At 61.1% G+C, this 57,671-nt stretch carries 41 protein-coding genes (1 of these 41 running past the window's edge); 23 read left to right on the forward strand and 18 right to left on the reverse strand.

The annotated features are described in order from the left end of the window. Positions 1-234: 234 nt before the first annotated feature. From HFK74_RS00005 to HFK74_RS00015, 3 genes are all read left to right on the forward strand, one after another. Positions 235-1,035, forward strand: a complete 801-nt coding sequence (locus HFK74_RS00005; RefSeq protein WP_180201825.1) for an endonuclease/exonuclease/phosphatase family protein — start codon at positions 235-237, stop codon at positions 1,033-1,035. A gap of 229 nt (positions 1,036-1,264) precedes the next feature. Next, on the forward strand, positions 1,265-3,856 hold the full coding sequence (locus tag HFK74_RS00010) for an autotransporter outer membrane beta-barrel domain-containing protein (RefSeq protein WP_180201826.1): 2,592 nt from the start codon (positions 1,265-1,267) through the stop codon (positions 3,854-3,856). 311 nt (positions 3,857-4,167) lie between these two features. Then, positions 4,168-5,235, forward strand: a complete 1,068-nt coding sequence (locus tag HFK74_RS00015) for an autotransporter outer membrane beta-barrel domain-containing protein (RefSeq protein ID WP_180201827.1) — start codon at positions 4,168-4,170, stop codon at positions 5,233-5,235. A 92-nt stretch (positions 5,236-5,327) separates the two neighbouring features. Here the strand turns inward: HFK74_RS00015 and glgB are convergent, their stop codons facing one another. From glgB to HFK74_RS00030, 3 genes are all read right to left on the reverse strand, one after another. After that, complete coding sequence (gene glgB, locus HFK74_RS00020; protein ID WP_180201828.1) at positions 5,328-7,562, reverse strand: 1,4-alpha-glucan branching protein GlgB; 2,235 nt, start codon at positions 7,560-7,562, stop codon at positions 5,328-5,330. Positions 7,563-7,564: 2 nt separating this feature from the next. After that, positions 7,565-10,906 carry a maltose alpha-D-glucosyltransferase gene (treS, locus tag HFK74_RS00025; RefSeq protein ID WP_180201829.1) on the reverse strand — a complete coding sequence of 1,114 codons (3,342 nt, stop codon included), beginning with the start codon at positions 10,904-10,906 and terminating at the stop codon, positions 7,565-7,567. 146 nt (positions 10,907-11,052) lie between these two features. After that, on the reverse strand, positions 11,053-13,047 hold the full coding sequence (locus HFK74_RS00030) for an alpha-1,4-glucan--maltose-1-phosphate maltosyltransferase (RefSeq protein ID WP_180201830.1): 1,995 nt from the start codon (positions 13,045-13,047) through the stop codon (positions 11,053-11,055). Between the two features lie 205 nt (positions 13,048-13,252). On the opposite strand from HFK74_RS00030, the gene HFK74_RS00035 reads away from it, so the two are divergent. Continuing rightward, a complete protein-coding gene (locus HFK74_RS00035) occupies positions 13,253-13,420 on the forward strand; it encodes a hypothetical protein (RefSeq protein WP_180201831.1) in 168 nt (55 codons plus the stop codon). Positions 13,421-13,566: 146 nt separating this feature from the next. Here HFK74_RS00035 and HFK74_RS00040 read toward each other — a convergent pair whose 3' ends face one another. Next, the gene (locus HFK74_RS00040) at positions 13,567-14,070 is read right to left on the reverse strand and encodes an MgtC/SapB family protein (RefSeq protein ID WP_180201832.1); all 504 of its coding nucleotides are present in this window, start codon (positions 14,068-14,070) and stop codon (positions 13,567-13,569) included. A gap of 135 nt (positions 14,071-14,205) precedes the next feature. On the opposite strand from HFK74_RS00040, the gene HFK74_RS00045 reads away from it, so the two are divergent. From HFK74_RS00045 to mapR, 3 genes are all read left to right on the forward strand, one after another. Continuing rightward, positions 14,206-14,439 (forward strand): DUF3203 family protein, encoded by a 234-nt coding sequence (locus HFK74_RS00045; protein ID WP_180201833.1) that lies wholly within the window; start codon positions 14,206-14,208, stop codon positions 14,437-14,439. Between the two features lie 195 nt (positions 14,440-14,634). Beyond that, positions 14,635-16,065 (forward strand): cytochrome c oxidase accessory protein CcoG, encoded by a 1,431-nt coding sequence (gene ccoG / locus HFK74_RS00050; protein WP_180201834.1) that lies wholly within the window; start codon positions 14,635-14,637, stop codon positions 16,063-16,065. 119 nt (positions 16,066-16,184) lie between these two features. Beyond that, positions 16,185-17,594: a GntR family transcriptional regulator MpaR gene (mapR, locus tag HFK74_RS00055; RefSeq protein ID WP_180201835.1), complete on the forward strand. Its 1,410-nt coding sequence runs from the start codon at positions 16,185-16,187 to the stop codon at positions 17,592-17,594. Positions 17,595-17,716: 122 nt separating this feature from the next. Here the strand turns inward: mapR and HFK74_RS00060 are convergent, their stop codons facing one another. The 7 genes from HFK74_RS00060 to tpx all read right to left on the reverse strand — a co-directional run bounded on the left by HFK74_RS00060 (position 17,717) and on the right by tpx (position 30,737). Beyond that, positions 17,717-18,463: an SDR family oxidoreductase gene (locus HFK74_RS00060; protein WP_180201836.1), complete on the reverse strand. Its 747-nt coding sequence runs from the start codon at positions 18,461-18,463 to the stop codon at positions 17,717-17,719. A 92-nt stretch (positions 18,464-18,555) separates the two neighbouring features. Then, entirely contained in the window at positions 18,556-20,637 is a 2,082-nt protein-coding gene (locus HFK74_RS00065) for a bifunctional diguanylate cyclase/phosphodiesterase (protein ID WP_180201837.1), read from the reverse strand. Positions 20,638-20,927: 290 nt separating this feature from the next. Then, the gene (locus tag HFK74_RS00070; protein ID WP_180201838.1) at positions 20,928-22,409 is read right to left on the reverse strand and encodes an efflux transporter outer membrane subunit; all 1,482 of its coding nucleotides are present in this window, start codon (positions 22,407-22,409) and stop codon (positions 20,928-20,930) included. Continuing rightward, complete coding sequence (locus tag HFK74_RS00075) at positions 22,406-25,513, reverse strand: efflux RND transporter permease subunit (protein WP_180201839.1); 3,108 nt, start codon at positions 25,511-25,513, stop codon at positions 22,406-22,408. The genes HFK74_RS00070 and HFK74_RS00075 overlap by 4 nt, the downstream gene beginning before the upstream one ends. Positions 25,514-25,655: 142 nt before the next feature. Next, positions 25,656-28,751, reverse strand: a complete 3,096-nt coding sequence (locus HFK74_RS00080) for an MdtB/MuxB family multidrug efflux RND transporter permease subunit (protein ID WP_180201840.1) — start codon at positions 28,749-28,751, stop codon at positions 25,656-25,658. Continuing rightward, positions 28,748-30,058 (reverse strand): MdtA/MuxA family multidrug efflux RND transporter periplasmic adaptor subunit, encoded by a 1,311-nt coding sequence (locus HFK74_RS00085; RefSeq protein WP_180201841.1) that lies wholly within the window; start codon positions 30,056-30,058, stop codon positions 28,748-28,750. The genes HFK74_RS00080 and HFK74_RS00085 overlap by 4 nt, the downstream gene beginning before the upstream one ends. 178 nt (positions 30,059-30,236) lie before the next feature. Next, positions 30,237-30,737, reverse strand: a complete 501-nt coding sequence (gene tpx / locus HFK74_RS00090; protein ID WP_020800095.1) for a thiol peroxidase — start codon at positions 30,735-30,737, stop codon at positions 30,237-30,239. A 231-nt stretch (positions 30,738-30,968) separates the two neighbouring features. Between tpx and HFK74_RS00095 the strand changes: the two genes are divergently transcribed. The 14 genes from HFK74_RS00095 (at position 30,969) to HFK74_RS00160 (ending at position 49,407) form a co-directional block, all read left to right on the forward strand. Continuing rightward, positions 30,969-31,391 (forward strand): YciI family protein, encoded by a 423-nt coding sequence (locus HFK74_RS00095; RefSeq protein WP_180201842.1) that lies wholly within the window; start codon positions 30,969-30,971, stop codon positions 31,389-31,391. Positions 31,392-31,750: 359 nt separating this feature from the next. Further along, complete coding sequence (locus tag HFK74_RS00100) at positions 31,751-32,542, forward strand: hypothetical protein (RefSeq protein WP_180201843.1); 792 nt, start codon at positions 31,751-31,753, stop codon at positions 32,540-32,542. 9 nt (positions 32,543-32,551) lie between these two features. After that, entirely contained in the window at positions 32,552-34,003 is a 1,452-nt protein-coding gene (locus HFK74_RS00105; protein WP_180201844.1) for a DUF1254 domain-containing protein, read from the forward strand. A 42-nt stretch (positions 34,004-34,045) separates the two neighbouring features. Beyond that, positions 34,046-34,993, forward strand: a complete 948-nt coding sequence (locus tag HFK74_RS00110) for a transporter (protein ID WP_180201845.1) — start codon at positions 34,046-34,048, stop codon at positions 34,991-34,993. A gap of 8 nt (positions 34,994-35,001) precedes the next feature. After that, a complete protein-coding gene (locus HFK74_RS00115) occupies positions 35,002-35,982 on the forward strand; it encodes a MoxR family ATPase (RefSeq protein WP_180201846.1) in 981 nt (326 codons plus the stop codon). Continuing rightward, positions 35,979-36,914: a DUF58 domain-containing protein gene (locus HFK74_RS00120; protein WP_180201847.1), complete on the forward strand. Its 936-nt coding sequence runs from the start codon at positions 35,979-35,981 to the stop codon at positions 36,912-36,914. The genes HFK74_RS00115 and HFK74_RS00120 overlap by 4 nt, the downstream gene beginning before the upstream one ends. Next, positions 36,911-37,492 (forward strand): DUF4381 domain-containing protein, encoded by a 582-nt coding sequence (locus HFK74_RS00125; protein ID WP_180201848.1) that lies wholly within the window; start codon positions 36,911-36,913, stop codon positions 37,490-37,492. Before HFK74_RS00120 ends, HFK74_RS00125 begins: the two co-directional genes overlap by 4 nt. Then, positions 37,479-38,471, forward strand: coding sequence for a VWA domain-containing protein (locus tag HFK74_RS00130; RefSeq protein ID WP_180201849.1), 993 nt, complete (start codon positions 37,479-37,481; stop codon positions 38,469-38,471). The genes HFK74_RS00125 and HFK74_RS00130 overlap by 14 nt, the downstream gene beginning before the upstream one ends. A gap of 1 nt (position 38,472) precedes the next feature. Next, positions 38,473-40,053, forward strand: a complete 1,581-nt coding sequence (locus HFK74_RS00135; RefSeq protein ID WP_180201850.1) for a VWA domain-containing protein — start codon at positions 38,473-38,475, stop codon at positions 40,051-40,053. After that, entirely contained in the window at positions 40,050-41,465 is a 1,416-nt protein-coding gene (locus tag HFK74_RS00140; RefSeq protein WP_180201851.1) for a BatD family protein, read from the forward strand. Before HFK74_RS00135 ends, HFK74_RS00140 begins: the two co-directional genes overlap by 4 nt. Further along, the gene (locus tag HFK74_RS00145) at positions 41,462-42,490 is read left to right on the forward strand and encodes an HAD family phosphatase (RefSeq protein WP_180201852.1); all 1,029 of its coding nucleotides are present in this window, start codon (positions 41,462-41,464) and stop codon (positions 42,488-42,490) included. The genes HFK74_RS00140 and HFK74_RS00145 overlap by 4 nt, the downstream gene beginning before the upstream one ends. Before the next feature lie 70 nt (positions 42,491-42,560). Continuing rightward, complete coding sequence (locus HFK74_RS00150; RefSeq protein WP_180201853.1) at positions 42,561-44,138, forward strand: arylsulfatase; 1,578 nt, start codon at positions 42,561-42,563, stop codon at positions 44,136-44,138. Between the two features lie 196 nt (positions 44,139-44,334). Next, a complete protein-coding gene (locus tag HFK74_RS00155; protein WP_180201854.1) occupies positions 44,335-46,848 on the forward strand; it encodes a fused MFS/spermidine synthase in 2,514 nt (837 codons plus the stop codon). A 198-nt stretch (positions 46,849-47,046) separates the two neighbouring features. Then, positions 47,047-49,407, forward strand: coding sequence for a tetratricopeptide repeat protein (locus tag HFK74_RS00160; RefSeq protein WP_180201855.1), 2,361 nt, complete (start codon positions 47,047-47,049; stop codon positions 49,405-49,407). A gap of 8 nt (positions 49,408-49,415) precedes the next feature. Here HFK74_RS00160 and idi read toward each other — a convergent pair whose 3' ends face one another. From idi to HFK74_RS00190, 6 genes are all read right to left on the reverse strand, one after another. Beyond that, entirely contained in the window at positions 49,416-49,934 is a 519-nt protein-coding gene (gene idi, locus HFK74_RS00165; RefSeq protein WP_180201856.1) for an isopentenyl-diphosphate Delta-isomerase, read from the reverse strand. Further along, positions 49,934-50,743 carry a trans-aconitate 2-methyltransferase gene (locus HFK74_RS00170; protein WP_180201857.1) on the reverse strand — a complete coding sequence of 270 codons (810 nt, stop codon included), beginning with the start codon at positions 50,741-50,743 and terminating at the stop codon, positions 49,934-49,936. The genes idi and HFK74_RS00170 overlap by 1 nt, the downstream gene beginning before the upstream one ends. Before the next feature lie 37 nt (positions 50,744-50,780). Continuing rightward, positions 50,781-52,175: a cytochrome P450 gene (locus tag HFK74_RS00175; RefSeq protein WP_180201858.1), complete on the reverse strand. Its 1,395-nt coding sequence runs from the start codon at positions 52,173-52,175 to the stop codon at positions 50,781-50,783. Next, entirely contained in the window at positions 52,162-52,872 is a 711-nt protein-coding gene (locus HFK74_RS00180; RefSeq protein WP_180201859.1) for a dUTP diphosphatase, read from the reverse strand. Before HFK74_RS00180 ends, HFK74_RS00175 begins: the two co-directional genes overlap by 14 nt. 241 nt (positions 52,873-53,113) lie before the next feature. Further along, on the reverse strand, positions 53,114-53,593 hold the full coding sequence (locus tag HFK74_RS00185; RefSeq protein ID WP_180201860.1) for a DUF934 domain-containing protein: 480 nt from the start codon (positions 53,591-53,593) through the stop codon (positions 53,114-53,116). Further along, complete coding sequence (locus HFK74_RS00190) at positions 53,590-55,263, reverse strand: nitrite/sulfite reductase (RefSeq protein WP_180201861.1); 1,674 nt, start codon at positions 55,261-55,263, stop codon at positions 53,590-53,592. Before HFK74_RS00190 ends, HFK74_RS00185 begins: the two co-directional genes overlap by 4 nt. A gap of 333 nt (positions 55,264-55,596) precedes the next feature. On the opposite strand from HFK74_RS00190, the gene ccoN reads away from it, so the two are divergent. Together ccoN and HFK74_RS00200 are read left to right on the forward strand one after the other, a co-directional pair. Then, on the forward strand, positions 55,597-57,024 hold the full coding sequence (gene ccoN / locus HFK74_RS00195) for a cytochrome-c oxidase, cbb3-type subunit I (RefSeq protein WP_180201862.1): 1,428 nt from the start codon (positions 55,597-55,599) through the stop codon (positions 57,022-57,024). Then, the gene (locus HFK74_RS00200) at positions 57,024-57,245 is read left to right on the forward strand and encodes a cbb3-type cytochrome c oxidase subunit 3 (RefSeq protein ID WP_180201863.1); all 222 of its coding nucleotides are present in this window, start codon (positions 57,024-57,026) and stop codon (positions 57,243-57,245) included. The genes ccoN and HFK74_RS00200 overlap by 1 nt, the downstream gene beginning before the upstream one ends. A 75-nt stretch (positions 57,246-57,320) precedes the next feature. On the opposite strand, the gene HFK74_RS00205 is transcribed toward HFK74_RS00200, so the two are convergent. Continuing rightward, positions 57,321-57,671, reverse strand: partial view of a hypothetical protein gene (locus HFK74_RS00205; protein WP_180201864.1) — the 3' portion only. The gene runs 144 nt beyond the window's last position; the window shows 351 of its 495 coding nt (coding positions 145-495); the start codon falls outside the window, past its right edge; the stop codon is at positions 57,321-57,323.

Consider the following 57,671-nt stretch of genomic DNA (forward strand, 5'->3'; position numbering starts at 1 on the left):
CGAACGCCAGGGGCAAGAGCCCTTGGTTACTTGGGGCTTTTCCAAGTGACTCGCTGTAAAAGCGAAACCATAGGTGGCCGTTACCGCAGGAATGGATATGTACACCGGAAAGATAATCCACGCGAACCATACGGTGCCCATTTCCCCAAAAATGGATATATACGCCAAAAGCGCTGAACTGCACGCTCCCCCATCAGTCGCATACATAGGCAACCCGGATTCAGAGGAGTGAACGTGAGCAGTGACTCTAATCGGCAGGCAGCAGGATCAGTGCCGTTGAACAGCCCCACGGTCATCCATCGATTGCGCGTGCTGACGGTCAACACCCACAAAGGCTTTACCGCCCTCAACCGGCGCTTCATCCTCCCGGAATTGCGCGAAGCGGTGCGCAGCACATCAGCCGACCTGGTGTTCCTGCAGGAAGTCGTCGGTGAACATGAGCGCCATTCCTCGCGTTACAACGATTGGCCGCAAACCTCGCAATACGAGTTTCTCGCCGACAGCATGTGGAGCGACTTCGCCTACGGGCGCAATGCGGTCTACCCCGATGGTCACCATGGCAATGCACTGCTGTCCAAATACCCGATCCGCGAGTACCGCAACCTCGACGTCTCCATCACCGGCCCCGAGCGCCGGGGGCTTTTGCATTGCGTGCTGGACGTACCGGGCCACGCCGAGGTGCATGCGATCTGCGTGCACCTGAGCTTGCTGGAGAGTCATCGCCAGTTGCAGTTGCGCCTGCTTTGCCAGCTGCTCGAATCCTTGCCCGATGACGCCCCCGTGATCATTGCCGGCGACTTCAACGACTGGCAACTGCAGGGTAACGCCGCCCTCTCGCGCCGCGACTACTTGCACGAAGCCTTCGAACGCCATCATGGCCGGCCGGCGAAAACCTACCCGGCGCGCTTCCCGTTGCTGCGCCTGGATCGAATCTATCTGCGCAATGCCAGTAGCCACGATCCGAAAATCCTCGGCCACAAGCCCTGGACGCACCTGTCAGATCATTTGCCGTTGGCGGTGGAAGTACACCTGTAATGTGTAAAATCCGCTCCCTACCTGTCATTTGTGACAGTAGATACAATCAAAAACACTTGCTACGGTGCTCCCGTCCGTTCGATTGATTCGTGCGGACCTGCCCGTAGCTGCCGTTGCCCGAAGGGTTATTTGCTTTCCTGATGATGTCTCGCGACTCGCGCTGCCGATGCACTTGATGCCTTGCCCTACTTGCAAGACATCTTGTGTCGAATCTTGAGCGGAGACGCACATGGACCTTTGCAAAGCACTGCCCAGCTGCCGTTACAGCGCCTGTGCCCTTTCAATCTGCCTGTACCTGGGCGTGTCCCTGCCCAGCCAGGCGGCTTGCACCCTTGTATCCTCCGCTGGCAACGACAACTTCGTGTGCTACAGCGGCAACAGCGGGCCGCTGACCGACCTGGCGGGAAGCAACACCCTGACCCTTCCCGCCAATGGCACCGGCACGGTCACAGGCAATGTGACGTTCGGCGCCGGCAACGACACGGTTGGCATAAACTCCGGCGTCATTACCGGGAACGTCAATCAGGGGGACGGTGACGACACTTTCAGCATCAGCGCCGGTCAGGTCACGGGGGCTGTTAACCAAGGCAATGGCGTCGATAGATTTCTCATGAATGGCGGGACCATCCAGTCCCTCGCCCAGGGCGACAGCCGCGACTTTTTCAAAATGACCGCAGGTACGATCATTGGCGCCTTCGAGGACGGCGACACCGCCGAGATGAGCGGCGGCACCATCGGCCGGGTCGACATGAAGCTCGATAACAATCTGTTCCATCTGTCTGGCGGGCAGATCCTCGGCAACCTGGTCACCGGCTTTGGCACTGACACCATCATCGTTGACGGTGGCAGCATCGGCGGCAACATCAGTGTCAGCGGTGGCGACGACCTGATCACCGTGACCGGCGGCACAATCGCCGGCGAGATCCGTGCCAGCGCGGGCAATGACACCTTGATCCGGGATGGCGGCGGGACCATCCTTTCGGCGATCCTGATGGGCGATGGCGATGACCGGGCGACCCTGCGCAATCTCAATGAAAGCACCCTGAACCAGACCCCAGCCCTCGATGGAGGCAACGGCAACGATCTGCTGACCTTCGATAACACTACAGCCAGCGGAGCCGCTCGTTACGTCAACTGGGAAACCGTCAACCTGGACAATGCCTCGCAATTTGACTTCGACGGCAATTTTGTCCTGGGTGACAACACCAGCGGCAGCGGCGTGTTCAACATCGACGGCAGCAGTGTCGTGACCTCGACCCAAGGCAGCCTCACCCCCTTCACCCCGGGCCAGCGTGCGACGCTGAACAACGCCGGGATCATCGACCTTGGCAGTGGCAACAGCCGCACCAGCGACACCCTGACGGTACAGGGCAACTATGCGGGCAACGGCGGCCAGCTATGGGTGCAAAGCATCCTGGGCGATGACAGCTCCCCCAGCGACAAACTGGTGGTCAAGGACGGCACCTTGACCGGCACCACGTCCATTACCGTCAACAACCTGGGCGGCACGGGCGCTGCCACCCTGCAAAACGGCATTCAGGTGGTCCAGGCCCAAGGCACGGCCATCAGCGACAGTGGTGCCTTTACGCTCAAAGCCCCATTGTCGGTCGGCGCTTTCGATTATTACCTGTTCAAGGGTGGCGTCACCGCCGGAAGCGAAAACAGCTGGTACCTGCGTTCGGCCGTCGTCGCGCCGCCGTTGGTTGCAGCGGCGGCGCCCAATCCGGATCCGACTCCAAATCCAGTTCCAACCCCCACGCCCGAACCAGCCGTGCCGCCCGTCCTGGTGCCGTTGGTGGCGGCACCGGTGGCGGCTGTCGGCACACCGCCCTTGCCGGCGCCCGTTGCCGGTGCGGCGCCGATTCCCCTGTACCGTCAGGAAGTCCCGGTCTGGTCGGTGTTGCCACCGGCGGCCGCACAGCTGGCCATGACGGCGCTCGGCACTTTCCATGATCGCCAGGGAGATCAACGTCTGCTAAACGAAACCGGAGCCTTTGGCGCGGGCTGGGGCCGGATCTACGGGAAAAACTTCGAGCAGACCTGGGCCGGCACCGTCACGCCACGGCTCGACGGATCGCTCAACGGCTTTCAGGTGGGCAACGATCTGTTCGGCTCGCAAACCACCGGCGGGCAAACCCAGCGCACCGGTTTCTTCGTCGGCCATAGCCGCTTGAAGGGTGATGTCGACGGTTTCAACCAGGGCTTCCAGGACAAGCGCGCCGGCAAGGTCGAGCTGCAAGGCGATAGCCTGGGGCTCTACTGGACCCTGATCGATCCCAAGGGCTGGTACGTCGATACCGTGGCGATGTACACCTGGCTGAACGGCGACAGCCACTCCGACCGCGGCCTGAAAATCGACAACGATGGTCATGCCGTTACCCTCTCGGCTGAGGGCGGCTACCCCATTTCAGTGGCAGACAAATGGGTCGTCGAACCCCAGGTACAAATCATCCATCAAAAGGTTGACCTGAAAAGTCAGGACGACGGCATTTCCAAGGTATCTTTCGATTCGGACCCAGCCTGGACCGGCCGCCTCGGCGCCCGGCTCAAGGGAAGCTACGAAGTCGCTGGCCTGCCGTTGGAACCCTACCTGCGCGTCAACCTGTGGCACACAGTATCGGGTACCGACACGGTGACATTCGACGACAGCACCGAGATCAACACCGAACAACGCACCTCTTCGGCGGATCTCGGCATCGGCGCGATCCTCACGCTTGCACCTGCTGTCAGCGTCTACGCCAACGCAGATTACAGCAGCAATATCGACAGCAACCCACTGCGTGGAATGAGCGGCAACCTGGGAATCAGGGTGAGCTGGTAGGACTGAGCAAAGGCTCTAGCTCGCGAGTTTTTTGACGTTTTATCCAATAAACAAGCACTTAGGTATGCGTCGTAAATCAGTCACTTATATGATCTGAAATACCCCTACCATTTATCGGCCATTTTCTTGACGCAATGGCAGGGGTCCTCTTGACTTCACGTTACTACCCCGGAACCACCATCAGGACCAACCGTTAACCACCCGTAGAAACGGGCAGGAGTCGGCTTGCCCTAATTCATTCGGTCGCCCCTCACTCGGGGTAGGAGAGACGCCACAGCGAGATACCGCATGCGATTGCAAGGTAGACCTCCATGAAAACTTCATTCACCCCTCAAGAGATCCGGATTAGCGTTTGCACCGTTTCAAGTACATTGCTGTTGTGTTCATCCATGGAAGTGCAGGCTTCCCCCGCCGAGGAAGAAACCACCCCCTGGTACCGCCAGGACATCCCGACGCTCACCCTGTCTGCACCCACCACCCCTTATCCCGGCCACTTCAGCCCGATTGCCGATATACGCAGTTCAAGCCTGACCGTCGCAGAGGCTGCTCCCGGGGCCTGGGATCAACTGTATGGCCAGGCCTCGCGCCAGGCGCAAACCGACGCCCTCGCCCAGGGTTTCTCCATTCCCGGCTCCGGCGAACTGAAAAGCCCGGCGCTCCTGACCCTGCAAAGCAATAACGGTCACACCCAGCGGGTCGGCCTGATTGGCGGCACCGCCGAGTTCCATGGCACCGGCAACGGCTTGCTGACCAATCGCGCGCAATCGGACCCACGCAACGACACCCTCAACCTGCAAGGGCAGAGCCTCGGCGCCTACTGGAGCCTGACCGGGCCCCAAGGCTGGCACGTCGATCTGTCGGCCAGCGGGGGTCGCGTCAATGGGTTCAGTCGCAATGAGCAAGGCGCCCGCCAAGCCACCGAAGGCAGCGCGGTGACCCTCTCGGTCGAAGGCGGCTTCCCGATTGGCATCAGTGAAAACTGGGTGGTCGAACCCCAGGCGCAATTGATCAATCAGCGGATCACCCTGGATACGCCCTATGCGGGTTCGGGCAATGCCTCCTCCAGTGAACTCAGCTCCTGGAGCGGCCGGGTCGGTGCCAAGTTGAAGGGTAGCTACGACATCAACGGCCTGCCCGTCGAACCCTATGTGCGAACCAACTTGTGGCACACGGTGTACACCGGCAATACCGTGACCCTCGACCAGGTCGACAAGATCAGCAGCAGCCGTTACTCCTCGACGGTCGAACTGGGCTTGGGTTTGGTGGCAAGGGTGACGCCGACCGTGAGCCTGTACGTCAGCGCCGACTACAGCAGCGATGTGGATGACAACGATTTGAATGGCTTGATCGGCAGCCTGGGTGTACGAATGCGTTGGTGAAAGAACCGGCCGGGACCTGGTTGCAGGTCCCGATCTTCGCGGGCAAATGCGATCGCCGTACGATCCGGCTTGCCCGCGAAAGCGGCCCTGGGTCAGCCCGCCGGCCGCAGCATCAACACCGCCAACGGCGGCAGGTTCAGCACCAGCGACAACGCCTGGCCATGGCTCGGCGTTTCCTCGGCGGTCGCCCCGCCACTGTTGCCATAGTTGGAACCGGCATAGATCGACGAATCGCTGTTGAACACCTCGCTCCACTGCCCGGCAAACGGCACGCCGACCCGATAAGCCTCACGTGGCACCGGGGTGAAGTTGGCGACCACCAGTATCGGCTGGCCGTCCTTGCTCCAGCGCATCCAGGCATAAACACTGTTGATCGCATCATCGCCGATCAGCCACTGGAAGCCTTGCGGCACGTCGTCCTGTTCGTGCAGTGCCGGCACGTCGCGATACAGGCGATTGAGGTCGCTCACCAACTTCTGCACGCCTTTGTGCTCGGAGTACTGCAACAGGTACCAATCAAGCTGCTGGTCGTGGTTCCACTCGCGCCATTGGCCAAATTCGCAGCCCATGAACAACAGTTTCTTGCCCGGATGGGTCCACATGAAGCTCAGGTAGGCCCGCAGGTTGGCGAATTTCTGCCAGCGGTCGCCGGGCATCTTGTCGATCAGCGAGTGCTTGCCGTGCACCACTTCATCGTGGGAAATCGGCAGGATGAAACGTTCCGACCAGGCGTACACCAGGCCGAAACTGAGTTCGTTGTGGTGATGGGCACGGTACACCGGGTCTTGCTGGATGTAGTGCAGCGAATCGTGCATCCAGCCCATGTTCCACTTATAGGCGAAACCCAGGCCGCCCTGTTGCGTGCCCTGGCTGACGCCGGGCCAGGCGGTGGACTCTTCGGCGATCACCAGCGCTCCAGGGGCTTCCAGCGCCACGACGTCATTGAGGTGACGCAGGAAGTCGATGGCCTCGAGGTTCTCCCGGCCGCCATGGCGGTTGGGCACCCACTCGCCGGCCTTGCGCGAGTAATCGCGGTACAGCATCGAGGCCACCGCATCGACCCGCAGGCCATCGACGTGGAAATGCTTGAGCCAGTGCAGCGCCGACGCCAGCATGTAGCCGTGCACTTCGGTGCGGCCGAGGTTGTAGATCAGGGTGTCCCAGTCCTGGTGGAAACCTTCCTGCGGGTTGCCGTATTCGTACAGCGCGGTGCCGTCGAACTGGGCCAGGCCATGGACGTCGGTGGGAAAATGCGCCGGCACCCAGTCGAGGATCACGCCGATACCCGCCAGGTGGCAGTCATTCACGAAGGCGGCGAACTCGTCGCCCGTCCCGTAGCGGGCGCTGGTGGCGAATTGCGAAAGCAATTGATAGCCCCAGGAGCCACCGAACGGGTGCTCCATGATCGGCATCAGCTCGATGTGGGTGAACCCCAGGTCCTTCACATACGGAATCAGCCGCTCGGCCAGTTCCGGCCAGGTGTATTGCCGGGCCACTTCGCCCAGGTCGTCCAGCTCGCACTGCCAGGAACCGGCGTGCAGTTCGTAGATCGACAAGGGCGCCGTCGGGCGATGGCGTTCGCCCCGCGATTGCATCCAGTCCTGATCCTGCCAGTCGATCTTCAGAGGCGAGGCGACTTTCGAGGCGGTGTCCGGTGGCAGGCTGGTGGCCAGCGCCATGGGGTCGGCCTTGAGTGGCAGGATCCCGTCCTTGCCGAGGATTTCGTATTTGTAGGCCTCCCCCGCCTGCAGGCGTGGGATGAACACTTCCCAGACACCGGTGGGGTGGCGCAGGCGCATCGGATGGCGTCGACCGTCCCAGACGTTGAAATCCCCCACCACCGACACCCGCCGGGCATTCGGTGCCCACACGGCGAATCGCACGCCATCGACACCGTCCACGGTCTTCAACTGGGCACCCAGGGCGCTGCTCAGGTCGCGGTGATTGCCTTCGGCGAACAGGTACAAATCCATGTCACCGAGCAACGGGCCAAAACTGTAGGGGTCTTCGGCTAACTGCTCGCCACCGGCCCAGCGGGTGCGCAACAGATAAGGCTGCGCCCGTTGGAAATGCCCGACGAACAGCCCGGGGGTCTGGGTCGTTTCAAGGTTGCCCAGCTCCTCCCCGGTTTCCCTGGCCACCACCTGAACGCTCAAGGCGCCCGGCAGGTAAGCGCGGATGAATTGTCCGCCGACACCGTCGCCGTGGGGGCCGAGAATGGCAAAGGGATCGCGATGCTCGGCCCGCACCAGCGCATCGATATCCCGCGCCCTGGGTAGCAGCGCTTCACTGTGATGATGACCCTGTTCCTTGTTCGAGAAACTCATGACTACTCTCCACCAAGATCGGAAAAGGGTTTAAGCCCACTCAATAATCCATATAAACCGTGCAACGGCACGGGCAGCCAGCCGGGGCGATTTTCCGCCTCGTAGGCCACTTCATACGCCGCCTTCTCCAGGCCGAACAATGCCAACGCGGCATCTTCGCCATCCGGATCTTGCCACGCATGGCCAAGCGTAGCTGCCGCCAGCCGATAAGCGTGGATAAATGCCTGTCTTGCCTCACTTAAATAGCGATCGCCGACCCGTTTGCGAGCTTCCTGGGCATTCGCTGTGTTATCAACGTTATGCACGTTGATGGTCATCGCCGCCGCATAGTCGAAAGAACGCAGCACGCCACTGACATCCTTGTACGGGCTGTGCTTGCCCCGACGTTCGGGCAGTGGTCGCGCCGGTTCGCCTTCGAAGTCGATCAGGTACGCATCGCCCTTGATCACCAGCACCTGGCCGAGGTGCAAGTCACCGTGTACGCGGATGCGCAATCCACCCGCGGTCTTTTTGGCCAGCTCCTGGACATGCCCAAGAATCGCCTTTTTGTTCTCCAGTAAACGGCTGACCAGGGTTTTGTCCGCCGGGTTCAGTTCATCTTGATGCTGCTTGAGCAACTTCAATGCATGCTCGATTTGTGCCACGACATCCTTGCCCGTCGCCGATGCATCCTTTTGCGTGGTGATGTGCGGATCAAAGTCAGGGTTTTCGCTGGCAGCCGCCAGCACCTGATGCATTTCACCCAGGCGCTGGCCGAGCATGGCGGCGAAGTCCTTCAACTCGCCCAGCGCGTTGTAGTGCTGTTCCTGTTCGGACATGGCGTCCGCAAGCTCGTCGCGCAACGCCCGCTCCAGGTTGTTCTGGGTCCACTCCCAGGCATCGCCCTGATTACTCAAGTAGCCCTGGGCGATCATCAGCAGGTTGTCTTCGCCCTCCGCATCGCGACGTACCACCGCCCCCAGCAGCGGCGAGATATTGCCGAAGCCGGCAGTGGTCAGGTAGGCGCTCATTTCCAGTTCCGGGTGCACGCCCGACGCGACCTTGCGGATCAGTTTCAACACCAGGCTGTTGCCGACCACCACCGAACTGTTGGATTGCTCGGCCGACAGGTAACGCACCGCCGACTCCGCCGTCAGGCCCAGCTTGGCTAGCTCGGCCGTGGGTTCGAAACGGATCTCGCCGCCATCGGAAGGCAACACCGTGTGGTCGTGCATGCCTTGCATCACCGCGCGGATAAAGTTTTCCAGGCTGAAGGCATCCGTGATCAAGCCGACCTGCGGGCCACGGCGCACCCGCGACAGGGCCAATTGCTGGGGCAATGCGGTGCCGACCTGGTCTTCGGCGATGAAGCCGAACGGCAGTTGGTAGCGGCTGGTCTGGCCGCCGCCGGTGACTTCGATTTCACTCAGCAACACCGGATGCTGCGCATCGCCAAATCGCACACCGTAGGCCAGGTTGACCTGTTCGATGGCCGCGTCCTTGCCGGCGAACCAGCGGCGGTTCTGCAGCCAGTTCGGCAGGATGCCCTGCTCCAACATGGTGCGCGAAGGCGCTTCGAGCAGTTCTTCCATGCGCTTTTTCAGTACAAGCGTGGTGAAGTCCGGCAGGCTTTGCGCCGGCTCCACGTGCCAGCTGGGCATCTGGTTCTCCGCTGCGAGGCCGAACCAGTAGAACCCGTAGGGCGCCAGGGTCAGGAGGAAACTCAATTGGCCAATGGGTGGAAACGCGTTACCGCCGAGCATCTCCACGGGCACCATGCCAACGTACGCCGACAAGTCCAGCTCCACGGCCTGGGCGCTGCGCGAAACGTTGGCCACGCACAGAATGATTTCGTGCTTGCCGTCAGGGCCGGTGTATTCGCGGGTATAGGCCAGCACCCGGCGATTGGTCGGCGAGAGCATTTTCAAGGTGCCGCGCCCGAACGCCTTGGACTGCTTGCGCACCGCCAACATGCGTCGGGTCCAGTTCAACAGCGAATGCGGATCGCCGGCCTGGGTTTCGACATTTACCGACAGGTAGCCGTATTGCGGGTCCATGATCGGCGGCAGCACGAGGCTGGCCGGGTCAGCGCGGGAAAACCCGCCGTTGCGGTCGATCGACCACTGCATCGGCGTGCGCACACCGTCGCGATCGCCGAGGTAGATATTGTCGCCCATGCCGATCTCGTCACCGTAGTACAAGGTCGGCGTGCCGGGCATCGACAGCAACAGGCTGTTGAGCAGCTCCACGCGCCGGCGATCACGCTCCATCAGCGGCGCCAGGCGGCGGCGAATCCCCAGGTTGATCCGCGCCCGTCGGTCGGCCGCATAGTAATTCCACAGGTAGTCACGTTCCTTGTCGGTGACCATCTCCAGGGTCAGTTCATCGTGGTTGCGCAGGAAGATCGCCCACTGGCAATTGGCCGGGATCTCCGGCGTCTGGCGCAAGATGTCGGTGATTGGAAACCGGTCTTCCTGGGCCAGCGCCATGTACATGCGCGGCATCAACGGGAAGTGAAACGCCATGTGGCATTCGTCGCCGTTCAGGCCCTTTTTATCGGTGTCGCCGAAATACAGCTGGGTGTCTTCCGGCCATTGGTTGGCCTCGGCCAGCAGCATGCGGTCCGGGTAATGGGCGTCGATTTCGGCGCGGATCTGCTTGAGGACATCGTGGGTCTCCGGCAGGTTCTCGTTGTTGGTGCCGTCGCGCTCGATCAGGTACGGGATGGCGTCGAGGCGCAAACCGTCGATGCCCATGTCGAGCCAGTAGCGCATGACCGACAGCACCGCTTTCATCACCTGCGGGTTGTCGAAATTCAGATCCGGCTGGTGCGAGTAGAAGCGGTGCCAGAAGTACTGGCCGGCCACCGGGTCCCAGGTCCAGTTGGATTTTTCGGTGTCGAGAAAGATGATGCGGGTGCCGTCGTATTTTTGATCGTCATCGGACCACACGTAGAAATCCCGCGCGGCGGAACCCTTCTTGGCCTTGCGTGCGCGCTGGAACCAGGCGTGCTGGTCCGAGGTGTGGTTGATGACCAGTTCGGTGATCACCCGCAAACCGCGTTTGTGCGCCTCGGCGATGAAGCGCTTGGCGTCGGCCATGGTCCCGTAGTCGCTGTGCACGCCACGGTATTCGGCGATGTCATAACCATCGTCGCGACGTGGCGAGGGGTAGAACGGCAACAGCCAGATGGTATTGACGCCCAGGTCGGCAATGTAGTCGAGCTTGGCGATCAGGCCAGGAAAGTCGCCGATTCCGTCGTTATTGGAGTCGAAATAGGATTTGACGTGAACTTGATAGATGACCGCGTCCTTGTACCAGAGCGGGTCCTTGATGAAGGTGGCTGCCTTGGGTTTCTTCGCCATTTGAAACTCCTGTTGAATACGAAAGAACGCCCTGACGCGGATCGTTCCCACGCTCTGCGTGGGAATGTCTCAAGGGACGCTCTGCGTCCAGTGACACGGAGCGTCACGGGCTGCATTCCCACGCGGAGCATGGGAACGATCATGTGTCAGGGGGTAATCCGCCAGATCCCGAACGGCTGATACGCCGGATCGATGCGCATGAACTGGTGCTTGCCATGCCAGGTCCAGCGATGGCCGTTCATCAAGTCTTCACCCTGGGTGCTGGCATCGTCCGGCAAGCCCATTTCCCACAGCGGCAACTCGAAATTCGCCTCCTGGACGTTGTGCGGATCAAGGTTGACCGCCACCAGAATGAAATTGCTGCCGTCGGGGCTGCGCTTGCCGAAGTACAGGATGTTGTCATTCCAGGCGTTATAGACCTTGAGGCCCAGATGCGAGTGCAATGCCGGGTTTTGCCGGCGGATGCGGTTGAGCTGGGCGATCTCGGCAATGATGTTGCCGGGGGCATTGAAGTCCCTGGGCCGGATCTCGTACTTCTCGGAGTCGAGGTATTCCTCCTTGCCCGGGATCGGCGCGGACTCGCACAGCTCAAAGCCGGAGTACATGCCCCACAAACCGGAGCCCATAGTTGCCAGCGCCGCGCGAATGAGAAAACCGGGGCGACCGGATTCATGCAGGAACGCCGGGTTGATGTCAGGTGTATTGACGAAGAAGTTCGGCCGGTAGCATTCGCGCCATGGCGATTCATTGAGTTCGGTGAAATAGGTCGCCAACTCCGCCTTGGTGTTGCGCCAAGTGAAGTAGGTGTAGCTCTGCGAGTACCCGACCTTGCCCAGCCGCGCCATCATTGCCGGGGTGGTAAAGGCTTCGGCGAGGAAAATCACCTCCGGATAAAGTGCACGAACGTCGGCGATCAGCCATTGCCAGAACGGCAGCGGCTTGGTGTGCGGGTTGTCGACGCGAAAAATCTTCACGCCCTCCTGCACCCAGCCGACCACGATGTCGCGCAGTTCGAGCCATAGGCTGGGGATTGACTCCACGGCATAGAAGTCGACATTGACGATGTCCTGGTATTTTTTCGGCGGGTTCTCCGCGTATTTGATCGTGCCGTCCGGTCGCCAGTTGAACCACCCGGGGTGCTGCTTGAGCCATGGGTGGTCCTGGGAACACTGGATGGCAAAGTCGAGGGCGATCTCCAGGCCGTAATCCGCGGCCGCCGCCACCAGGCGACGGAAGTCTTCGCGGGTGCCCAACTGCGAGTGAATCGCCTCGTGCCCACCCTCTTCGCTGCCGATGGCATAGGGGCTGCCCGGGTCGTCGGGGCCGGCGGTCAGGGAATTGTTCGGGCCTTTGCGATAACTGCGGCCGATCGGGTGGATTGGCGGGAAGTACAGCACGTCGAAGCCCATGTCCTGGATCATCGCCAGCCGGGAATGCACATCGTTGAATGTACCGTGGCGCGCCGGATCGTCGGTGATCGAGCGTGGAAACAGTTCATACCAACTGGCGAACTGCGCCAGTTCTCGCTCGACATCGACCGGGTATTCCGGGCTCAGGCTCAGGTAGGGACGATGATCGGCCAGGGCCATCAACTCGGCACTGCGCGGGTGCAGAAACAGTGCAACCTGCTCGGTTTCGAGCAGGCCCGCCAGTTGGTGGTGCAACGCGGCCAATTGCTCGCTCAGCTGACCTTCGGCGCGTGCGGCGGCTTGCTGGACGTGCAGGCGGCCTTCCTGCAGCTCAAGACTGACCGGAACGGCGGCGAGGTGCTTTTTTTCAAGTTCGTAGCAAAAGCTGGCGAACTGATCGACCCAGGCTTCAATGCAGAACACATAGCGGCCCTGGTCCTGCACCCGAAACCGGCCCTGCCAACCGTTGTTGCCCAGATCGGCCATGACCTCGCTTTGCCAGACCTCATCGCCCTCGGCCTGCCAGCGCACACGTACCGCCAACTTGTCGTGACCGTCGGCGAACACCTTGCTGGTGACCACAACGTCCTGCCCGACCACGGCCTTGACCGCAAACTGACCGCCTTCAAGGGTTGGCAGGGTATTTTCAATCACGATTCGCGGCAGCAGCAACGCCTGGGAAAGTGGCATGTGCGGGTTGTAGCTCAGTTCAGTCGGTTTTTCAGCCGTCATCGAGCATCACTCCTTTACGCCCCATGGACGCTCTTGTGTCTGATTGTCATCGCACGGGCGATTACCCCCTGCAATGAACTCACTTAGGTTCCGAGCGCCGGCCGCCGGGAAAAGTTCAGCGGGATCTGCCGGGAGTCAAATCCTGCGCGCAGTGGTCAACCAACTTAAGCACGACTCACGCCATGTGCCACTGGAGGCATCAACGATGAACAATCCATTCCCTGCCGAAACCCCCGATCCGAACATCGATGACCCGGTGATACCACCCACCGATCCGCAGCCTGTGCCCGAGCAGGACCCACCGGGCACAAACCCGCCACCCCGGGAAGAGCCGCCGACGACGATGCCACCGGTGATTGTGACCCCTGAATGAAGACAGTTGATCGTTCCCCCTCTTCGCTGGGGGAACTTGTAGGAGCGAGCTTGCTCCGGGCGGCGCTCCGACGAAGGTCGTGAACGATGACGCTGGAAGCCAGACACCCCGAGGCGCTCTTGAGTTTTTCGCTGGCAAGCCAGCTCCTACAATTGGTCTTTGTCTTTCTCCAGCATCTTCACGATGCCGGGCATGACGCCGAGAATCAGCAACGCCAACAACGTACTCAACACAGCCGTCGCCTCCCTTCCCAACCCCGCGGACACCCCGATGGCGGCGGTCATCCATAACCCGGCGGCGGTGGTCAGGCCCTTGACGTGGCCTTCATCGCCTTCCTGGTTTTTCAGGATGGTGCCGGCACCGAGGAAGCCGATCCCGGCGATCACGCCTTGGACGACCCGGCTCATGGCGTCGGCCTGGGAGCCAGACATCTGCGGCACCAGCACGAACAGCGCCGCGCCAAGTGCCACCAGCATGTGGGTGCGCACCCCCGCTGCCTTGCCCTTGTGCTCGCGCTCGAAACCGAGAATGCCGCCCAATACCGCCGCTATCAGCAGGCGCACGGTGATTCGGGTCAATTGCGAGGCATCGCCGATGTCGGCGAATTCGGCTTGCAGGGTCACCCAGACTTCATGCCACCAGGCGTTCATGGCGCGCTCCCTCGTGAAGAGCCTTGCAAAGGGTCATGGAGGATTGACCGCGCCGACCATTAATCAGTTGCACAGAACGATGGCCGGTGCCGAGACCCTAATGCCTCATCAGTCCTGAAAAACAAGGATCACGACATGACCGTACGCATCGAGAACCAGACCTGCTTCTTTACCACCGAAAGCGGCGAGGAAATTCGCCTGTGTCCCGATGTGACCATCATCACCGATGAGGTCAAGGCCATGTCGGCAGTCGACCTCGAAGGACAGCGTATCTACATCACCGAAGCAGAAGCCGACGCATTGACCGTAGCAGGTGCGGTGGACGGTCGGCGGCATCTGAAGGCCACCGACAGTGATTCGGTGATTTGACTGAGCCGGATCAACAAAGCCCAAATACGTCAGGTATAGGCCTCCCGGCCCTGCCCCGACAGCTGCTTCAAGTTGTCGCAAGTGGGGCTTTCGTGCCCATCTGATCCGGTTTTTAAAGTAATACCTGAGTCTGTTATGCAAACAGATCGCCGCTCATAGTGCTCCTGCCTGATGGAGGCTGATGAGCGAAAGACCATGAGCGATAGAATCCCCGTCCGAACCCTGGAAAGCGCCCCCGTCGTCAAGACTTTCGAGCCTTCGCGTCCAAAGATGAAGGCCAAGTCCAGCGACAACCTGATCCACACCCGTAGCTTCACCGGCCTGTTCCGTTCCCTGCGCATCAGCGGCGCGGGTTTTCTGTTCCTGTTGTTCTTTGGCACCGTGTGGTTGAACTGGGGTGGTCGCCAGGCGGTGCTTTGGGATCTTTCCGAGAGCAAATTCCACATTTTTGGCGCGACGTTCTGGCCGCAGGATTTCATCCTGCTCTCGGCGCTGCTGATCATCGCCGCGTTCGGCCTGTTCGCGATCACCGTGTTCGCCGGCCGGGTCTGGTGCGGCTACACCTGCCCGCAGAGCTCTTGGACCTGGATCTTCATGTGGTGCGAGAAGATCACCGAAGGCGAACGAAACCAGCGGATCAAACTGCAAGCGGCGCCCTGGGGGCTGAACAAACTGCTGCGCCGTTCGGCCAAACACACTTTATGGCTGGCCATCAGCCTGCTGACCGGCCTGACCTTCGTCGGCTATTTCACGCCAATCCGCCCACTGGCAGAAGCGCTGCTGACCTGGCAAATGGGCGGTGTCAGCCTGTTCTGGGTGCTGTTCTTCACCGGTGCCACCTACATCAATGCGGGCTGGTTGCGTGAAGCGGTGTGCATGCACATGTGCCCCTATGCGCGATTCCAGAGCGTGATGTTCGACAAGGACACCCTGACCATTTCCTACGACGTGGCCCGTGGCGAGCACCGAGGCCCGCGCAAACGCGAGGTCAAGCCCGCCGAGGTCGGCCTGGGTGACTGCATCGATTGCCAGCTCTGCGTGCAGGTCTGCCCAACCGGCATCGACATTCGCGACGGCTTGCAGATGGAATGCATCGGTTGCGCGGCGTGTATCGACGCCTGTGATTCGATCATGGACAAGATGGGCTACGAGCGCGGGCTGATCAGCTATACCTCGGAGCACCAGTTGCAAGGCGGCAAGACCCACCTGTTGCGGCCACGACTGATCGGTTACACCGCCGTGCTGCTGGTGATGATCGCTGCGCTGGTGGTCGCGTTGATGGAGCGGCCGATGGTGTCGCTGGACGTGAGCAAGGACCGCGGTCTGTTCCGCGAGAACAATCTGGGGCAGATCGAAAACATCTACAGCCTCAAGGTCATCAACAAGACCCAGCAACGCCAGGACTACCGCCTGACGCTGGTGGATGTCGATGGGTTCCAGCTGCAGGGCAAGACCGAACTGAGCCTGGCGCCGGGGGAGATTGTCGATGTGCCGGTATCGGTGGCGATGACCACGGAGCGGCCTGCCAGCAGCTCGCAGAGCATCAGTTTCAAGATCGTCGACAGCGATGAGCCGGGCATCTTCAGCGTGGCCAAGAGCCGGTTTGTTGCACCAATGAATCGTTGAGCCTCTAGAATGCCTTCGCTGGCAAGCCAGCTCCTACAGGTAGGCGTGATTCTGTGGGAGCTGGCTTGCCAGCGATGAAATCTCCACCGATTTCCCAGACTGACTGCACCGGGACTTAGATGAAACGCTACGAAAAATTCGCCGATGACATCGCTGAACTGATCCGCACCGGCGTCCTCGGGCCCGGCCAGCGCGTGCCGTCGGTGCGCTACGCCAGCCAGACCCATGGAGTCAGCCCGTCAACGGTGTTCCAGGCCTATTACCTGCTCGAGCGTCGCGGCCTGATTCGCGCCCGACCGCGCTCCGGCTACTTCGTCAACGCCCATGCACCCCGGCCGTTTTCCGAGCCGGTGATCAGTAGCCAGGTCAATGAATCCACCGAAGTCGACGTCAGCGAACTGGTGTTCTCGGTCCTCGAATCGATCAAGGACCCGAACACCGTCGCCTTCGGCTCGGCATTCCCCAGCCCGACCCTGTTTCCGCTGCAACGCCTGTCGCGCTCCCTGGCCAGCGCTGCCCGGGACATGGACCCGCGCATGGTGGTCACCGACATGTCGCCGGGCAACCCGCAACTGCGCCGGCAAATTGCCCTGCGCTACATGGTCGGCGGCTTGATGCTGCCCATGGAAGAGCTGCTGATCACCAACGGTGCGCTGGAAGCGCTGAACCTGTGCCTGCAAGCCGTGACTCAACCCGGCGACCTCGTGGCCATCGAGGCCCCGGCGTTCTACGCCTGCCTGCAAGTGCTGGAACGCTTGAAACTCAAAGCCGTGGAAATCCCCGTGCATCCGCGCGACGGCATTGACCTCGGCGTGCTCGCGCAAACCCTGGAACGCCACCCGATCAAGGCCTGCTGGTGCATGACCAGTTTCCAGAATCCCATGGGCGCGACCATGCCCGAGGCGAAAAAACGCGAACTGGTGGAGTTGCTGCGCGTCCATCAAGTGCCGTTGATCGAAGATGACGTCTACGCCGAACTCTATTACGGCCAACAGGCGCCGAAACCGGCGAAAGCGTTCGATACCGAAGGGTTGGTGATGCACTGTGGTTCTTTCGCCAAGAGCCTGGCCCCGGGTTACCGCATTGGCTGGGTCGCCGCCGGGCGCTATGCGCAGAAGATCGAGCGACTCAAACTCATGACCTCCCTTTGCGCATCGATGCCGGCCCAGGCAGCCATTGCCGACTACCTGCAGCACGGCGGTTACGATCGGCATTTGCGCAGGTTGCGTTACGCCCTGGAGGAACAGCAAAGCGCCATGCTGTCGGCGATTGCCCGCTATTTCCCGGCGCAGACCCGCGTCAGCCAACCGGCTGGCGGCTACTTCCTCTGGCTGGAATTACCCGAACAGATGGATTCGTTGAAGTTGTTCCAGATGGCGTTGGCACAAGGCATCAGCATCGCCCCGGGGCCGATTTTTTCGCCGACGCAGCGTTTCAGGAATTGTATTCGGCTGAATTATGGAAGCCCGTGGGATGAGGCTTCGGAGAAGGCGATGGAGACGTTGGGGCGAATTGTGCGGTCGTTCTGAGGTTTTTTATTGCTTGAAAGATCGCCTTCGCGAGCAGGCTCGCTCCCACAGGGTTATGCGGTCACCTGTGGGAGCGAGCCTGCTCGCGAAGGGGTCAGATTCAGCGATGAAAATCTGAAGCGCTAACGCCCGCCGCCTAGATCGACAAAGGTCCCCGTCGCATAAGACGCCTTGTCCGACAACAACCACACAATCGCCTCCGCCACCTCATCCGGCCGCCCGCCCCGGGCCATCGGAATCGCCGATTCGAGCTTGCTGACTCGATCCGGATCGCCGCTCAGGGCGTGGAAATCGGTGTAGATGTAGCCCGGACGCACGGCGTTCACCCGGATCCCCTCACCCGCCACTTCCTTGGACAGGCCGATGGTGAAGGTGTCGAGCGCCCCCTTGGAGGCTGCGTAATCGACGTACTCGTTAGGCGAGCCCAAACGCGCGGCGACCGAGGAGACGTTGACTATGCTGCCGCCCTGCCCGCCGTGCCTGGGCGACATGCGCAAGATGGCGTGCTTGGCGCAGAGGACTGGCGCCAACACGTTGGTCTTGAGAATCTTGAGGATGCGAAATTCAGACATTTCTTCGACCCGGGATTTTTGCCCCACGGTGCCGGCGTTGTTCACCAGCGCCGTGACCCGACCCAGCTCGCTGTCCACCCGGTTGAACAAGGCGATGACTTCGTCTTCGATACTGACGTCGGCGCGCACGGCGATGGCTTGGGCGCCCAAGGCGCGGACCTGGTCCAGCACCGTTTGCGCCGCCTGCTCATCGGACTGGTAGTTGATGCAGATCCGATAGCCTTGTTTGGCGGCCAACAGCGCAGTAGCGGCACCGATACCGCGACTTCCGCCGGTGATGACGATGACTTTGTCCATGCAAACTTCCCCCCTTTCAAGCCTATGCAGTCGGGGGGAAGAATAACCGCCATTTACGGATTTTGCATGGCACCCTCATCGGTCCCGCCAGATCAGGCCAGTTCCAATTGCTCGCTGCGGTGGATTTCCTTCATGAAGCGTTCGGCCGGCAGCGGGTGCCCCAGCAGGTAGCCTTGCAGCGAATCGCAACCGAGTTGGGTCAGGAAGTCCTGCTGCGAGCCCGTTTCCACGCCTTCGGCGACGATCCGCAAGCCCAGTGCCTGGCCGAGGGCAACAATGGCTGAAACGATGGCAGCGTCGTCGCTGTCACGCTCCAGGTCGCGGACGAAACCGCGGTCGATTTTCAACTCGTTGGCCGGCAGGCGCTTGAGGTACATCAAGCTCGAGTAGCCGGTACCAAAGTCGTCGATGGACAGGTCAACACCCATGTCCGACAGCTCCTGCAGCACCGTCATGCTGGCATCGGCATCGCTCATGGCGGTGGTCTCGGTGATTTCCAGGGTCAGGCTGTTGGCCGGCAAATGGTGGGTGGCCAATGCCTTGGCGACGCTCTGCACCAGGCCCACGTGGCAGAACTGCAAGGCCGAGAGGTTAACCGCGATGCGCCAGTCGGTGTAGCCGAGCACATACCATTCGCGCATCTGGCGGCAGGCTTCGTTGAGAACCCATTCGCCGATGGGAATGATCAGCCCGGTCTTCTCCGCCAGTTCAATGAACTTGTCCGGCAACAGCATGCCTTGGGTCGGATGCTCCCAGCGCAACAACGCTTCGGCCCCCACCGGTCGGCCGTTGTGGGCATCGAATTTGGGCTGGTAGTGCAGGCTGAACTCGTTCTGGTCCACGGCATTGCGCAGGTCCTGCAGCAATTGCAGCTGCTTGCGCGCATTGCTGTTCATCGAGGCATCGAAAAAGCTGTAGCCGTTCTTGCCCGTGCCCTTGGCGTGATACATCGCCGCATCGGCGTTCATCAACAATTCGTGAGCGGTCTGGCCATTGCCCGGATACAGGGCGATGCCGACGCTGGCGGAGATCTGCAGATCATGCTCGGCCACCCGGAATGATCGGGCGATCAGGCTCACCTGGCGGGCTGCGAGGTTCATCGCGTCGTCCGCCTCGCTCAATTGCACCAGCAGCACGAACTCATCGCCACCGATGCGCGCCAGGGTGTCCTGGCCGCGCAGGTCTTCACGCAGGCGCAGGCTGACCTCGCGCAGCAACTGGTCACCCATATGGTGGCCGAAGGCGTCATTGACCGGCTTGAAGCCATCAAGATCGATGAACATCAACGCAAGGCAACCGCCTTCGTTGTCGACCCTGGAGATGCCCTGATCGATGCGGTCGGCCAGCAACACCCGATTCGGCAGGCCGGTCAGGGTGTCGTGCAAGGCCAGTTGGGTCAGTTCGCGGTTGGCTTCGGTCAGCGACTGGGCAAGGCTGGCGGTTCGGGCTTCCAGGCGTGCGTCGAGGATCGAGGTCAGCAAGGCGATGCTCAATACCGCCAGGGTGGTGATCAGCACCAGGTTGTCGAGGCCGTTACCGCTCAGGCCATTGCCCGCGGCGCCGCAAAAACTGCCTTCGGGGAACTGCGCGGCGGCCATTCCGGTGTAGTGCATGCCGACGATGGCAATGCCCATGATCACCGCCGCGCCACCGCGGATCAGGCGTACATAAGGCGTGTGCTGGCGCAGGCGGAACGCAATCCACAGTGCAGCGCCGGAGGCACCGACCGCGATCAGCAACGAGGCGCTGAACAGCGTCGGGTCATAGTCGATTCCCGGCTGCATGCGCATGGCCGCCATGCCGGTGTAATGCATGGCACTGATGCCGGCGCCCATGACCAGCGCACCGAACGCCAGCTGCCAGGCCGGTAACTGTGCCTGGCTGACCAGCCACAGGGCGAAGCCGCATGACAGGATGCCGATCAACAGCGACAGCAAGGTGATGGAGAGGTCGTACCCCAGGTCGATGGGCAGCTTGAAGGCGAGCATGCCGATGAAATGCATCGACCATACGCCGATACCCATGGCAAACGCGCCGCCCGCCGTCCAGCAATGCACGGCCCGGCCCTTGGCCGTGGCTATGCGTCCGGTCAGGTCCAGTGCAGTGTATGACGCGAGAATTGCCACACAGAGCGAAATGATGACCAGCGTTGGGGAATAACTACCGATGAGCATGGAAGTGTCTCGCAATCACCCCCGTACTGCTTCCATTCTCGGAGGTGTAAATCCGGCCGATTGTACTGATTCCAAATGAGAACGCACTCACAAAATGAGCAAAATGCCAGTAAGGCGATGAAACGCTTGTTTTAAGGTTTTACATTAACTCTATCGAAGCGAATCTGAACCTGTTGATACCGGTCCTGTAGGAGCTGGCTTGCCAGCGAAAGCGGTGGGTCAGCCAACAAATTCGTTTGCTGGAAGATTGCCTTCGCTGGCAAGCCAGCTCCTACAGTGGATGTCGGTGGTCAGGGGTTATCAGTCACCTGAAGCTGCCCGTCCCAGCCGCCACCCAGCGCCGCAATCAACTGCACACTGGCGATCAGGCGGCTCTGCAATAGGTCCAGGGTACTGCGTTCGTTGTTCAATGCCGCCGCCTGGACCACCACCACATCGAGGTAGGCGATCACCCCCGCCTTGTACTGGTTCTCCGTCAGGCGCAACGACTCACGGGCCGCGTCCAACGCCTGTTGGCGCACCACGGCTTCGTCCTGCAGCACCTTGAGCTGGACCAGGAAGTTCTCCACCTCCCGGAAACCGTCGAGTACGGTCTGGCGGTATTTGGCCACGGTTTCGTCGTAGGCCGCTTCGCTGCGGTCCACTTCCGCCGAACGCTGGCCGCCGTCGAACAGGGTCATGCCCAGTTGCGGGCCGACCGACCAGAACCGGTTCGGCAGGCTGAACAAGTCTTTCGACGTGCTGCTGCTGTAGCCACCGTTCAGGCTCAGGGTCAGGTCCGGGTAATAAGCGGCCTTGGCCACGCCGATGTTGGCGTTGGCGGCGATGACCGAGCGTTCTGCCGAGGCAATGTCAGGGCGGCGTTCCAGCAGTTGCGAAGGCAGGCTCAGTGGCACCTCGGGCAAGGCCGGGATGCTCTGGGTTTCCGCCAGGCTGAACTCGGCCGGCGGCAAGCCGATCAGCACGGCGATGGCGTTTTCCAGCTGGGCACGCTGCCAGATCAGATCGACCATGTCCGCCTCGGTGCCCTTGAGTTGCGTCTGGGCCTGGGCCACCGCGTCCTTGCCGGAAACCCCGGCGCGGTACTGGTTTTCGGTCATTTTCAGCGAACGCTGGTAGGCCGCGACGGTCGCTTCCAGCAAGCGTTTCTGCTCGTCCATCACCCGCAGTTGCAGGTAGTTCTGCACCAGTTCCGACTGCTGGCTCAGGCGCATCGCCGCCAGGTCGGCAAAACTCGCCTGGGCGTTGGCGGTGTCGGCTTCCAGGCCGCGGCGCAATTTGCCCCAGACATCGACCTCCCAACTGACCCCGGCCTGGGCGGTGTAGGTGTCGCGAATACCGCTGGACGAACTGGTCAGGCTGGAACTGCTGCTGCCGGTGCCCTGGCTGGAGCGATTTTTCCCCAGGGTCAGGTCCACCGTCGGAAAAAACGCGCCCCGGGCACTGCGCACCAAGGCCTGGGCCTGGCGGTACTGCGCCTCGGACTGGGCCACGGTCTGGTTGGCGCTGTTGAGTTGCTCGATCAAGCCATTGAGTTGCCGGTCGCCGTACAGCTCCCACCACGCACCGCGGGCCAGGGAATCGCTCGGATTGGCCTGGGTCCAGCCGGCCGCTTCCTTGTACTGCGCAGGGTCTGCGGTTTGCGGGCGCTGGTAATCCGGCCCGATGGCGCAGGCACTGAGCATCGCCACGCACAGCGACAGGCTCAGCAACCGCGAGCCTCGGGCGGTGACCAGCGGTGTAGCCAGGTTGAACAGCGAACGGTCAGTCATAGCGGAGTTTCCAGAGCAGCATCGGTACGTACCCCACGCCAGTGATTGAAGCGATGGCGCAGTTTGTCGAGATAGAGGTAGACCACCGGGGTGGTGTAAAGGGTCAGCACCTGGCTGAAAATCAGCCCGCCGATGATGGTCAGGCCCAGCGGCTGGCGCATTTCCGCGCCTTCAGCACGGCTCAGCAACAGCGGCAAGGCGCCGAGGATTGCGGCCAGGGTGGTCATCAGGATCGGCCGCAAACGTTGCAGGCAGGCGTTGCGAATCGATTCCAGCGGCGCCATGCCCTGATGGCGTTCGAGCTGCAACGCCAGGTCAATCATCAGGATGGCGTTTTTCTTCACCACACCGATCAGCAGGAACAGGCCGAGCAACGAGATCAGGCTGAACTCACCGCCCAGGGCATAGATCGACAGCAGCGCGCCGACCCCCGCCGAAGGCAAGGTCGAGAGAATGGTCAGCGGATGAATGTAGCTCTCATACAGCACGCCCAGCACCAGGTACACCGCCACCAGCGCGCCAAGGATCATCCACGGCTGGCTTTTCTGGGTCGCGGCGAAGGCATCGGCGGTGCCGGCCATTTTCGCGATGACGTCTTCCGGCAGGCCCACGGAGGCAATCGCCCGCTCGATGGCGGCACTGCCCTGCTCCACGGTCACGCCTTCGGCCATGTCGAAGGCAATGCTTTCCGAGGCGAACTGGCCTTCATGGCTGACCCGATCGTCTGCCAGGCTGTTCTCGTAATGGGCGATGGTCGACAGCGGAATCCGCGCTCCCTCCGCGGTGATCACCTGCACCTGTTTGAGCGTGATCGGGTCCTGGGCGTATTTGGGATTGACCTCCATCACCACCTGATACTGGTTGAGGCTGTCGTAGATGGTCGAAATCTGCCGCTGGGCGTAGGCGTTGTTGAGCACCGCCGTGACCATGTCCATGTCCACGCCCAGCCGTTTGGCCTGGTCGCGGTCGACGATCAGCGTCACCTGCTGGGCGCCCCGGCCTTCGCGGGCATCGATCGCGGTCAGTTCCGGCAGCGCCTTGAGCGCGGTCACCACTTTCGGATACCACTCGCGCAGCGCGCCCAGGTCACCGCTTTGCAGGATGTAGGAATACTGCGACGAGGTCTGTTCGCGGCCACCGCCAAACTGCAGGTCCTGGTCGGCCATCAGCATCAGCTGCGCGCCAGCGACCTTGGGCATTTCCTTGCGCAGGCGTTCGATGACCTTTTGCGCTGAAAGGTTGCGCTCCTTGATCGGTTTGAGGCGCACCAGCATGAACGCGTTGTTGGTGCCGTTGCTGCCACCGATGAAACCGGCGACGCTTTCCACCGCGTCGTCCTTGAGCACCGCGCGGCGGAAGGTCTCCATTTTCGGTTGCATCACGCTGAACGACAAACCGTCATCGCCACGCACGAAACCGATCAGCTGCCCAGTGTCTTGCTGAGGAAGAAATATTTTAGGAACAACGACATACAGCGCAATGTTCACACCAATTGTCACGAAAAGACTGAGCAGCGTCAGGCGCCGGTGGCGCAGCACCCAATCGAGGCTGGTGGCGTATTTGCCGACCATCCATTCGTTGGCCCGCTGACTCCAGCGTTGCAGGCGGTTTTCCTGGCCTGGCGTGTGCGGCTTGAGCCAGCGGGCACAGAGCATCGGCGTCAAGGTCAGCGAGACCACCAGTGACACCACGATGGCCGCCGCCAGGGTGATGGAGAACTCGCGGAACAGGCTCTCGATGATCCCGCCCATGAACAGGATCGACAGGAACACCGCCACCAGCGACGCGTTCATCGACAGCAAGGTGAAGCCGACTTCCTGGGCGCCGAGGTATGCCGCCTTCATCGGCCGCACACCCGCGTCGATGTGCCGGGAGATGTTCTCCAGCACCACGATGGCATCGTCCACCACCAGCCCGGTGGCCAGGATCAAGGCCATCAGCGACAGGTTGTTCAGCGAGAAACCATACAGATACATCACGGCAAAGGTGCCGACCAGCGACACCGGCACCGCCAACGTCGGGATCAGCGACGCACGGAAGTTACCGAGGAACAGGAAAACCACCAGGATCACCAGCGCCACGGCGATCAGCAAGGTCATTTCCGCTTCGTGCAGCGTGGCCTTGATCACCGGCGAGCGGTCCATGGCCAGGTTCAGCTTGACGCTGGCCGGCAGCACGGCCTGCAACGCCGGCAACTGGGCCTTGATCTCGTTGACCGTCTCGATGATGTTGGCGCCGGCCTGGCGGTTGATCACCAGCAGTACCGCCGAATCGTTGTTGAAGAAACCGCTGTTGTAGCGGTCCTCGACGCCGTCACTGACCTTGGCCACATCCTTCAGGCGCAGGGCTGCGCCGTCCGCGTAGTGAATGATCAGCGACTCGTAGTCCTTGGCTTTTTCCAGTTGATCGTTGGCCTGTACCTGCCACAGGCGCTGATCGTCTTCGACCGAGCCCTTGGGCCGGCGCACGTTGGCATTGGCAATGGTGTTGCGCACATCGTCCAAGGCCACGCCGTACTGGTTGAGCGCCTGGGGTTCGAGTTCGATGCGCACCGCCGGCAGGGAGCTACCGCCGATCTGTACTTCGCCCACGCCCTGCACCTGCGACAGGCTCTGGGACAGGATGGTCGAGGCCAGGTCGTAGAGCTGGCCTTTTTCCAGCACGTCCGAGGTCAGCGACAGCACCATGATCGGCGCCTGGGACGGGTTGACCTTCTTGTAGGTCGGCATGCTGCGCATGCCGCTGGGCAGCAGGTTGCGCGAGGCATTGATCGCCGCCTGCACTTCCCGCGCCGCGCCGTTGATGTCACGGTCCAGGTCGAATTGCAGAATGACCCGGGTCGAACCCTGGCTGGAGCGGCTGCTCATGGTGTTGACCCCGGCGATGGCGCCGAAGGAACGCTCAAGCGGCGTGGCCACCGTCGAGGCCATGACCTCGGGGCTGGCGCCGGGCAGGCTGGCCTGCACCACGATCACCGGGAAATCCATTTGCGGCAGCGGTGACACCGGCAACAGGCCGAAACTGACCCCGCCGAGCAACATGATCGCCAGGCTCAGCAGCATGGTCGCGACCGGGCGCTTGATGAAAGGTCCCGACAGGTTCATTGCCCCACCCCTGTGGGAGCGAGCCTGCTCGCGAAGGGGCCTGCACATTCAACATCGATGCTCACCGACCCACCGCTTTCGCGAGCAGGCTCGCTCCCACAAGGGGAGTGGCTGGCAGGGACGGAATTTCCCTCGCGAGCATTCATACCGCCGCCTCTTGTGTGTCGGACTTGCCAAAGCGCCGACCGAGACGGTCGAAGTACAGGTAGATCACCGGCGTGGTAAACAGCGTCAGCACTTGGCTCAACAGCAGGCCACCAACCATCACCAGACCCAGCGGTTGGCGCAATTCTGCGCCGGAACCGGTGGCCAGCATCAACGGCACCGCGCCGAACAAGGCCGCCAGGGTGGTCATCAGGATCGGCCGGAAACGCAGCAGTGCCGCCTGATAGATCGCCGTTTCCGGGTCCACGCCTTGATTGCGTTCGGCGTCGAGGGCGAAGTCGATCATCATGATCGCGTTCTTCTTCACGATGCCGATCAGCAGGATGATGCCGATGATTGCGATCATCCCCAGGTCATTGCCACTGAGGATCAACGCCAGCAAGGCGCCGACCGCCGCCGAGGGCAAGGTCGACAGAATGGTGATCGGGTGGATGTAGCTCTCGTAGAGCACGCCCAGCACGATGTACATGGTCACCACCGCCGCCAGGATCAGCAGCAAGGTGCTCGACAGCGACGCCTGGAACGCTTCGGCCGCGCCCTGGAATTGGGTCTGCACGCCGATCGGCATGCCGATGTCCTGCTGCACCTGCTCGATGATCTCTACCGCATGCCCCAGCGCCACGCCGGGCGCCAGGTTGAACGACATCATCACCGCCGGGAACTGGCCGATGTGGGTGATCGCCAGTTGCGCCTGGCGCTCTTCGATATGCGCAAGGCTGGACAGGCGCACTTGCCCGCCATCGGTGGTCTTGACGTGGATCTGGTCCAGCGCCTGGGGGCCGATTTTCTCGCCGGACTGCGATTGCAGCACCACGCGGTACTGGCTGGCCTGGGTGTAGATGGTGGAAATCTGCCGCTGGCCGAAGGCGTCGTACAGCGCGTCGGTGATGTTCGACACCGACACCCCGACCCGCGACGCTGCGTCACGATCGATCACCAGATAGACCTGCAAGCCTTTGTCCTGCAGGTCGCTGGCGACATCGGTCAGTTCCGGCCGTTGGGCCAGCGCTTCGACCAGGCGCCCGCTCCACAGGCTGAGCAGCTCGGAATCCGGCGACGACATGCTGAACTGGTACTGCGTACGGCTGACACGATCCTCGATGGTCAGGTCCTGCACTGGCTGCATGAACAGGCGAATACCGATCAGTTTGTCCAGTTCCGGCTGCAAGCGCGCGATCACTTGCGTCGCGCTCAGGTCCCGGTCGTTGTGGGCTTTGAGGTTGATCAGCAAGCGGCCGCTGTTGAGCGTCGAGTTGTCACCGTCGACGCCGATGTAGGACGACAGGCTCTCGACCGCCGGATCCGCCAGGATCACCTTGGCCAATTCCTGCTGGCGCTCGCTCATCGCCGCGAAGGAAATCGATTGCGGTGCCTCGGAAATGCCCTGGATCACCCCGGTGTCCTGCACCGGGAAGAACCCCTTGGGCACCACCATGTACAGGAACACCGTCAACGCCAGGGTACCGATCGCCACCATCAGCGTCAGCGGTTGATGCTTGAGAACCCACTTTAACTTTCGCCCATAAGCTTCGATCATCCAATCAATTGCCGCGCCGCTAGCACGATAGAAACGGCCCTGCTCTTCTTCCTTGGGTTCACGCTTGAGCAGCCGCGCGCACATCATCGGCGTCAGGGTCAGGGACACCACCAAGGAAATCAGGATCGCCACCGCCAGGGTGATGGCGAATTCGCGGAACAACCGCCCCACCACATCGGCCATGAACAGCAGCGGGATCAGCACGGCAATCAGCGACAGGGTCAGGGAGATCAGGGTGAAGCCGATCTGCTTGGCGCCCTTGAGCGCCGCGTTCAACGGGCTGTCACCCTCTTCGATGAACCGGGAAATGTTCTCCAGCATCACGATCGCATCGTCCACCACGAAGCCGGTGGCGATGGTCAGGGCCATCAGGGTCAGGTTGTTGACCGAAAAGCCCGCCAGGTACATCACGCCGAAGGTGCCGATCAACGACAGCGGCACGGCCACCGACGGAATGATCGTGGCACTGGCCCGGCGCAGGAACAGGAAGGTAACCATCACCACCAGGGCAATGGCGATCAGCAATTCGTGCTGTACGTCGGTGACCGAGGCGCGGATGGTCTGGGTGCGGTCGGTCAGCACCGTGACGTCGAGACCGGCCGGCAGGTTGTCGGTGATGCTCGGCAGCAAGGCCTTGATCCGGTCCACCACTTCGATGACGTTGGCCCCGGGCTGACGCTGGATGTTCAGCAGCACCGCCTGGTTTTCGTTGGCCCAGGCCGCCAGGCGCTCGTTTTCGGCACCGTCGACGATCTCCGCCACGTCCTTGAGCCGCAAGGGCGCACCATTGGCGTAGGCCAGGATCAGGTTGGCGTAGTCCTTGGGCGAGGTCAGTTGATCGTTGGCATCGAGCATCGAGACCCGGGTCGGGCCGTCGAAGTTGCCCTTGGGCTGGTTGACGTTGGACGCGCCGATCAGGGTGCGCACGTCCGCCAGGTTCAGGCCATTGGCCGCCAGGGCTTCAGGGTTGACCTTGATCCGCACGGCCTGGCGCTGGCCACCGGCGATGCTGACCATGCCGACGCCGCTGATCTGGGCGATTTTCTGCGCCATGCGGGTGTCGACCAGGTCATTGAGCTTGGGCAACAGCATGGTCTTGGAGGTGATGGCTAGGGTCAGCACCGGGGTGTCGGCCGGGTTGACCTTGTTGTACACCGGCGGTGCCGGCAAATCCTTGGGCAACAGGTTGGTCGCGGCATTGATCGCCGCCTGTACCTGCTGCTCGGCGACGTCCATGTTGATGTCGAGGCTGAACCGCAGGGTCAGCACCGAGGCGCCGCCGGAGCTGGTGGACGCCATCTGGGTCAGGCCGGGCATCTGCCCGAACTGCCGCTCGAGCGGCGCGGTGACGGCGCTGGTCATGACGTCCGGGCTCGCGCCGGGGTACAGCGTCATGACGCGGATGGTCGGGTAATCGACCTGAGGCAAGGCCGACACCGGCAGCAAGCGATAGGCAATCACGCCGGCCAGGATAATGGCCAGCATGCTCAGGGTGGTCGCTACCGGACGAAGGATGAACAGCCGCGAGAGATTCATGCGCCGCCCTTTTTCGCCTTGTCGGTGGTCGCCGGCTCGTTGGCCGCCGATTTGCCCTGCAGGTGGCCCGCCGGGCTGGTCGGCACTTGCTGCGGGTCGTTGACCACTTCCACGTCGCTGCCGTCCTTCAAGCGGTCGGTGCCTTCGAGCACCACACGATCACCGGCGGAAAGACCTTCGGTGACCACCGTGTTATTACCGTCGCTGGCGCCGATTTTCAGTTGACGAATCTTGACCTTCTTGTCGCCGTCCAGGGCATAGACGAAGGTGCCGTTGGTGCCGAACTGGATCGCCGCTGATGGCGCAAGCACCACGCCCTTGAGGGTGTCCGCCAGCAGGCGCACATTGACAAACTGGTTGGGGAACAACGATTGATCGCGGTTCTCGTAACGCGCCTTGAATTTCAGGGTACCGGTGGTGACGTCGATCTGGTTGTCCAAGCTCTGCAGCACGCCGGTGGCTTGCAGCTTGGTATCACCGCGATCCCAGGCTTCGGCCGGCAGCTTGGCGCCGCTGCGATAGCGTGCCAGCACCACATCAAGGCTGTTTTCCGGCAAGGTGAAGGCGACGCTGATCGGTTGGGTCTGGGTGATGATCGCCAGCGCCGTGGTGTCGTTGGCTGCCACCAGGTTGCCGACGTCCAACTGACGCAGGCCGACGCGTCCGGCAATGGGGGCGCGGATCTTGGTGAATTCAAGATTGAGCTTGGCGTCGTTGACCGCCGCCTGGTTGGTCTTGACCGTGCCCTGGAACTGACCGACCAGCGCTACGGCGGTGTCGAGGGTCTGCTTGGCGATGCTGTCCTCGCGGTACAGGCCGGTATAACGATCGACATCCACCTGGGCATTCTTCAACTGCGCCTGGTTCTGCAGCAGGGTGCCTTCGGCCTGGAGCAAGGCGTTCTGGTACGGGCGCGGGTCAATTTCGGCCAGCAGATCGCCAGCCTTGACCATCTGCCCTTCCTCGAAATAGATCTTCATCAGTTCGCCGCCGACGCGGCTGCGCACGTTGATGGTGTTGAGCGCCGTCACCGTACCCAGCGCCTTGTAATACAACGGGAAATCCCCGGTGACTGCTGGCGCAACGCGCACCGGCACCGGCCCCGCCGCCCCGCCGAACCCTGGCCGCATCCCGCCGGACCTGCCGGTATGCCCGGCCACGGCTTTCGGCTGCGCGCCCTCTTTCGGCGCAGCGCTGCCGGGCCAGAATTTCCAGCACAGGGCAGCGATGACCAACAGGACAAGCAGGCCAAACAGCCAGCGACGGGGACTACGGGAAGCAGAGGATTGCATTGAGTGATCAACCATTGGGCGCGTGGGCTTGTTTTACATGAGGCTGAACGATAAGCACTGGCGGGTCTTAAGCAAAGCGCCTTTACCGGCAATTTACCTTCGGCTTACGTAACAGGAGATTTATCCAAGACACTGAAACACAAATGAAAACGGCCTGGACAGGGCCAGGCCGTTAACAATTGTAAAGCTTTACTTATTTCAGAACGGCAAGGGCCGCTTCGTAGTTCGGCTCGTCAGCGATTTCCTTGACCAGCTCGCTGTGCAGCACGTTGTCGTTCTCGTCCAGAACCACCACCGCACGGGCGGTCAGGCCCTTGAGCGGACCGTCGGCGATGGCAACGCCGTAGTTCTCGATGAACTCGGCACCGCGCAGGGTCGAAAGGTTCTGCACGTTTTCCAGGCCTTCGGCGCCGCAGAAGCGGGCTTGGGCGAACGGCAGGTCAGCGGAGATGCACAGCACCACGGTGTTGTCGACGCTGCTCGCCTTGGCGTTGAACTGGCGCACGGAGGTGGCGCAGGTCGGCGTATCGATGCTTGGGAAGATGTTCAGCACTTTGCGCTTGCCGGCAAAGTCTTTCAGGGTAACGTCGGACAGATTGCCGGCAACCAGGGAAAAGGCTGGCGCCTTGGAACCGGCTTGAGGCAGTTGGCCGTTGACTTGAACCGGATTGCCTTTAAGAGTGACTTGAGCCATGAACGGAGTCCTTCTGAACGTTGTGGTGGAGAATTTTGAAGAGGCAGAAGTTAACCACGAAATGCGCCGGTGACCTATGGGGTGGATACAAATTGTCATGTGTCGGTGCACAAAACCGGAACGGGTGCCTGCGTATACCGAACTCCAGAAATTTGTTGACCCACCGCTGTCGATTCAACCGCAGATCATTCGACTATAAGTGAAGCATCCACATCCAGCGGAGACCACACCATGCGTTTCATGATCATCATCAAGGCGAGCAAAGACTCCGAAGCCGGCATCATGCCCAGCACCGAACTGCTGACCGCCATGGGCAACTACAACGAAGAGCTGGCCAAGGCCGGCATCCTCCTCGCCGGCGAAGGCCTGCACCCGAGCAGTAAAGGTGCCCGAGTGCGCTTCGCAGGCGACAAGCGCACGGTGATCGATGGCCCCTTCGCCGAAACCAAGGAACTGATCGCCGGCTACTGGCTATGGCAGGTGAAGTCCAAAGAAGAAGCCATCGACTGGGTCAAGCGCTGCCCCAACCCGATGCCGGGCACCGAAGCCGAGATCGAGATTCGCCAGGTGTTCGAGCTGGAGGATTTCGGTGCGGAATTAACACCGGAGTTGCGCGCGCAGGAAGAGCGGGCGTTTGGGCTAGGGAAGAAATGAAATCCTGACTATTGATTCCTCTACATTGATAGCTGCGAATAGCGGGTGCTGGATCATCTTGATTGCCCTTAGCCACCACTACCGCCTCGCCACAAAAAAAAATGACCAGGCCCGCCATCATGTTCATATCGATGGCGAGCTCTGTTTTCCAATCCCTTGATTCGTATTAACTTTTTAGTACACAAAAACCCCAAAAAACTTGTACAAAAAACCAAAGAATTAATCCCTTGGACTGGCTAACCCTCATTTAGCTGCTAGGTTCAAAAGACGTGTCCTACAGGCTGATCAGAAAGAGACTACGTCGTAACGGCCGCCAAGTGCCGGGTTGTCCAAATGAGCCACCAAGGAATCGGGGAATCATGACAAACAAATTGGGGATGCACGCCTGTCTTCTGATGGCTTCGCTTGCGCCTGTTTTGTGCGCCCATGCGGACAACGCCGAGACCGCCAACAAAAGCAACAACCCGCTGAACTTCGCGCCAGGCATGAGCGCTCAGGACTACTACACCCCCAGGTACTACGACACCAATATCCATACCAATGACCTGCTGATACGCGGCACGCTGCCGATTGCGCCCAACGATTACATTGGCGTGCCGCAATTGATCCGCGCCACGGCGCCAATCAGTACTCACCCGGACCCGAACGGTGGCTACAGCACCGGTGAAGGTGACTTGAACCTGTTCGATATTTTCCTGGTGAAGACCGAAGGCGTGCAGTTGGGCATCGGCCCGATGCTCACCGCCCCCACGGCCGACCAGGACGAACTCGGCACGGGCAAATGGCAAGGCGGCCTGGCCGCGGTCGCTATCGACTCTTCACCCCGCGGGCTGCTGGGCGCGCTGGTGCAATACCAGAGTTCATTCGCCGGTGACAACGACCGGCCCCACGTCGAAAGCGCAACGATGCAGCCCTTCATCATCCATAACCTGGAAAAGGGCTGGTACCTGCGCTCCACAGGTATCTGGACGTTCGACCTGAAGAACGACACCCACTACATCCCACTCGGTTTGGGTGGCGGCAAAGTGTGGAAAGACGGGCCCAATATCCTAAACGCCTTCATCGAACCGCAATGGACCGTCGAGAAAAAAGGCGATGGCATGCCGCAGTTCACGCTGTTTGTCGGCCTCAACGCCACCTTCGGCAAATAAGGAATCTCTATGCACGGTGCGATTCGCGCAGCCGGTTTCAGCCTGATGACGATGTTTGTCAGTTGCGGGGTCGGTGCCCAGGAACCGGATACCCGGATCGACCAGATCGTCATGGAAGGTGAGCTTCCGGCCCATGAATCCATCGCCAAGCTCTATGCGGAACTGGATTTCCAGCAAGCCACCCAAAGTTACCTGTGGGCGTTGCCGCTGGTGTCCTACGCGCAATGGCAGGAGGAGTTTCGCGACAAACTGGGTGCCCGCAGTGGCGACCTGATGGTGCTCGACAGTTACGAAGACAAGCTCGGCGTCATCACCGCCAACGCCACCACGCCCTACATCCTGGGTTTCGTCGATCTCAATGAAACCGGCCCGCTGGTGATCGAGCTGCCCCCCGGGCCGACCGCAGGTGGTGTTGGCGATTTCTGGCAACGCGCGATCATCGACATGGGCCAGACCGGCCCGGACAAAGGCAAGGGCGGAAAATACCTGGTGTTGCCACCGGGCGCCGAGCCGCCGGCCGATGCTGGCAAGTATTACCTGGCCAAGTCGCAAACCATGAACGTGCTGGTGGGATTTCGCGTGCTCGATCCCGACCCGGCCAAGGGCAAGGCGTTGGTCGAACAATTCAGGATGTACCCCTACGCCAGGCGTGCCGAGCCAGGCCAGACCCGACTGCTCTCCCCCGGCGGCAAAGCCTGGTCCGGCACCCAGCCCAGAGGGATGGCGTACTGGGAACGCCTGCACCAGATCATTCAAAAAGAACCGGTCAACGAACGTGATCGTTTCTACATGGCCATGCTTGCCAGCCTGGGCATCGAGAAAGACAAGCCCTTCAACCCTGACGCCAATCAACGCAAGGCGCTGGAACAAGGTGCAAAGATCGGCGAGCTGATCGCCAAGGCCAATACCTTCGCCAAGCGTTTCCCCGGCGCCCAATACTGGCCGGACCGCCAGTGGGACAAGGTGTTGAACATCACCGACCCTTCCCAGCGCGTTGCCTACTACGACCAGTTGTGGGAACGCAGCGCCTGGTTCTACGAAGCGGTGACCAACACCAAAGGCATGGTGTCGAGAACCCCGGGGCTGGGCCAGACCTACCTTGGCGCCTATACCGACGGCAAGGGCAACTGGCTCGACGGCGCGAAAAACTATCGCTTGCACGTTGGCGCCAACCCGCCAGCCAAGCAATTCTGGTCGATGACCGTCTACGACATCGACAGCCGCTGCCTGATTGACAACCCGCAGCGCAAGGCCGACCTGTCGTCGCGCCAGGACCTGAAAATGAACGCCGACGGTTCGGTGGACCTGTACTTCGGGCCCACCGCACCAGAAGGTTTCGAAAACAACTGGGTGCAAACCCTGCCGGGCAAACACTGGTTCAGCTATTTCCGCCTGTATGCCCCAACCCTGCCCTATTTCGACAAGAGCTGGAAACTCGACGACATCACGGCCGTGGAATAACGCCGAGTGTCGACTTAAACAAAAAAGTAAATGGAGTCGTTGATGGTCAGGGCTTTTGTTGTACGTCCGTTGTTGGCCTTGTGCATGGTCGGTGCCAGCCCGTTGCTGCTGGCGGCTGAAGGTGGCGGCGGCCGGCCGATGACCGGCCTGCAGGTGTTTTCCAATGCCGGGATCGTGCCCCCGGAACCCGGCTGGGTGATGTCGTTGAGCAGTTTCTGGTACGACGGCGACCTCAAGGGCAATGCCCAGGTGCCCATCGTGGGCGCCTTGAGTACCGGCCTGGACCTGAAAATCTCCTACACCATGGCCAACTTCACCCACGTCTGGGATACCGGCAAGGGCAGCTGGAACTACGCCTCGGCCATCGGCGTGCCGGTGCAATACACCGACATCACCGCGAGCATCACCGGTCCGCGTGGCAGGACCCTGGGCACCGAAGATAAAGCCACGCAGTTCGCCGACATGCTGGTGACGCCCATCGCCGCCGGCTACCACTTCGACGAGGTCAACCACCTCTCGCTCTCGCTGCCGATCTACGTGCCGACCGGCGCCTACAACGACGATCGCCTGGCCAACGCCGGCCAGAACAATTACACCTTCATGCCCACCGTGGCCTTCACCCACCTCGACGGCAAGGGCGGCGAGTTCACCCTGTCCGGGGGGCTTGAGTTCTACACCGAAAACGACGCCACGGATTATCAGAACGGCGACATCTTCACCCTCGACGCACTCTGGACCCACGGTTTCGGCAACGGCTGGAACGCCGGTTTGGCGGCGGGTTACATCCAGCAGCTCACCGACGACACCGGGTCAGGCGCCGATAGCGGCTTCCGCGGGCGTTCGGTGGGTGCCGGTCCGACGTTTGGCTGGCAGGGCAAGTTCGCCGATGCCCAGGCCAATTTCAACGCGCGCTGGATCCCGGAGTTCGACACCAAGAACCGGCCCGAGGGCAATGGTTTTTCGGTCAACCTGACGTTGGCGTTTTTCTAGGAGCAAGCATGAGCGCACTCACCGACCTCAACGCCCTGCAAGCCAGTATCGCCGAAGCCGTGCTCGGCCAGGACCAGGTAATCCGACAGATCCTCGTCGGCCTGCTGGCCAATGGGCACCTGTTGCTGGAAAGCCTGCCGGGGCTGGCCAAGACCCGCACCGTCAAGGCGCTGGCCAAGCACCTGGACGCGAAGATGAGCCGCATCCAGTTCACCCCCGACCTGCTGCCGTCCGACATTACCGGTGCCGAGGTGCTGCACCAGGTCGAGGGTAAAAACGAAATCCGCTTCCAGCCGGGGCCACTGTTCGGCAACCTGATCCTGGCCGACGAAATCAACCGCGCCCCAGCCAAGGTCCAGGCCGCGCTGCTCGAAGCCATGGAAGAACGGCAGATCACCGTGGCCGGCAACAGCCATGCGCTGCCGGAGCTGTTCATCGTGGTTGCGACCCAGAACCCGATTGAACAGGAAGGCACCTACCCGCTGCCGGAAGCGCAAATGGACCGCTTCCTGATGAAGGTGCTGCTGGATTATCCGAGCGCGGAAAACGAGAGCCAGGTGCTGCGCCTGCTGCGCGAGGAAGAGCAGGCCCTCGGCGCCAAGACGGCAGCGGTACAAGGCTTCGCCCTGGCCCAGGACGTGATCTTCGCCGCACGCCGGGAAGTCAGTGCGGTGCACGTGTCCCCGGCCATCGACCGCTACCTGATCGACCTGATCAACGCCACGCGCCACCCCGTCGACTACGACGCTGACCTCGGACGCTGGATCGCCATCGGTGCCAGCCCCCGCGGCGGGATCGGCCTGGACCGTTGCGCCCGCGCCGATGCGTGGTTGCAGGGTCAGGACTTCGTCTCGCCGGACAACGTGCGCGCCGTGGTGCACCCGGTGCTGCGTCATCGCCTGCAATTGAGCTACGACGCGGTGGCCGACGGCGTGACGGCCGATCAGGTGCTCGACCGTTTACTCGACAAGGTGGCGATCCCGGCATGAACATCGATGGCCTGGTCTACGTCTCTCTGGCGCAATTGATGGCCCTGGAGTTCAAGGCCCGTGACCTGAGTTTTCTCGCGCGCCAGCCGCAGGGCAGCATCCTCGCCGGCAACCATGCCTCGCGCCTGCGCGGCCGTGGCTTGAACTTCGATGAACTGCGCCGCTATCAGCCGGGGGACGATTTGCGCCACCTCGACTGGCGCGCGTCGCTGCGCACCGGCAAACCGGTGGTGCGCACCTTCACCGAAGAGCGCGACCGTCCGGCGCTGATCCTGGTCGACCAGCGCATGAGCATGTTTTTCGGCTCGCAACGCAGCTTCAAATCCGCCATCGCCGCCGAACTCGGCGCCTTGGCGGCGTGGATGGTGTTCAACGCGGGGGATCGGGTTGGCGGGCTGGTGTTCAATGATCAGCGTATCGACGCGATTGCCCCGCTGCGCAGCCGCAAGCGGATCGAAGCCTTGTGCAGCCGTATCGCCCAGCAGAATCAGGAACTGAACGCGGCCAACCCGGACGCCGAAGGCGAAGACCAGCTCGACAAGGTCTTGCAGCAGTGTCTGGCATTAGCCGGACACGATCATTTGATCTGCATCGTCAGCGACTTTGCCGGTGCCGGCGAGCGCACGTTGCAGCTGATGCGCCAACTGGCGGCGCACAACGATGTGATCGCCATGCAGGTCTACGACCCCCTGGCGTTGAACCTGCCGAAAAATGGCCGACTGCTGATCACCCAAGGCCAGCTGCAGGTTGAACTGGCGGTGGAACGGCGTCAGGTGCACCAGCCCTTGGGCGACTTTCTCGGCGGCCGGCTCAAGGACGTGGCCACGTTGCTGCGGCGCAGCCAGGTGCCGCTGATGATGTTCAGCACCGCCACCGAAGCCCACGAACAACTGCGGGCCGAGTTGGGCAAGCAAGCAGGAGCGCGGCGATGAACCCGAACGTTCCGAGCATCGAGCAACTCAAGGAGATCGCACTGCCAGCACCGGTCAGCTACGCGCCGCAGACCTGGGGTTGGTGGGTGTTGATGGCGGTGTTTGTGGTGGCGGTGGTGCTGCTGGGCGCGCGGCGTTACCGGCAATGGCGGCGTGACCGTTATCGGCGGGAGGCTTTGCTGCGGTTGGCGCAGTTGCAAAAGCGCAGCGATGACCTGAATGCACTGCGTGAGCTTCCGGAGTTGCTCAAGCGCACCGCGATCTCCATGCCCTACACAGTCCCTGTAGGAGCGAGCTTGCTCGCGAAGGTGGCCTTACATTCAACATTGATGTCGAATGATCCGACGTCTTCGCGAGCAAGCTCGCTCCTACAAGGTCCTGCATCGCTGGGGAATGCGGATTGGCAGGCCTTTCTACAGCGCCACAGTAAACAGCCCCTCCCCGCCAACTTCAGCCACCAACTGTCGCAACTCGCCTACGCCCCTGATGCAGTGCTGCGCGCCATGCCCAACGAGCAACGCCAGCAGCTGTTTGACACCTGCAAACTTTGGGTGGAGCGTCATCATGTGGCAGCTTGATTATCCCTGGCTGTTGCTTCTGCTGCCGTTGCCGTGGTTCGGTTATCGCTACCTGCCCGATTACCGTGAAGCGCGCAGCGCCGTGCGCGTGCCGTTTTTCAGCGCCATGAGCCGCGCAGTCGGCCAGGTGCCGAGTGAGGCCGGTACGCGCACCAACCCCTGGCAATTGCTGCTGAACCTGTTGGTGTGGGTACTGTTGCTGCTGGCGGCGGCCCGGCCGGTGTACGTGGAAAAGCCCATCGAGCGCCAGCAACCGGTGCGCGACCTGATGCTGGCCATCGACATTTCCCAGTCCATGGAAACCCCCGACTTCACCGACGCCAGCGGCCAGAAGATCAATCGCCTGGCAGCGGTCAAGGAAGTCGTGCATGGCTTTATCGACAAGCGCAAAGAGGATCGCCTCGGCCTGATCGTGTTCGGCAGCGGCGCGTACCCCCAGGCGCCCTTGACCCTCGATCACGCCAGCCTGTCGCTGTTGCTGGACGACACCGGCATCGGCATGGCCGGCCCCAACACGGCGATTGGCGATGCCATCGGCCTGAGCCTGAAACTGCTGGACCAGGCCCATGAGCAGGAAAAAGTGGTGATCCTGCTCACCGACGGCAACGACACCAGCAGTGCGATCACCCCGGACCACGCGGCGCAAATGGCCGCGGCCAAAGGCGTGGTGATTCACACTATCGGCATTGGCGACCCTGACGCCTCCGGTGAGGCCAAGGTCAACTTGCAGGGCCTGCAGCAGATCGCCACGGCGACAGGCGGCAAGTTCTTCCGCGCCGAAGACCGCAACGCGCTGGATCAGGTCTACAGCACCCTCGACACACTCACCCCGCATCAAGTGAAAACCCTCAGCCACCAACCCAAGCGAGACCTGTTCTGGTGGCCGCTCGGGGCGGCGATCTCCCTGCTTGCCCTCTACCACCTGTGCGCGATGCTGCGGCCACGCCTGTCCATCGCTCGTCAGCGGCAGGAGGCTTGAGATGGAGATCAACCTCAGCGACTTCCACTTCCTGCGCCCACTTTGGCTGTTACTGCTGCCGTTTGCCGCCCTCCTGCCACTGCTATGGCGCCGCAGCCGTGACTTGCAGCGGCGTTTGCGCGGTAACATCGCCGAGCACCTGCTGCCGCACTTGCTGATTACCCCGCGGGACCAGCAATGGCTACGCCCGGTGCACCTGGTCTGCGCGCTGTTGATGCTGGGGGCGGTTGCCGCCGCCGGACCGACCTGGGAACAGGATCGCCCGGACTTCCTGGAAAACCGGGCGCCGCTGATCATCGCCATCGATCTGTCGCCATCGATGGATGCCAGCGACGTGCAACCGACTCGGCTGGAAGCGGCCAAGCACAAGCTGCATGACCTGATCCAGCGTCGTGCCGGCGCGCGCAATGCGCTGATCGCCTACGCTGGCAGCGCACATCTGGTATTGCCACCGACTGACGATCCGGCCCTGCTCGACAGCTTCATCCAGGCCCTGGGCACCGATCTGATTGGCAAACCGGGGAAAAATGTCGGGGCGGTGATCGACCAGGCCAAGCGCCTGCTGGCGGCGGAAAAATCCCCGGGTACCCTGTTATTGCTCACCGACGGTGCCGACACCTCGGCCCTGGCAGGCCTGGACAAACAACTGGCCGACAGCGCGCTGCAGGTGCTGATCCTCGCGGTCGGCAGCGAGGACGGCGGGATGATCCGCGACGCCAATGGCCAGCCACGCACCGACAGTAATGGTCGTCCGGCACTGGGCAGTTTCGATCAGGCCGCACTCAAGCAACTCGCGTCAGCCACAGATGCGCCGCTGGGCAGCCTGACGCTCAATGACGACGATCTGGATTGGGTGGAACTGCACGCCGAACAGCATTTCCAGAGCGCCAGTGACGAGCAGCATGAATTGCACTGGAAGGACGCCGGCTACTGGCTGTGCTGGCCGCTGTTGTTGATCGCGTTTTTCAGTGTGCGCAAGGGCTGGAGCCTGAACTGGATGGCCGGCTTGTTGTTGGCTGTCGGGCTTATCGTGCAGCCGGCCCCAGCGCAAGCCAATGCACTGACCGATGCCTTTTTCACCCCGGACCAGCAAGGTCGCTGGGCCTTCGAGCATGAACATTTCCCCCAGGCCGCCGCGCATTTCGTCGACCCGTACTGGAAAGGCATCGCCGCCTACAACGCCGCAGATTTCGACCTGGCCCTGGCCAGCTTCGCGCGGCTGCAAACTCCCCAGGCGTATTTCTACCTGGGCAACATTTACGTGCGCCGCTTCAAGTTCGACGATGCCATCGCGGCCTACACCCAGGCGCTGAAGTTGCAGCCGCAATTCCCTGAGGCCACGGCCAACCTCGCGCTGGCCATCGCCTTGCAGAAAGACACCGAAATCGCCGAACAGAATGCCCCCGAGGTCAAGCCGGACGAAATCAAGATGGACAAGGCACCGGGCAAGGGCCAGAGCAAAGCGCTGCACACCGAACAGGCAGCTTCGGATGCGCAGTGGTTGCAGAACCTGACGACATCGCCGGCGAAGTTCCTGAAGCAGAAGTTCAGTTTGCAGGATCAGGCTGGAGGGAAACCATGATCATTTTCCGAGACCGTGTCGCTCCCTTCGCGGGCAAGCCACGCTCCTACGGATCACCTTGCCCTGTAGGAGCGAGGCTTGCCCGCGAAGACGCCAGATCAGTCACCACAAACCTCATCGCCTTGTTACTTTGCCTGATCAGCACCAACATCCTCGCCGCCGAACCCGAACTGCGTGTCCAGGCCAGCCTGCAACCCGCCGACACCGCCATGGTCGGCAGCCTCATCGAACTACGCCTGGACGTGCTCACCGACACCTGGTTCACCAGCGCCCCCACCCTGCCCGACCTGAAATTGCCCGGCGCCCTGGTGCTGCCGTCCGATGGCCACGCCGAACACCTGAACCAGACGCTCGACGGCAAATCCTTCAACGGCATGCGCTACAGCTACCTGATCACGCCAAACGTGGCCCAGGCTTTCGATATTGCGCCGCTGACGGTACGGGCAACCCCAGGCCAGGCCACCCTCGAGCTCAGTGCGCAAAGCCAACCGCTGCACTTCACGGCGACACAACCGCCAGGGTTCAAGCCCGGCGAGCCGGTATTGGTCGCCCAGGGGCTGCGTTTCACCCAGGACATCATCAAGCCGGCCACTGCGTTGAAAGTCGGCGACAGCCTCACCCGCCAATTGACCCTGCAAGCCGACGGCGCCCTGGCCATGTCATTGCCGACGCCGGCGCTGGGGGAAGTCAGTGGCCTCAGTCGTTACCCGAAAAACCCGCAGGTCAGCAATCTGGACGACGGTCGCGGCAACTTCATCGGTGGCCAGCGCATCGACAGCGCCACTTACCGCATCGACACTCAAGGCCAGCACAGCCTGCCGGCCATCGAGCTGAAATGGTGGGACACCGGCAGCCAGCAGATCCGCACTGCCCAGGTGCCCGCGGTGAGCTTCGATGCCGCCGCCAACAGTGTCTACAAACCGGTGTTCTCGATCACCGAAGACCTGAAAAAACTCGGCCAGCAAAACCGCCTGCACCTCTCCGGATTCGCCTTAGGCCTGCTGGCGCTGCTAGTGGGAGTGGCGCTGTTGGTGTGGTTGGCGCGCCCATTCATTCATCGTGCTTACCTCGGCTGGCAGGCCCGGCGCAGTGCCCGTCACGCAGCCTGGCTGGAATCGTCCGAGTACGCCTGGCGCCAGATCCCGCCACAACTTGAAGGCCAACCCGCGCAGTTGAGCGCCTTGTACCTGTGGACCCGGCGCCGTCGCAAGGGCCTGAAACTCACCGCGTTCGGCCCGCGCCTGCAAGCGTTCCTGCGTGCGTGCTACGGCCGGCAGCCGACCAAAGATCAAGCACTGCTTCAACTCAGGCAATCCTTGACTACGCTGCATAGTCAGTCCGAACACAACGAAGAATCAGTCGCTAGCGCACTGCGACCACTCAACCCCGTTCACGAGAAGGATTTCCCATGACGAACCCGAAAGCGCACCGCCAGTTCCACGGGTTAAAACTGCTGCTGGCACTGGCCCTGAGCCTGCCATTGCTGGTGCAGGCCGCTGAACCACTGCCGTCGTGGAATGACGGTCCGTCGAAAAAGAACATCATCGAGTTCGTCCAGGCGGTGACCGATCAAAACAGCAAGGACTTCGTCAAACCCGAGGACCGTATCGCCGTGTTCGATAACGACGGCACCTTGTGGAGCGAGCAGCCGATGTACTTCGAATTGCTGTTCGCCCTGGAAGAGGTCAAGCGCACCGCGCCACAACACCCGGAATGGAAAACCACCCAGCCGTTCCAGGCCGTGCTGGAAAACGATCACAAGGCCCTGGCCGCCAGCGGCCTTGACGGCATGATGAAAATCTTCGGTGCGACCCACACCGGCATGACCACCGAAGCCTTCGACGATTACGCCAAGACCTGGCTGAGCCAGGCCCGTCACCCGAAAACCGGCAAGCCGTACACCGAAATGATCTTCCAGCCGATGCTGGAAATGCTCGACTACCTGCGCCGACAGGACTTCAAGACCTACATCGTTTCCGGTGGCGACACCGGCTTCATGCGCGCCTTCGCCGAAAAGGTCTACGGCATCCCGCCCGAGCAGGTGATCGGCACCACCTTCGTCACCACGTTTGAATACAAGGATGGCAAGGCGTCGATCCTGCGCACGCCGAAACTGGCCCACAACGACGACGGGCCGGGCAAGCCGGTGAGCATCGACGCCGTGATCGGGCGTCGACCGATCCTGGCGTTCGGCAACTCCGACGGCGACCTGCAAATGCTGCAGTGGACCGCGGCGGGCCCGGGCAAACGTTTCATGGGCCTGGTGCATCACACCGACGCCAAGCGTGAATGGGCCTATGACCGCCAGTCGCAGATCGGCCGTCTGGACAAGGCCCTGGACGAAGCAAAAAACCGTGGCTGGACCGTCGTGGACATGGCCGCCGAGTGGCGCCGGATCTACCCTTTCGATGCCGCCACACCTGAGCAAGTGCAATAAAAAAGCGTGACGCAGGACCGCAATGAACGTTTGTCGCACCCGAGCGACTCAAGCAAAAGGAGCAAGTCATATGACTGGCATACGCAAGTGGTTACCGAAGGCGGCCTTGCTGGCGGCTTCGGTGATGGCGTTCTCGGCGACAGCCGGGGCCGCGGATAAGCCCAACATTCTCGTGATCTTCGGCGACGACATCGGCCAGACCAATATCAGCGCCTACTCCATGGGTGTGGTCGGCTACAAGACGCCGAACATCGATCGCATTGCCAAGGAAGGCATGATGTTCACCGACTATTACGCGGAGAACAGTTGCACGGCCGGGCGCTCGACCTTCATTACCGGCCAGTCCGCACTGCGCACCGGCCTGTCCAAAGTGGGCATGCCGGGCGTGCCGGTGGGTTTGCAGGCCAGGGACGTGACCATTGCCCAGGCGCTCAAGGCCAAGGGCTACGCAACGGGTCAGTTCGGCAAGAACCATTTGGGGGACAAGGACGAGTACCTGCCCACCAACCATGGCTTTGACGAGTTCTTCGGCAACCTCTACCACCTCAATGCCGAAGAGGAGCCGGAACGCCCCTACTGGCCGAAGGACGATGCCGAGTTCGTCAAGGCAGCCTCTCCGCGCGGCGTGATCCACAGCTTCGCCGATGGCAAGATCGAAGACACCGGCGCGCTGACCAAAAAACGCATGGAAACCATCGACGACGAAACCACCGCCGCCGCCCAGGCGTTCATCGAGAAACAGGCCAAGGCGGACAAACCGTTCTTCGTCTGGATGAACACCACCCGCATGCATGCCTTCACTCACGTGCGCGAATCCATGCAAGGCCAGAGCGGCATGCCCGGTAACGAGTATGCCGACGGCATGCTCGAACACGATGGCGACGTCGGCAAATTGCTGAAGACGCTGGATGACCTGAAGATCACCGATAACACCATCGTGGTCTACACCACCGACAACGGCCCGAACCAATGGTCCTGGCCGGATGCGGCAACCACCCCGTTCCGCAACGAGAAAAACTCCAACTGGGAAGGTGCCTATCGGGTTCCGGCGATGATTCGCTGGCCGGGCCACGTCAAGCCTGGCGAAGTGTCGACCCAGATGTTCTCCGGACTGGACTGGTTCCCGACCTTGCTGGCGGCTGTCGGCGATACCGATATCAAGGACCGCCTGCTCAAGGGCGCCGACGTAGGCGGGAAGAACTTCAAGGTGCACCTGGACGGTTACAACCAGTTGGATTATCTGACCGGCAAGGCCGACAAGAGTGCGCGGAACGAGTTCTTCTACTTCAACGATGATGGCGTGCTGGTGAGCATGCGCTACAACGACTGGAAGTTCGTTTTCTGTGAGCAACGTGCGCCGGGGGGCTTCAAGGTCTGGAGCGAACCATTCACCTGCCTGCGCGTGCCGAAGATTTTCAACTTGCGCATGGACCCCTACGAGCGTGCCGATGTTGTATCTGACCAATACTATGACTGGCTTGCGAAGAACGACTATCTGATATTCCAGGGTATCTCGAAATCCGCAGCCTTCCTGCAAACCTTTATCGACTACCCGCCTAGCCAACGCCCGGCGAGCTTCAGTATCGACCAGGTACAAGAGGAAGTTGACAAGAAAATCGCAGAAAAAATGAAAGCGGGTGCCAAGTAAGGCCGCTTGACCACCGCTCGCCTTCATCGGCGAGCGGACTTATTTTTGTAATGCGAACACATTCTCTGTAGGAGCTGGCTTGCCAGCGAATGCGGTGGTTCAGACAACCACTTCGTCGACTGCAAGTCCGCCTTCGCTGGCAAGCCAGCTCCCACAGGGTTGGTGTTGAATTCGGGTTTTGTATAAGGCATCCGCAATGTCCTCACGTGTCGCCAGCAAGTCGTCGGCCATACCTGCCCCCCACGTCGCCTCCCCGGCGCTGTTGATCCCCGCCCTGCTGCTGTTCGTCTCCGGCGCCGCCGCGCTGGTGTATCAGGTGCTGTGGATCAAGCAGCTGTCGCTGGTGGTGGGCGTCGAGGTGTACGCCATCACCACCGGGATCAGCGCATTTTTCGCCGGCCTGGCCCTGGGTGGCCTGTTGTTCGGACGCTGGGCGGACCGCTTGCAGCAACCGGTCCTGTTGTACGCCGGGCTGGAAGTGCTGGTGGCGGTGCTGGGTGTGGGCGCGACCTTCGCCATGAGCCTGGCGGCCAGTCCGTTTGCCTGGCTGGAGCAGCAGGTGGGCCTGTTGGCCTGGGTGTTGCCGTTTGCGCTGGTGGGCATTCCTGCGTTGCTGATGGGCGGCACGCTGCCGGTGCTGGTGCGCTCCCTGGCCGCCGATCCGCAGCAATTGGGCAAGGCCGGTGGTCACCTGTACGCGGCCAACACTGCGGGCGCCATTGCCGGCACTCTGCTCGCCGCGTTTGTATTGATTGCCAGCCTCGGCGTGCGCGGCAGTGCCCTGGCCGCCGCGATGCTCAATCTGCTGGCCGCCGCCGGTGCCCTGTGGTTCCAGCGCCAGCGCGTCCTGGCCGTTGAACCCCCGGTCCATCACCCTGCCGAGAAAGCGCCGGATCGCCTGGCCCTGTGGTTGTATTCGATTGCCGGCGGCGTGGCCCTGGGCTACGAAGTGGTCTGGTCGCAGTCCATCGTGCAGTTCATGAGTACCCGCACCTATGCCTTTGCCGTGGTGTTGGCGACGTATCTTACCGGGCTGTTCCTCGGCAGTGCCCTGCTCGCCCGTCGGGTGGATCGCCTGCGCGATCCCTGGGGAGTGTTCGGCCTGCTGATCGCCGGCGCCGGCTTGATCGCATTGCTGGAAATTGCCCTGCTGGGGCGTTGGCTGGTGCTTGCGCAAAGCGCGGCCGAAGCCTGGGTGCTGTCATTGGGCGCCAGTGAATTGCTCGGCATGAGCACACGCTTCGCCGTGGCGGCGCTGAGCATCGTGTTCGTGCCGACGGTGCTGCTCGGTGCGGCGTTTCCCGTGGCCCTGCGCTTGAGCGTCGGGCGCGACCATGTAGGGCGCAATGTCGGTGAGGTGGTGGCGTTCAATACCCTGGGCGGTATCGTCGGGGTGATGCTCTGCGGCTTTGTGCTGATCCCGTTGCTGGGCCTGGTTCGAACCCTGGGACTGCTGGCGCTCATCGCCGCGGGGATTGGCTACTGTGCCGTGCGCAAGGGCCATGGCGTGAAGAAGGGACGGCGTCAGGGTGTGATCGCCGTCGGCCTGGTTTCGGTGGCGCTGGCGCTACTGACCCCGGTGGACAAACTGGCCAGCCTGCTGCCCGGCGCGCGCAACGGCACCTTGGCGTTCTATGAGGAAGGTCGCGGCGGCACCGTCGCCGTGGTCACCCAGGGCAAGGGCCAGAGGGCGTTCCAGCGCTTGTATATCCAGGGTGTCTCAAACACCGGCGACGCCATGCCTTCGCTGCGCTACATGCGCATCCAGGCGCTGCTGCCATTGTTGATCCACAACGGCGAACCCCGCTCGGCATTGGTGATCGGTTTCGGCACGGGCATCACCGCCGGCGCCCTGACGCGCTATCCGGGCCTGGAGCAGCGCGTTGTCGCTGAATTGCTGCCGTCCGTGGTCAAGGCCGCGCCACTGTTCAAGGGCAACTTCAATGCCGCCGCCGACCCGGGTGTCGACGTGCGCCTGCGCGACGGTCGCCAGGAACTGCTGCGCAACCCGCAGCGCTACGACCTGATCACCCTCGAACCACCACCGCCCTCCGCAGCCGGTGTGGTCAACCTGTATTCCCGGGACTTCTACCAGTTGGCCGCCAGCCGCTTGCACAAGCAGGGCCTGGTCGCGCAATGGCTGCCGCTGCCAACGCAGAACATCGACGACTCGCGCTCGCTGGTGCGCAGTTTCCTTGATGTCTTCCCCTACGCCACCCTGTGGACCAGCGAGTTCCACGAGATGCTGCTGGTGGGGTCGCTGGAGCCGATCGAACTGGATGCCGCAAAAATCACCCAACGTTTCCAGCAGGACAGTGTGCGCAGCACCTTGCAAGACGTCGGTATCGGCTCGGCTGCCGCCCTGCTCGCGACCTGGGTTACCGACCGCGCCGGCCTGGAACGCTTCGCCGCTGATGCACCGGCAGTGACGGATGATCAGCCGCGAATCGAATACGCGCCGTGGGTGCGCGCCAAGGAGATCAGCCGCGTGCTGCCGGCCCTGCTGGACTTGCACCAACCGCCGGTGCTGGTGAACGCCGATCAGGGGTTTACCGAGCGAATGAACACCCACCGGCAACGCCTGATGCAGTTCTACCGGGCGAGCCTGCACGCCTATGACGGTGACCGGGATGCCTGGGCCAGGGATGTGCGCGAGGTGATGCGCGGGGATGGGGGGAATCCGTATTTCCGGTGGTTTATCGGGGAGTGATGCGGTGCCTGTCAGGCCGCTATCGCGAGCAGGCTCGCTCCCACATGGAACGCGTTTTTCTGTAGGAGTGAGCCTGCTCGCGATGGGGCCATCAGCTTCACCACAACCATCATTTGACAGAAGCCGGCCATCCGGCAAAGCTGCATCGAGCATGAACGCGCGCCTGACGGCAAACGCACCTGGACTACGGAAGTCGTAATGCCGAAACATAAAAATAAAGCAGCAACCCCAAACCCTGATTCGCAACCGACCTTGATCCATCGATACCTGTTCCCCGTCACCATCGGCGCCTTGTTGCTGGCGGTCGCGGGCATCGGCTGGTTCCTGCTCAGCAGCCAACCGGCTCCGGTAAGCTACGCGCCGGTCAACACACCTGTCGCGCAACCCGCAAAAGTGCAACCGCAACCCGTCGCAGTGGCGCCGGCGACCATGGTCGACGAGCAGCAATGCCAGGGCTGCCACAGCGCACAGGTCAAGGACTGGCAAGGTTCCCATCACCAATTGGCGATGCAGGAAGCCAACGCGCAGACCCTGCTCGGCGACTTCAACAACGTCACCTTCAAGGGCGAAAACGAAACCACCCGGTTCTCGCGCAAGGACGACGGCTTCTGGGTCAACACCCCTGGCATCGACGGCAAGAACGCCGACTTCAAGGTCGCCTACACCTTTGGCATCGCTCCCTTGCAGCAATACCTGATCGAGGTCGGCGAAGGTCGCTTGCAAGCCCTCGGCATCGCCTGGGATACCGAGAAGCAGCGCTGGTTTCATCTCTATCCAGGCCAGGGGGTGACCTTCAAGGACCCGCTGCACTGGAGCAAACCGAGCCAGAACGCCAACTTCATGTGCGTCGAGTGCCATACCACCGGGTACAAGCGCAACTTCGATGCTGCGAGAAACACCTTCGACAGCCAGTGGAACAGCCTCGGCGTCGGTTGCCAGGCCTGCCACGGCCCGGCCTCCAATCATCTACAATGGACGGCGAAAAAAGGCGATCTGATCCACTCGGGTTTTGCCGTCGACCTCAAGGACAAGAACGCGACCGTCGAGATCGAAACCTGTGCCCGCTGTCACTCGCGTCGTGCGCCACTGGGCGACGGCTTCACCGTTGGCAAGCGCCTGATGGACGACTACCTGCCAAGCGCCCTGACCCGCGAGCTGTATGCGCTGGATGGCAAGATCAAGGATGAAGTGTTCGAACACGGTTCGTTCGCCCAGAGCAAAATGTTCGACAAGGGCGTGCGCTGCAGCAACTGCCACAACCCCCACAGCACCGAATTGAAGGCGCCGGGCAATGGTGTGTGCCTGCAATGCCACAACACGGCTGGCAAGACCTCCATCGAGGGCGTCGACGGCAAAGGCCTGCAAGCGAAGAACTACGATTCGATCGAACACACCCGCCACACCATGGGCCAGCCGGGGTCGCAGTGCATCGATTGCCATATGCCCGGCAAGTTCTACATGGGCAATGACTTTCGGCATGACCACAGTTTCAGCATCCCCAATCCCGAGCGGGCGAAAAAGCTCGGCACGCCGGACGCCTGCCTGACCTGTCACCAGGGCAAGGCCGGCGACAAGGTTACCGAGCAGTTCAAGCTCTGGAACACCTCCACCGCCGCCCAGGCCCCGCGTTACGACGAAAGCCTGTGGCTGATCCGCAACGGCCAGCCTGGCGCCGCGCAAGCCCTGTACGAGCAGCTGCAGCGCAGCAACCTGCCGGCGATTCAACGGGCGACCCTGCTTGCCGAGTTACCGCTGTACCCCAGCGAGCAGGCGCTGAAACTGGCCACCCGGGATTTGAGCAACCCGGCACCTCAAGTGCGTGAAAGTGCGGTGCAGGCGATCAGCGCTTTCCTGCCGCCATCGGAGCGTGCGCCGCTGTTGACGCCATTGCTCAGCGATCCGGTGAAGGCGGTACGCATTGCGGCGGCCCGGGATTTACTCAGCGTCGCGCGCAATGGCTTGGGCACGGCCCAAGGCAACTGGAACGCGGCCATCGCCGAGTACGAGACCGTGCAAAAGAGCCTGGCCGAACGCGCCGAAGCCAACCTCAACCTGGCCATGCTGTACCAGGCCAGCGGCCGCAGCGGCGAAGTCGAAGGTTTGTTGCGCACATCACTCCAACGCGACCCGGACTTCTACCCGGCGCTGGTGACCCTGGTGCAATGGCTGGAAGCCAACGGCCGCGTTCCGGAAGCTCAAGCGCTTCTGGCGCAAAGCCTGAAGGAGCACCCCGACGCCGCACTGCTGCAACACACCCAGGGTTTGTCGCTGGTGCGTGCCGGAAAATCCGATCAGGCCATGCCTTTCCTGCGTAAAGCTGCACAACTCGAACCGCAGACCGCGCAATACGGCTATGTGCTGGCCGTGGCCCTGCATGACAGCGGCAAGGTCGATGCCGCGTGCGAGGAGCTGGAAAGGCTGTTGAAAGTGCAGCCAGCCAACCGCAATGCGCGGCTGTCGCTGATCCAGTACTACCTGGACAGCGGCCAGGAACCGAAGGCGCAGGTGCTGTTGCAGGGCTGGAAGAAGCTCAACCCTGGAGATCCGGCCTTGAAGTAACAGTAGCCTCACAGGTTAAATTCTTTTATTGCCCGGGCGAAGGTGTGTCGAAACCAAGGTGTGAAGTGCTCCGGATCCCGGAGCATGCGTGCCTGTGTTTGCCTTTGGGATGCGTAGCAAAACGCCTGGGCTTCATGAGGGTTCAACACCGGCAACTGATCGCTGATCGCATAAAATACATGCCCGTATTCGTGTTCCACCAAGCCTTGGTTCACCACTAGCCTGTATTTGAGTTTAAAGCCCTTGTGTAACCTGCAGCTAAGGCCCATCTCCTCCTCCAGCCGCCTCTGTGCCGCTGCAAGCGTGTCCTCGCCAGGGTATGGGTGACCACAACAGGTATTACTCCATAGCCCGCCACAATGGTACTTATCGGCGGCGCGTTGCTGTAGTAACAGTTCATGCCGGGAGTTGAACACGTACACCGTGACCGCTCGGTGCAACAGACCCTTTTCATGGGCTTCAAGCTTTTCCATTTCGCCCACTGGCCGATCATCTTCATCGACCAGAATCACCTTGATCACCGTCATCAAACTTTCTCCAAGTGCAGCTGAACCATTCGCAAGGTACCGACCACATGCAGCGGATCGCTGCCGATGTAAGCCAGTTGCCCAATAATTGAATCTGCCTCTTGCACGGTACATAACCCCATCGAAATCAATGGCTGGTGGATCTGCGCAAATGAACGCCACAACAGGCTTTTCTGATAGCGGGTGGTCAGGATCGGTTGACTGAACGAGTAGTCCTTTACTCTGACACCCTCCAAGGCATGGACATAACCCCAGAGCGGATCGATGCAGTCAAAACGCAACCCCATCCTGGATGTCAGGGTTTGTCCCAGGATGTTGGCACGATCGAGCGCCTCATGGCGGGGATAACAAAAAAAAGGGAACCCCGGCTCCTCGATCAATAGCGAACCGCCAGGTTTACAGAGTGCCAGGGCGTTACTGAAGAATGTGTCCCACTCCCTCAAATGTAATAGGACATAGCGACAATAAACTGCATCCGCCTCTGGAATGCCCTGGGCAGGAGCCAGCACATCATGGCGAAGAAAGGTGACATTCGGCACATCTTGCGCCACCTGGTTTTGTTCGCATATTGCAAGTTGCTCATCAGAATGATCCAGCCCGAACACCCGGGCCTGGGAGAACTCTTTCGCCATCCAGCAGGTCATTTGACCGTGTCCACAACCCAGGTCGATCAACGTACTTACTGGAATCGCCAGTTGGCGTCTCAAGAAATCCTGGCTGCCTGGATTGTAGATATTGGCCAGGACTTCGAGGCGCTCGCGGTCGGCATCGCCCACATGCAATAGATAGGACGGGGTTTGACTGTCCATGTATGACTCCATTTCCAATGGTTTTATCAGCGTGGGATTAACGCCTGCTGAGTTTTACCGACACTTGAGAGGGGCAAAGTGTGAAGGCGTAGACTTCAATCGTTTCGCCGGCTTGTGCGTCCACAACCACGTTGAAATTCCTGGCCAAAGTGCTGATGGCCATGACGCATTCAAGTTTCGCCAGACGATGACCGGGGCAGTACCTTGGACCTGAACCAAAGGGCATGAAGGCTTTGCGGTTGTCGTCGGCGAAGCGGCCATCATCGAGCCAGCGCCCGGGGCACATCTGCCGGGCATCAGTAAAATTGGAAGCCTGCTGTCCCAGATGACCCGTCAACAAAAACAACGGGGTGCCCCGAACCACGGGTATATCGCCAATGACCACATCCTGATTGGGTTCCAGCGTCAGAAGCGGAAACACCGGTTTGAGGCGCATGCTTTCCTGTATGACAGCATTTATGTAGTGCAACTCATCAATTTGCTTGATATCGCTTACTCTGGAGCCGGTGCCAATTACCCTATCCACCTCACGCTGCATCTCACGCTGAATTTCAGGGTGACGGGACATGTAGTAAATCGTCCAGGCAATGGTATTGGCCGTGGTGTCTTCTCCGGCCAGCAGGAAAGTCAACACGTTGCCGACAATTTCCCCGTCGCTAAGGGCACTGGTGTCGTTCTTGTTTTGATAGGCGACCAATGCCTCAATCATGTTAATCGGATGCTCACAACGCTCGGAATCAGCAGTAATCCGGGCCCGCGCCCGAACAATCATGTCATTGACCGTTTGGTTGATCTGCGCCAGCGCCGCGTCAAACTTGTGGTCTGCTGCCGACTTTACATAGCGCCAGTAGGGGAATATCGCGGCCTGGCGTCGCGCCGCCGTTTGCAGGAACTGTGACAGGGAACCCTGTAGTGCGCTGTCTTCATCATTCAAAGTGTTTAGATCACTGCCAAAGGCAAACCCGGCAACGATGTCGACGGTGTAGCGCATTGAGTCCTGGCGAACATCAAACGGCTGCCGGTCGATAGCGCGCTTGCGCCAATGTTTTTCAAGACGCTCTGTGACCGCCCCGAGTCGACTCCAAAAACGCCTGACATGCTGAGTGTCAAATGTCGGAACAATAAGCTCCCGATGGCGCCGCCATTTATCCCCCTCGGCCACAAACACACCATCGGCACCGACTTCCAGGCCCAATTCTTCCATTTTGTTCCAGCGTCGGAACTTTTCCGGGCGGTTGCGCAACAACTCGCTGATCAGTGTCGCATCGCAGATCACTAAAATACGGCGCCTGCCGATCCTGAAGCTATAGATAGGACCATAACGGTCTGCCCACTCACATAGTTGCTGGTAGGCGAGCGATGGCTTGAGTTGCAAAGAGTTACCGATCAGTGGCAGCCCAACAGGTCCGGGCAACTGTTTAATCGTCTGCATCGTGGTTCTCCGCTTTGGCATTGCTGCGGCAGGTGAATCGCGAATACATATTTTTTAATGTCTGATAAAGATGCGTGTCCTGATGGGCGCGTCCGTTCGCTGTGCACTGACACAGTTCAGCGAGATATAGACTGTCTTCTTTGCCGTCCCAGTCTTTGCGGTACCGCCCCAAGCTGTATCCATTGAGTTGCCGAAATACATGCAACTCATATTTTTGTCGGTACCTTGAAAGTACGGCATCCCAGTCGCCCAGGCCCGAAAGGCACATTATGCGCTCCAGTAAGGGCAAGGCGATTACTCCAAAAATCGCCAGGCCCGTGAACCATTCCAACAACGGCAGAACGTCACAAGCCCTCAAATCCATTGCCTGCTTGTTGAACACGTAATGCTTCAATGCTGGATCCGATTGCCCGACCAGGGCTCGAGCCGACAGACTCAGGTCACCCTGGCTTTCACTGATGAGATGGGAGAGGAAGAAACTCAATATATCCATGAGTTCATACTGAAACTGAAGCATGTCAGGGGTCTGTGGAGTCCACCATTTCCAGCCATAGTGGTCCATGGCCTCGGCAGTTTCGACCACTACACCACGCAAGTAAGGATAGTGAGCCTGTGTCCAGTGCGGATCGACCAAACAATTAAGGCTGTTCTGCCATGAAACTAAAGGCAGAGCCTGTTCAAGCGATATTTTCTCCATCAAGTGCCCCCTCAACTTGTCCATCTATCCAAAGCTGAACACAGTCTCATTTTCGAATGGGGGGCAACTATCGGGCTTTTCGGGTTTACAGGTACGAAACTGCAATGCAGAACGACATCCTTTGATGACTAATCCCGCGTTTATTTAAACAAAGTTGCCTATCAGAACGGTGTGAGTATTCAACGGAAAAACATTCCAGACTGCGCAATAAATCCTGTACCAAGAAGCTTCTGGCGTCCGCTTAGCGCCGCCGAAACAAGGGCCGCGGCTCGATCACCGAACGTCCGTACAACACGCTCATCCCCACCAATCCCTTCAACGCATCCTCAACGGATTTGTCCTCGCGCACAGCGAAACTGTCGAAACCACACTGACGCATATGACTGAGTTGATCGCGCAACACATCACCCACCGCACGCAATTCCCCACGCCAGCCCAATCGAGTGCGCAGCAAATAGGCCTGGCTATAGGCCCGGCCATCGCGAAAACTCGGAAAATCCAGGGCGATCAACGGCAACTGGCCAAACCACTGTTCGAGCCCCTCCACCTCATCATCCGGCCCCAGCCACACAGCGTGTTCCCGTGGATTTTCCAGCCAGCGCGCCAACGGCAAGATCACCTTGCCCCTTGGCAATGGCGGCTCCGGATCGCGGACAAGCGTCCATGGATCATCCAGCGCAATCCGCGCCCCGCCCTCCTCCAGACGCAACAGATTGTTCATGCCGACACCTCTAGCACTTTCGGATAAACCGCCTCTTTGAACGGCTCCAGCCCGATGCGCTGCAAAGTGTCGACAAACAGTTCCTCGCTTTCGCGGTATCGCACGAAGGTGTCGACGATCTGCTCGATCACCCTTGGTACTTGCGCCGCGCTGAAGGATGGGCCGATGACCTTGCCCAACGCGCTGTGCTTGCCCTGGGCGCCACCGAGGGTGATCTGGTACCACTCGCTGCCGTTCTTATCGACCCCCAGGATGCCGATGTTGCCGATGTGGTGGTGACCGCAGGCGTTCATGCAGCCGGAGATGTTAAGGCTGATGTCGCCCAGGTCATGCAGGTAATCGAGGTCTTCGAAGCGCGCTTGAATGGCCTGGGCGATGGGGATCGACTTGGCGTTGGCCAGCGCACAAAAGTCACCACCGGGGCAGGCGATGATGTCGGTGAGCAAACCGGCGTTGGCGCTGCCGAGACCTTGATCGCAAGCCAGGCGCCAGAGCGTGAACAAGTCGGCTTTTGGCACGTCCGGCAGCACGATGTTTTGCTCGTGGGCGATGCGGATCTCGCCAAAGCCGAAACACTCGGACCACTGCGCCACCGCCTCCATTTGCATGGCGGTGACATCCCCCGGCGGCGCGCTGCTGCCCGGTTTGGTCGACAGCACCACGCTGGCATAGCCCGCTACCTTGTGGGCTTGTACATTGCGCTGCACCCAGCGGGCGAACGCCGGGTTCCGGGCCAGATGCGTGCCGAAATCAAGGCTGCTATCCGCCTGTTCGCGATATTGCGGCGCAACGAAGGCAGCGGCCACGCGCTCGAACTCCTCAAGGGTCAGTTGCGCCGGGCCATCCTTGATGTGCGTCCACTCCTCCTCGACCTCCCTGGCGAACGCCTCGATGCCCAGGGCTTTCACCAGGATCTTGATCCGCGCCTTGTACTTGTTGTCCCGCCGGCCATGACGGTTGTACACCCGCAACACCGCCTCGACGTAGGACAGCAGGTGCTGCCATGGCAAGCCCTGGCGAATCTGCAAGCCAAGGATCGGCGTACGCCCCAGGCCGCCGCCGACGATCACCCGCAGCAGCATTTGCCCGTCATCGCCCGGGTAAAGATAGAGGCCGATATCATGCATCATGATTGCCGCGCGGTCCTGCTCGGCCGAGCAGATGGCGATCTTGAACTTGCGCGGCAGGTAGAGGAATTCCGGGTTGATGGTCGACCACTGCCGCAGGATTTCCGCCAGCGGGCGCGGGTCGATCATTTCGTCGGCCGCCACCCCGGCAAAGGCTTCGGTGGTGATGTTGCGCACGCAGTTGCCGGAGGTCTGGATGGCGTGCATGTTGACCTGGGCCAGGCGTTCGAGGATGTCCGGCACCTCGGCCAGTTCGATCCAGTTGAACTGCATGTTCTGCCGAGTGGTGAAGTGGCCGTAGCCGCGATCGTAATCCCGGGCGATGCTCGCCAGCGTGCGCATCTGCCGGGAACTCAGGGTGCCGTAGGGAATGGCGACGCGCAGCATGTACGCGTGTTTTTGCATATACAGGCCGTTTTGCAGGCGCAACGGCAGGAACTCTTCCTCGCTCAGTTCGCCCGCCATGAAGCGTTCGACCTGATCGCGAAACTGTGCAACCCGCTCGAACACCAGTGCCCGGTCATAGTCGTCGTACTGATACATCCAAATACCTCAGGTTGAGCGCCCCCCTTGTAGGAGCGAGCCTGCTCGCGATAAACCTGAGTGCGCCACGGGGTGTCAGGCTTCTCGCGTTATCGTTCACGTCCATCGCGAGCAGGCTCGCTCCTACAGAGGGGCGGTTTGAAGTGGTGACTATGAACCGACGCTGATCTGCATTACAGATTCAGCTGGAGTTGAAAAACACGTATCAGAACTAATGCAGCTGGGCTTAGGCCGCTTTGAATCTGATCCGTATAAATCAATTTTTCCTGAGCCTGTTTTGTTTTTGCCACGGTTTCTACAGTGCACGCCATTGCAACCGTGGAAGCATTGATCATGAGCACAACAACTACCGGACAGGCCTATAACTACAAGGTCGTGCGCCAATTCATCGTGGCAACCGTGATCTGGGGCGTCGTGGGGATGGCGATGGGCGTGTGGATCGCCTCGCAGCTGGTGTGGCCGCAGTTGAACCTGGACCTGCCGTGGACCACGTTCGGGCGCTTGCGCCCGCTGCACACCAGCCTGGTGATTTTCGGATTCGCCGGCAGCGCGCAATTCGCCGCCAGCTACTATGCGGTACAGCGCACCTGCCAGGTGCGGCTGTTCTCGGACAAACTCGCCGCCTTCACCTTCTGGGGCTGGCAATCGGTCATCGTGGTGATGCTCATCACGTTGCCGCTGGGCTACACCACCACCAAGGAATACGCCGAGATCGAGTTCTCCGGCGCGGTGTGGATGACCCTTGTCTGGGTCGCCTACGCCATCGTGTTCTTCACCACCGTGGTGCAGCGCAAGACCCGGCACATCTATGTCGGCAACTGGTTCTTCGGTGCGTTCATCGTGGTGATCGCGATGTTGCACGTGGTCAATCACCTGGCGATCCCGGTGGACTGGTTCAAGTCCTATCCGGTGTATTCAGGGGCTACCGACGCCATGGTGCAGTGGTGGTACGGGCACAACGCCGTGGGCTTTTTCCTGACCACCGGGTTCCTCGGGATGATGTACTACTTCGTGCCCAAACAAGCGGGCCGGCCGGTGTATTCCTATCGTTTGTCGATCGTGCATTTCTGGGCGCTGATCACCCTGTACATCTGGGCCGGCCCCCACCACTTGCACTACACCGCCTTGCCGGACTGGGCGCAGTCGCTGGGCATGGCCATGTCGCTGATCCTGTTGGCGCCGAGCTGGGGCGGCATGATCAACGGCATGATGACGCTCTCGGGCGCCTGGCACAAATTGCGCACCGACCCGATCCTGCGTTTCCTGGTGCTGTCCCTGGCCTTCTACGGCATGTCGACCTTCGAAGGGCCGATGATGGCGATCAAGACAGTCAACGCCCTCTCCCACTACACAGACTGGACCATCGGCCACGTACACGCCGGTGCCCTCGGCTGGGTGGCGATGATCACCTTCGGCGCGTCCTATCACATGGTTCCGAAGGTCTTCGGTCGCGCGCAGATGCACAGCATCGGCCTGATGAACCTGCACTTCTGGCTCGCGACCATCGGTACCGTTCTGTACATCGCGTCGATGTGGGTCAACGGCATCACCCAGGGCCTGATGTGGCGCGCCATCAACGATGACGGCACGCTGACCTATTCCTTCGTCGAAGCCTTGCAGGCCAGCCATCCGGGGTTCGTGGTGCGCTTTGCCGGTGGCGTGCTGTTTCTCACTGGCATGCTGGTGATGGCCTACAACATGTGGCGTACGGTGCGGGTGTCCGACGTGGCGATGGCGGAATGCGAGGCGCAGATAGCCTGATGACTGAAGTCGTGTTGAATATCCTGGGGGTGGTGTTCCTGTGGTTCGCCATCGAATACTGCCTGCGCCATCAGACCGCCGAAAGCCTGGACGATGCCAGCCTGATGCCGTTTGCCGATGACCCTGAGGTCGCGCGGCGGGTGGAAGCCGCTACCGGCAAGCGCATAAATGCGGTCGTGCCAGAAGAGCTTGAAAAGGGTTGGGAGAGCCTCGAGATTTGAGGCGATGCTGAGGGCGCCTTCGCTGGCAAGCCAGCTCCCTGTAGGAGCTGGCTTGCCAGCGAAGGCGGTCTCAAATCAGCCACGTTCGCGCGGAATCAGACTCTGCAACTGCTGCGCCAGAAAATCCGCCTCGAAGACGAAGGTATCCGGGTCTTTAAGACCATTGGTCTTGCGCCATTGCCAGCCATTGGACGGCGGCATGCACACCAGCGAAACACTGCCATAGCGCGCCGCGGTAAAGCCCATCACCGCCAGGGAAATCTGCCCGCCGGCACCCATCACGTCAGGCACGAACTCCACCGGCTTGCCGGCGATCAGGATGCTCAGCTTTTCAGTCTTGAAGGTGGACGTCTCCACCGGAACACTTGGCCCGGACGCGACATACGCTTCGCGGCTCACCTCCAGCAGATTCGGCGCCAGGACCGG

Source organism: Pseudomonas sp. SbOxS1 (genome assembly GCF_013416725.1).
Lineage (GTDB): Bacteria > Pseudomonadota > Gammaproteobacteria > Pseudomonadales > Pseudomonadaceae > Aquipseudomonas.

Bases quoted from the DNA above. Each gene is read 5' to 3' on its own strand.
- HFK74_RS00200 (WP_180201863.1), top strand. From the start codon at position 57,024: ATGACTGAAGTCGTGTTGAATATCCTGGGGGTGGTGTTCCTGTGGTTC.
- HFK74_RS00125 (WP_180201848.1), top strand. From the start codon at position 36,911: ATGAACCCGAACGTTCCGAGCATCGAGCAACTCAAGGAGATCGCACTG.
- HFK74_RS00185 (WP_180201860.1), bottom strand. From the start codon at position 53,593: ATGAACAATCTGTTGCGTCTGGAGGAGGGCGGGGCGCGGATTGCGCTG.
- HFK74_RS00095 (WP_180201842.1), top strand. From the start codon at position 30,969: ATGCGTTTCATGATCATCATCAAGGCGAGCAAAGACTCCGAAGCCGGC.
- HFK74_RS00010 (WP_180201826.1), top strand. From the start codon at position 1,265: ATGGACCTTTGCAAAGCACTGCCCAGCTGCCGTTACAGCGCCTGTGCC.
- HFK74_RS00030 (WP_180201830.1), bottom strand. From the start codon at position 13,047: ATGACGGCTGAAAAACCGACTGAACTGAGCTACAACCCGCACATGCCA.
- HFK74_RS00135 (WP_180201850.1), top strand. From the start codon at position 38,473: ATGGAGATCAACCTCAGCGACTTCCACTTCCTGCGCCCACTTTGGCTG.
- glgB (WP_180201828.1), bottom strand. From the start codon at position 7,562: ATGAGTTTCTCGAACAAGGAACAGGGTCATCATCACAGTGAAGCGCTG.
- idi (WP_180201856.1), bottom strand. From the start codon at position 49,934: ATGACGGTGATCAAGGTGATTCTGGTCGATGAAGATGATCGGCCAGTG.
- HFK74_RS00100 (WP_180201843.1), top strand. From the start codon at position 31,751: ATGACAAACAAATTGGGGATGCACGCCTGTCTTCTGATGGCTTCGCTT.
- HFK74_RS00110 (WP_180201845.1), top strand. From the start codon at position 34,046: ATGGTCAGGGCTTTTGTTGTACGTCCGTTGTTGGCCTTGTGCATGGTC.
- mapR (WP_180201835.1), top strand. From the start codon at position 16,185: ATGAAACGCTACGAAAAATTCGCCGATGACATCGCTGAACTGATCCGC.
- HFK74_RS00130 (WP_180201849.1), top strand. From the start codon at position 37,479: ATGTGGCAGCTTGATTATCCCTGGCTGTTGCTTCTGCTGCCGTTGCCG.
- HFK74_RS00060 (WP_180201836.1), bottom strand. From the start codon at position 18,463: ATGGACAAAGTCATCGTCATCACCGGCGGAAGTCGCGGTATCGGTGCC.
- HFK74_RS00150 (WP_180201853.1), top strand. From the start codon at position 42,561: ATGACTGGCATACGCAAGTGGTTACCGAAGGCGGCCTTGCTGGCGGCT.
- HFK74_RS00085 (WP_180201841.1), bottom strand. From the start codon at position 30,058: ATGGTTGATCACTCAATGCAATCCTCTGCTTCCCGTAGTCCCCGTCGC.
- HFK74_RS00035 (WP_180201831.1), top strand. From the start codon at position 13,253: ATGAACAATCCATTCCCTGCCGAAACCCCCGATCCGAACATCGATGAC.
- HFK74_RS00015 (WP_180201827.1), top strand. From the start codon at position 4,168: ATGAAAACTTCATTCACCCCTCAAGAGATCCGGATTAGCGTTTGCACC.
- HFK74_RS00105 (WP_180201844.1), top strand. From the start codon at position 32,552: ATGCACGGTGCGATTCGCGCAGCCGGTTTCAGCCTGATGACGATGTTT.
- HFK74_RS00145 (WP_180201852.1), top strand. From the start codon at position 41,462: ATGACGAACCCGAAAGCGCACCGCCAGTTCCACGGGTTAAAACTGCTG.
- ccoN (WP_180201862.1), top strand. From the start codon at position 55,597: ATGAGCACAACAACTACCGGACAGGCCTATAACTACAAGGTCGTGCGC.
- HFK74_RS00070 (WP_180201838.1), bottom strand. From the start codon at position 22,409: ATGACTGACCGTTCGCTGTTCAACCTGGCTACACCGCTGGTCACCGCC.
- HFK74_RS00160 (WP_180201855.1), top strand. From the start codon at position 47,047: ATGCCGAAACATAAAAATAAAGCAGCAACCCCAAACCCTGATTCGCAA.
- HFK74_RS00170 (WP_180201857.1), bottom strand. From the start codon at position 50,743: ATGGACAGTCAAACCCCGTCCTATCTATTGCATGTGGGCGATGCCGAC.
- HFK74_RS00045 (WP_180201833.1), top strand. From the start codon at position 14,206: ATGACCGTACGCATCGAGAACCAGACCTGCTTCTTTACCACCGAAAGC.
- ccoG (WP_180201834.1), top strand. From the start codon at position 14,635: ATGAGCGATAGAATCCCCGTCCGAACCCTGGAAAGCGCCCCCGTCGTC.
- treS (WP_180201829.1), bottom strand. From the start codon at position 10,906: ATGGCGAAGAAACCCAAGGCAGCCACCTTCATCAAGGACCCGCTCTGG.
- HFK74_RS00120 (WP_180201847.1), top strand. From the start codon at position 35,979: ATGAACATCGATGGCCTGGTCTACGTCTCTCTGGCGCAATTGATGGCC.
- HFK74_RS00115 (WP_180201846.1), top strand. From the start codon at position 35,002: ATGAGCGCACTCACCGACCTCAACGCCCTGCAAGCCAGTATCGCCGAA.
- HFK74_RS00075 (WP_180201839.1), bottom strand. From the start codon at position 25,513: ATGAACCTGTCGGGACCTTTCATCAAGCGCCCGGTCGCGACCATGCTG.
- HFK74_RS00180 (WP_180201859.1), bottom strand. From the start codon at position 52,872: ATGGAGAAAATATCGCTTGAACAGGCTCTGCCTTTAGTTTCATGGCAG.
- HFK74_RS00140 (WP_180201851.1), top strand. From the start codon at position 40,050: ATGATCATTTTCCGAGACCGTGTCGCTCCCTTCGCGGGCAAGCCACGC.
- HFK74_RS00080 (WP_180201840.1), bottom strand. From the start codon at position 28,751: ATGAATCTCTCGCGGCTGTTCATCCTTCGTCCGGTAGCGACCACCCTG.
- HFK74_RS00155 (WP_180201854.1), top strand. From the start codon at position 44,335: ATGTCCTCACGTGTCGCCAGCAAGTCGTCGGCCATACCTGCCCCCCAC.
- HFK74_RS00065 (WP_180201837.1), bottom strand. From the start codon at position 20,637: ATGCTCATCGGTAGTTATTCCCCAACGCTGGTCATCATTTCGCTCTGT.
- HFK74_RS00190 (WP_180201861.1), bottom strand. From the start codon at position 55,263: ATGTATCAGTACGACGACTATGACCGGGCACTGGTGTTCGAGCGGGTT.
- HFK74_RS00175 (WP_180201858.1), bottom strand. From the start codon at position 52,175: ATGCAGACGATTAAACAGTTGCCCGGACCTGTTGGGCTGCCACTGATC.
- HFK74_RS00040 (WP_180201832.1), bottom strand. From the start codon at position 14,070: ATGAACGCCTGGTGGCATGAAGTCTGGGTGACCCTGCAAGCCGAATTC.
- tpx (WP_020800095.1), bottom strand. From the start codon at position 30,737: ATGGCTCAAGTCACTCTTAAAGGCAATCCGGTTCAAGTCAACGGCCAA.